Source organism: Streptomyces sp. NPDC048603 (assembly GCF_043199475.1).
Lineage (GTDB): Bacteria > Actinomycetota > Actinomycetes > Streptomycetales > Streptomycetaceae > Streptomyces.
The window spans coordinates 452,476-508,654 of record NZ_JBICVY010000008.1; the positions used below are offsets into that span (position 1 = coordinate 452,476).

At 73.4% G+C, this 56,179-nt stretch carries 48 protein-coding genes (2 of these 48 running past the window's edge); 22 read left to right on the forward strand and 26 right to left on the reverse strand.

What is annotated here, in order from left to right; translation table 11 throughout:
• Together ACGFQ9_RS22405 and katG are read right to left on the reverse strand one after the other, a co-directional pair.
• On the reverse strand, positions 1–883 hold the 5' portion of the coding sequence (locus ACGFQ9_RS22405) for an aromatic acid exporter family protein (protein WP_393575897.1). Its footprint begins 170 nt before the window's first position; the window shows 883 of its 1,053 coding nt (coding positions 1–883); its start codon is at positions 881–883; its stop codon lies off the left edge, out of view.
• A gap of 105 nt (positions 884–988) precedes the next feature.
• Positions 989–3,178, reverse strand: coding sequence for a catalase/peroxidase HPI (gene katG / locus ACGFQ9_RS22410; protein ID WP_393575899.1), 2,190 nt, complete (start codon positions 3,176–3,178; stop codon positions 989–991).
• 428 nt (positions 3,179–3,606) lie between these two features.
• Here katG and ACGFQ9_RS22415 point away from each other — a divergent pair, with 428 nt between their 5' ends.
• On the forward strand, positions 3,607–4,347 hold the full coding sequence (locus tag ACGFQ9_RS22415) for an SDR family NAD(P)-dependent oxidoreductase (protein ID WP_393575900.1): 741 nt from the start codon (positions 3,607–3,609) through the stop codon (positions 4,345–4,347).
• 68 nt (positions 4,348–4,415) lie between these two features.
• Positions 4,416–4,949, forward strand: a complete 534-nt coding sequence (locus ACGFQ9_RS22420; protein ID WP_393575902.1) for a hypothetical protein — start codon at positions 4,416–4,418, stop codon at positions 4,947–4,949.
• Positions 4,950–4,956: 7 nt separating this feature from the next.
• Here ACGFQ9_RS22420 and ACGFQ9_RS22425 read toward each other — a convergent pair whose 3' ends face one another.
• Complete coding sequence (locus ACGFQ9_RS22425) at positions 4,957–6,177, reverse strand: alpha/beta hydrolase family protein (RefSeq protein ID WP_393575903.1); 1,221 nt, start codon at positions 6,175–6,177, stop codon at positions 4,957–4,959.
• 202 nt (positions 6,178–6,379) lie between these two features.
• Positions 6,380–7,921 carry an MFS transporter gene (locus ACGFQ9_RS22430; RefSeq protein WP_393575905.1) on the reverse strand — a complete coding sequence of 514 codons (1,542 nt, stop codon included), beginning with the start codon at positions 7,919–7,921 and terminating at the stop codon, positions 6,380–6,382.
• 138 nt (positions 7,922–8,059) lie between these two features.
• Between ACGFQ9_RS22430 and ACGFQ9_RS22435 the strand changes: the two genes are divergently transcribed.
• The 3 genes from ACGFQ9_RS22435 to ACGFQ9_RS22445 all read left to right on the forward strand — a co-directional run bounded on the left by ACGFQ9_RS22435 (position 8,060) and on the right by ACGFQ9_RS22445 (position 11,020).
• Complete coding sequence (locus ACGFQ9_RS22435) at positions 8,060–8,500, forward strand: MarR family winged helix-turn-helix transcriptional regulator (protein WP_393575907.1); 441 nt, start codon at positions 8,060–8,062, stop codon at positions 8,498–8,500.
• A 333-nt stretch (positions 8,501–8,833) separates the two neighbouring features.
• Positions 8,834–9,556 carry a DUF4142 domain-containing protein gene (locus tag ACGFQ9_RS22440; protein ID WP_393575909.1) on the forward strand — a complete coding sequence of 241 codons (723 nt, stop codon included), beginning with the start codon at positions 8,834–8,836 and terminating at the stop codon, positions 9,554–9,556.
• Between the two features lie 144 nt (positions 9,557–9,700).
• Positions 9,701–11,020 carry a DUF1996 domain-containing protein gene (locus ACGFQ9_RS22445; RefSeq protein WP_393575910.1) on the forward strand — a complete coding sequence of 440 codons (1,320 nt, stop codon included), beginning with the start codon at positions 9,701–9,703 and terminating at the stop codon, positions 11,018–11,020.
• 464 nt (positions 11,021–11,484) lie between these two features.
• Here ACGFQ9_RS22445 and ACGFQ9_RS22450 read toward each other — a convergent pair whose 3' ends face one another.
• Entirely contained in the window at positions 11,485–12,756 is a 1,272-nt protein-coding gene (locus ACGFQ9_RS22450; protein ID WP_393575912.1) for a PucR family transcriptional regulator, read from the reverse strand.
• A 470-nt stretch (positions 12,757–13,226) separates the two neighbouring features.
• Between ACGFQ9_RS22450 and ACGFQ9_RS22455 the strand changes: the two genes are divergently transcribed.
• The 4 genes from ACGFQ9_RS22455 to ACGFQ9_RS22470 all read left to right on the forward strand — a co-directional run bounded on the left by ACGFQ9_RS22455 (position 13,227) and on the right by ACGFQ9_RS22470 (position 17,596).
• Positions 13,227–14,429, forward strand: coding sequence for a hypothetical protein (locus ACGFQ9_RS22455; RefSeq protein ID WP_393575914.1), 1,203 nt, complete (start codon positions 13,227–13,229; stop codon positions 14,427–14,429).
• Entirely contained in the window at positions 14,417–15,865 is a 1,449-nt protein-coding gene (locus tag ACGFQ9_RS22460) for an NADH-ubiquinone oxidoreductase-F iron-sulfur binding region domain-containing protein (protein WP_393575916.1), read from the forward strand. Before ACGFQ9_RS22455 ends, ACGFQ9_RS22460 begins: the two co-directional genes overlap by 13 nt.
• A gap of 184 nt (positions 15,866–16,049) precedes the next feature.
• Positions 16,050–17,096, forward strand: coding sequence for an SCO0930 family lipoprotein (locus ACGFQ9_RS22465; protein WP_393575917.1), 1,047 nt, complete (start codon positions 16,050–16,052; stop codon positions 17,094–17,096).
• A 62-nt stretch (positions 17,097–17,158) separates the two neighbouring features.
• Entirely contained in the window at positions 17,159–17,596 is a 438-nt protein-coding gene (locus ACGFQ9_RS22470) for a hypothetical protein (RefSeq protein WP_393575918.1), read from the forward strand.
• Positions 17,597–17,621: 25 nt separating this feature from the next.
• Here ACGFQ9_RS22470 and ACGFQ9_RS22475 read toward each other — a convergent pair whose 3' ends face one another.
• From ACGFQ9_RS22475 to gnd, 5 genes are all read right to left on the reverse strand, one after another.
• Positions 17,622–18,869 (reverse strand): AI-2E family transporter, encoded by a 1,248-nt coding sequence (locus ACGFQ9_RS22475; RefSeq protein ID WP_393575919.1) that lies wholly within the window; start codon positions 18,867–18,869, stop codon positions 17,622–17,624.
• Positions 18,870–18,918: 49 nt separating this feature from the next.
• Complete coding sequence (locus ACGFQ9_RS22480; RefSeq protein WP_393575920.1) at positions 18,919–21,291, reverse strand: glycoside hydrolase family 65 protein; 2,373 nt, start codon at positions 21,289–21,291, stop codon at positions 18,919–18,921.
• A complete protein-coding gene (locus ACGFQ9_RS22485) occupies positions 21,288–22,031 on the reverse strand; it encodes a beta-phosphoglucomutase family hydrolase (protein ID WP_393575921.1) in 744 nt (247 codons plus the stop codon). The genes ACGFQ9_RS22480 and ACGFQ9_RS22485 overlap by 4 nt, the downstream gene beginning before the upstream one ends.
• A gap of 10 nt (positions 22,032–22,041) precedes the next feature.
• Complete coding sequence (zwf, locus tag ACGFQ9_RS22490) at positions 22,042–23,505, reverse strand: glucose-6-phosphate dehydrogenase (RefSeq protein WP_393575923.1); 1,464 nt, start codon at positions 23,503–23,505, stop codon at positions 22,042–22,044.
• A gap of 98 nt (positions 23,506–23,603) precedes the next feature.
• The gene (gnd, locus tag ACGFQ9_RS22495; RefSeq protein ID WP_393575924.1) at positions 23,604–24,647 is read right to left on the reverse strand and encodes a phosphogluconate dehydrogenase (NAD(+)-dependent, decarboxylating); all 1,044 of its coding nucleotides are present in this window, start codon (positions 24,645–24,647) and stop codon (positions 23,604–23,606) included.
• A gap of 312 nt (positions 24,648–24,959) precedes the next feature.
• Between gnd and ACGFQ9_RS22500 the strand changes: the two genes are divergently transcribed.
• Together ACGFQ9_RS22500 and ACGFQ9_RS22505 are read left to right on the forward strand one after the other, a co-directional pair.
• A complete protein-coding gene (locus ACGFQ9_RS22500) occupies positions 24,960–26,888 on the forward strand; it encodes a glycoside hydrolase family 5 protein (RefSeq protein WP_393576010.1) in 1,929 nt (642 codons plus the stop codon).
• Positions 26,889–26,932: 44 nt separating this feature from the next.
• Entirely contained in the window at positions 26,933–28,912 is a 1,980-nt protein-coding gene (locus ACGFQ9_RS22505) for a HEAT repeat domain-containing protein (protein ID WP_393575926.1), read from the forward strand.
• Here the strand turns inward: ACGFQ9_RS22505 and ACGFQ9_RS22510 are convergent.
• Positions 28,827–30,017 (reverse strand): PP2C family protein-serine/threonine phosphatase, encoded by a 1,191-nt coding sequence (locus ACGFQ9_RS22510; protein ID WP_393575928.1) that lies wholly within the window; start codon positions 30,015–30,017, stop codon positions 28,827–28,829. The genes ACGFQ9_RS22505 and ACGFQ9_RS22510 overlap by 86 nt on opposite strands.
• 160 nt (positions 30,018–30,177) lie before the next feature.
• Here ACGFQ9_RS22510 and ACGFQ9_RS22515 point away from each other — a divergent pair, with 160 nt between their 5' ends.
• Positions 30,178–30,795 carry a hypothetical protein gene (locus ACGFQ9_RS22515; protein ID WP_393575930.1) on the forward strand — a complete coding sequence of 206 codons (618 nt, stop codon included), beginning with the start codon at positions 30,178–30,180 and terminating at the stop codon, positions 30,793–30,795.
• 104 nt (positions 30,796–30,899) lie between these two features.
• Here ACGFQ9_RS22515 and ACGFQ9_RS22520 read toward each other — a convergent pair whose 3' ends face one another.
• From ACGFQ9_RS22520 to ACGFQ9_RS22540, 5 genes are all read right to left on the reverse strand, one after another.
• Positions 30,900–31,391: a lamin tail domain-containing protein gene (locus tag ACGFQ9_RS22520; RefSeq protein WP_393575931.1), complete on the reverse strand. Its 492-nt coding sequence runs from the start codon at positions 31,389–31,391 to the stop codon at positions 30,900–30,902.
• Positions 31,392–31,653: 262 nt separating this feature from the next.
• On the reverse strand, positions 31,654–32,145 hold the full coding sequence (locus ACGFQ9_RS22525) for a hypothetical protein (protein ID WP_393575932.1): 492 nt from the start codon (positions 32,143–32,145) through the stop codon (positions 31,654–31,656).
• 208 nt (positions 32,146–32,353) lie between these two features.
• Entirely contained in the window at positions 32,354–33,421 is a 1,068-nt protein-coding gene (locus ACGFQ9_RS22530; RefSeq protein ID WP_393575934.1) for an AraC family transcriptional regulator ligand-binding domain-containing protein, read from the reverse strand.
• 583 nt (positions 33,422–34,004) lie between these two features.
• Complete coding sequence (puuE, locus tag ACGFQ9_RS22535; RefSeq protein ID WP_393575936.1) at positions 34,005–34,913, reverse strand: allantoinase PuuE; 909 nt, start codon at positions 34,911–34,913, stop codon at positions 34,005–34,007.
• Between the two features lie 66 nt (positions 34,914–34,979).
• Entirely contained in the window at positions 34,980–35,507 is a 528-nt protein-coding gene (locus ACGFQ9_RS22540; RefSeq protein ID WP_393576011.1) for an NUDIX hydrolase family protein, read from the reverse strand.
• A 588-nt stretch (positions 35,508–36,095) separates the two neighbouring features.
• Here ACGFQ9_RS22540 and ACGFQ9_RS22545 point away from each other — a divergent pair.
• Together ACGFQ9_RS22545 and ACGFQ9_RS22550 are read left to right on the forward strand one after the other, a co-directional pair.
• Positions 36,096–36,638 carry a hypothetical protein gene (locus ACGFQ9_RS22545; protein ID WP_393575938.1) on the forward strand — a complete coding sequence of 181 codons (543 nt, stop codon included), beginning with the start codon at positions 36,096–36,098 and terminating at the stop codon, positions 36,636–36,638.
• A 109-nt stretch (positions 36,639–36,747) separates the two neighbouring features.
• The gene (locus tag ACGFQ9_RS22550; protein WP_393575940.1) at positions 36,748–37,482 is read left to right on the forward strand and encodes an SOS response-associated peptidase; all 735 of its coding nucleotides are present in this window, start codon (positions 36,748–36,750) and stop codon (positions 37,480–37,482) included.
• A 71-nt stretch (positions 37,483–37,553) separates the two neighbouring features.
• Here ACGFQ9_RS22550 and ACGFQ9_RS22555 read toward each other — a convergent pair whose 3' ends face one another.
• Positions 37,554–37,952 (reverse strand): hypothetical protein, encoded by a 399-nt coding sequence (locus tag ACGFQ9_RS22555; RefSeq protein ID WP_393575942.1) that lies wholly within the window; start codon positions 37,950–37,952, stop codon positions 37,554–37,556.
• Between the two features lie 70 nt (positions 37,953–38,022).
• Positions 38,023–39,051, reverse strand: a complete 1,029-nt coding sequence (locus ACGFQ9_RS22560; protein WP_393575943.1) for a helix-turn-helix domain-containing protein — start codon at positions 39,049–39,051, stop codon at positions 38,023–38,025.
• A 418-nt stretch (positions 39,052–39,469) separates the two neighbouring features.
• Between ACGFQ9_RS22560 and ACGFQ9_RS22565 the strand changes: the two genes are divergently transcribed.
• Positions 39,470–40,414, forward strand: a complete 945-nt coding sequence (locus tag ACGFQ9_RS22565) for an esterase/lipase family protein (protein WP_393575945.1) — start codon at positions 39,470–39,472, stop codon at positions 40,412–40,414.
• Positions 40,415–40,482: 68 nt separating this feature from the next.
• Here the strand turns inward: ACGFQ9_RS22565 and ACGFQ9_RS22570 are convergent, their stop codons facing one another.
• Positions 40,483–41,385, reverse strand: coding sequence for an AraC family transcriptional regulator N-terminal domain-containing protein (locus ACGFQ9_RS22570; protein WP_393575947.1), 903 nt, complete (start codon positions 41,383–41,385; stop codon positions 40,483–40,485).
• Between the two features lie 151 nt (positions 41,386–41,536).
• Between ACGFQ9_RS22570 and ACGFQ9_RS22575 the strand changes: the two genes are divergently transcribed.
• Complete coding sequence (locus tag ACGFQ9_RS22575; protein WP_393575948.1) at positions 41,537–42,295, forward strand: SDR family NAD(P)-dependent oxidoreductase; 759 nt, start codon at positions 41,537–41,539, stop codon at positions 42,293–42,295.
• A gap of 43 nt (positions 42,296–42,338) precedes the next feature.
• Here the strand turns inward: ACGFQ9_RS22575 and ACGFQ9_RS22580 are convergent, their stop codons facing one another.
• Entirely contained in the window at positions 42,339–43,250 is a 912-nt protein-coding gene (locus tag ACGFQ9_RS22580) for a LysR family transcriptional regulator (protein ID WP_393575950.1), read from the reverse strand.
• 70 nt (positions 43,251–43,320) lie between these two features.
• On the opposite strand from ACGFQ9_RS22580, the gene ACGFQ9_RS22585 reads away from it, so the two are divergent.
• On the forward strand, positions 43,321–44,283 hold the full coding sequence (locus tag ACGFQ9_RS22585) for an NAD-dependent epimerase/dehydratase family protein (RefSeq protein ID WP_393575952.1): 963 nt from the start codon (positions 43,321–43,323) through the stop codon (positions 44,281–44,283).
• A 1-nt stretch (position 44,284) separates the two neighbouring features.
• Here the strand turns inward: ACGFQ9_RS22585 and ligA are convergent, their stop codons facing one another.
• Positions 44,285–46,381, reverse strand: a complete 2,097-nt coding sequence (gene ligA / locus ACGFQ9_RS22590) for an NAD-dependent DNA ligase LigA (protein WP_393575954.1) — start codon at positions 46,379–46,381, stop codon at positions 44,285–44,287.
• Positions 46,382–46,418: 37 nt separating this feature from the next.
• A complete protein-coding gene (locus tag ACGFQ9_RS22595) occupies positions 46,419–47,450 on the reverse strand; it encodes a medium chain dehydrogenase/reductase family protein (protein WP_393575956.1) in 1,032 nt (343 codons plus the stop codon).
• Between the two features lie 181 nt (positions 47,451–47,631).
• Here ACGFQ9_RS22595 and ACGFQ9_RS22600 point away from each other — a divergent pair, with 181 nt between their 5' ends.
• Both ACGFQ9_RS22600 and ACGFQ9_RS22605 read left to right on the forward strand, forming a co-directional pair.
• On the forward strand, positions 47,632–48,348 hold the full coding sequence (locus ACGFQ9_RS22600; RefSeq protein WP_393575957.1) for a TetR/AcrR family transcriptional regulator: 717 nt from the start codon (positions 47,632–47,634) through the stop codon (positions 48,346–48,348).
• Positions 48,349–48,358: 10 nt separating this feature from the next.
• Positions 48,359–48,892: a GNAT family N-acetyltransferase gene (locus ACGFQ9_RS22605; RefSeq protein ID WP_393575958.1), complete on the forward strand. Its 534-nt coding sequence runs from the start codon at positions 48,359–48,361 to the stop codon at positions 48,890–48,892.
• A gap of 1 nt (position 48,893) precedes the next feature.
• On the opposite strand, the gene ACGFQ9_RS22610 is transcribed toward ACGFQ9_RS22605, so the two are convergent.
• The 3 genes from ACGFQ9_RS22610 to ACGFQ9_RS22620 all read right to left on the reverse strand — a co-directional run bounded on the left by ACGFQ9_RS22610 (position 48,894) and on the right by ACGFQ9_RS22620 (position 51,520).
• Positions 48,894–50,093, reverse strand: a complete 1,200-nt coding sequence (locus tag ACGFQ9_RS22610; protein WP_393575960.1) for an RNA polymerase sigma factor — start codon at positions 50,091–50,093, stop codon at positions 48,894–48,896.
• 8 nt (positions 50,094–50,101) lie between these two features.
• Positions 50,102–50,509: a YciI family protein gene (locus tag ACGFQ9_RS22615; protein WP_393575961.1), complete on the reverse strand. Its 408-nt coding sequence runs from the start codon at positions 50,507–50,509 to the stop codon at positions 50,102–50,104.
• A 219-nt stretch (positions 50,510–50,728) separates the two neighbouring features.
• Complete coding sequence (locus ACGFQ9_RS22620; protein ID WP_393575962.1) at positions 50,729–51,520, reverse strand: hypothetical protein; 792 nt, start codon at positions 51,518–51,520, stop codon at positions 50,729–50,731.
• A 163-nt stretch (positions 51,521–51,683) separates the two neighbouring features.
• On the opposite strand from ACGFQ9_RS22620, the gene ACGFQ9_RS22625 reads away from it, so the two are divergent.
• Positions 51,684–53,447 (forward strand): SpoIIE family protein phosphatase, encoded by a 1,764-nt coding sequence (locus ACGFQ9_RS22625; protein ID WP_393575964.1) that lies wholly within the window; start codon positions 51,684–51,686, stop codon positions 53,445–53,447.
• Positions 53,448–53,497: 50 nt separating this feature from the next.
• On the opposite strand, the gene ACGFQ9_RS22630 is transcribed toward ACGFQ9_RS22625, so the two are convergent.
• Entirely contained in the window at positions 53,498–53,836 is a 339-nt protein-coding gene (locus ACGFQ9_RS22630; protein WP_393575965.1) for a hypothetical protein, read from the reverse strand.
• 447 nt (positions 53,837–54,283) lie between these two features.
• On the opposite strand from ACGFQ9_RS22630, the gene ACGFQ9_RS22635 reads away from it, so the two are divergent.
• Positions 54,284–55,774: a cellulose binding domain-containing protein gene (locus tag ACGFQ9_RS22635; RefSeq protein ID WP_393575967.1), complete on the forward strand. Its 1,491-nt coding sequence runs from the start codon at positions 54,284–54,286 to the stop codon at positions 55,772–55,774.
• A gap of 297 nt (positions 55,775–56,071) precedes the next feature.
• Positions 56,072–56,179, forward strand: partial view of a RimK family alpha-L-glutamate ligase gene (locus ACGFQ9_RS22640; protein ID WP_393575969.1) — the 5' end (the start) only. 780 nt of this gene lie beyond the right edge of the window; 108 of the gene's 888 nt are visible here — the first part of the coding sequence; it begins with the start codon at positions 56,072–56,074; the stop codon falls past the right edge of the window.

Here is a 56,179-nt window from a genome sequence, read left to right on the forward strand (position 1 = left end):
GCGCCGTGGCGGAGGCCAGCGCGGCCAGGTCGCGGCGCGCCCGGTCGACGTCGGCGGCGAGGTCCGCGCGTCCGGTGAACGCCGCCACCTCCTCGGCCAGCGTCTCCATCCCGCCGCACAGGTCGTGGGCGAGGAACAGGCGTCGGACGAGACCGCTCACCTCCGCGCGCTGCCGCCGGCGCAGCGGATCGAACCTCAGGACACGCCGGGCGTTCCGCGCCTCGTTCGCCGGCCGGCGCACCGCCTCCGTCTCGCGGCGCACCAGACCGAGGTTGTCGCGCGCCGAGGCCGGGTCGGTCCCCAGGACCCGTATGCTTCCGGCCAGGGCGCGGCCCAGCCGGAGCCGGCACTCCTCCACCGAGGAGGCCAGTGCGCGGCGGGGGTCGGGCGGCCACAGCAGCGGCGCCAGCAGCACCGTGACCGCCGCGCCGACGGCGGTCTCCCACATCCGGTCCAGGGCGTAGGCGTCGGGACTGGGGTTGGCCAGGACCAGCAGCGAGGACACGGCGATCTGGACGTTGATGCCGTTCCCGGAGTTCAGGACCATGCCCAGGGCCAGGCCGAGCACCACGACCAGGGCCAGCGCCGCCGTCGACGGGCGCAGCACCTGCAGCAGGGCGATCGCCAGCAGCACCCCGGCGACGACCCCGGCGACGCGCTCCAGCGAGGTGGTGAAGACCGCGGAGGGATCGCTGCGCACCGCCACGAGCGGCACGATCGCCGCGAACACCGGCGGCTGGTCCGCGCCGAGCCACAGGGCGGTCTGCCAGGCGGCGACCACCGTCACCGCGATCCGCGCCGCCACCGGACCCTCGGCCACCAGCGCCCGCCGGGCCCGGCCCCGTACGCCCCCGGCCCCGCCGTCGCTCCGGTGCTCGCCCACGTACCACTGTTCCACGGTCCGGGTGCCCGGACCCTCGCACTCACCCCCGCCGGACGGGCGCGTCAGGGCCGGCCGGGTGATCACCCGGCCGGCCCTGACGCCCGCTCAGGCGAGGTCGAACCGGTCCAGGTTCATGACCTTGTCCCACGCCGCCACGAAGTCCCGGACGAACTTCCCCTCGGCGTCCTTCGAGGCGTAGACCTCCGAGAGCGCCCGCAGCTGCGAGTGGGAGCCGAAGACGAGGTCCACGGCGGTCGCCGTCCACCGGGCCTTCCCGGTGGCGCGGTCACGGCCTTCGAACACGTTCTCGGTGGATTCCGACGGCTTCCATTCCGTGCCCATGTCGAGCAGGTTGACGAAGAAGTCGTTGGTCAGGGTCCCGGGCCGGTCGGTGAGCACACCGTGCCGCGCCTGCCCGGCGTTGGCGTCCAGCGCCCGCATGCCGCCGACCAGCACGGTCATCTCGGGAGCCGTCAGCGTCAGCAGGCTGGCCCGGTCCAGCAGCAGGGTCTCCGCCGACAGCTTCTCTCCCGCCCGCAGGTAGTTGCGGAACCCGTCCGCGCTCGGTTCCAGCACGGCGAACGACTCCACGTCCGTCTGCTCCTGCGAGGCGTCCGTACGGCCCGGCGCGAACGGGACCGTGACCTCGTGTCCGGCGTTCCGTGCCGCCTGCTCGACGGCCGCGCACCCGCCCAGCACGATCAGGTCCGCGAGCGACACCTGCGCGCCGCCGGACCGCGCCTGGTTGAAGTCCCGCTGGATCCCCTCGAGGGCCTGCAGCACCACGGCCAGTTCGGGCGTGTCGTTGCCCTCCCAGTGGCGCTGCGGTTCGAGCCGGATCCGCGCCCCGTTGGCCCCGCCGCGCTTGTCGGTGCCGCGGAAGCTCGCCGCCGACGCCCACGCGGTGGTGACCAGTTGGGGGAGGGGCAGCCCCGACGCGAGGACCTGCTCCTTGAGGGCGGCGACGTCCGCGTCCGACAGCCGGTCGCGGCCGGGCGCGGGGACGGGGTCCTGCCACAGCTGCGGCTCGGGGACCCAGGGGCCGAGATAGCGCGAGACGGGTCCCATGTCACGGTGCAGCAGCTTGTACCAGGCCCGGGCGAAGGCGTCCGCGAGCGCGGCCGGATTCTCGTGGAAGCGCTTGGAGATGGGCCCGTAGACCGGGTCCAGCCGCAGGGCCAGGTCCGTCGTCAGCATCATCGGGGCGTGCCGCTGCGACGGGTCGTGGGCGTCGGGCACGGTGCCCTGGGCGGCGGCGTCCCTGGGGGTCCACTGGTGGGCGCCGGCCGGGCTCGCCGTCAGCTCCCACTCGTAGCCGAACAGGTTGTCCAGGTAGCCGTTGTCCCACTTCGTCGGCTCGTTGGTCCAGGCACCCTCCAGCCCGCTGGTGAGCGTGTCGACGCCCTTGCCGGTGCCGAAGGTGTTCCGCCAGCCGAATCCCTGCTCCTCCAGCGGGCAGGCCTCGGGTTCCGGACCGACGTACTCGGCCTGCACGGCGCCGTGGCACTTGCCGAACGTGTGGCCGCCGACGATCAGGGCGACCGTCTCCTCGTCGTTCATCGCCATGCGCCCGAACGTCTCGCGGATGTCCACGGCGGCGGCCAGCGGGTCCGGGTTGCCGTTGGGACCCTCCGGGTTCACGTAGATCAGGCCCATCTGGACGGCACCGAAGGGCCCGGTGAGGTCCCGGTCGCCGGTGTAGCGCTCGTCACCGAGCCAGGTGTCCTCGGGCCCCCAGAAGACCTCCTCCGGCTCCCAGATGTCCTCGCGGCCGAAGCCGAAACCGAAGGTCTTCAACCCCATGGACTCGATCGCGCAGTTGCCGGCGAACACCAGAAGGTCGGCCCAGGAGATCTTCTGACCGTACTTCTGCTTCACCGGCCACAGCAGCCGGCGCGCCTTGTCGAGGCTCGCGTTGTCCGGCCAGCTGTTGAGGGGGGCGAAACGCTGCGCGCCGCTGCCGCCGCCGCCCCGGCCGTCGGCGATGCGGTACGTCCCGGCGGCGTGCCAGCTCATCCGGATGAACAGCGGCCCGTAGTGACCGTAGTCGGCGGGCCACCACTCCTGCGAGTCCGTCATCACCTCGAAGACGTCCCGCTTCAGCGCGTCGACGTCGAGCTTCTTGAACTCCTCGGCGTAGTCGAAGTCCTCGCCCAGCGGACTGGCCTGGGGCGAGTGCTGGTGGAGTACCTGCAGATCGAGCTGATTCGGCCACCAGTCCCGGTTCGTCTTGGGCGGGGTCGGCGTGGGGGTCGGAGAGGGGATCACCGGGTTTTCGCTTTCGCTGCCGGACACGTGCGTCCTTCTTCCTGTCTGGTACTTCCCTGTGCTGGCTGCCGCCCGCCCGTGACGTCGGCCGACCTGCCGGTGCCGGGCGCGCCGGGACCGCCCGCTCGCGGCGCGTCGCGGCGCCCGTCGACCGGGGGATGCCTCACCGGACCCGCGGTGGTCGAAGCGCCACCGGCCGGCGAGATGGCTGTGCCCACGCCCGACGCCGCCGGTCGAGCCGTCTCGGCGTCCGTTATGGTCGCGCACTGCGGACCGCAGAGCGGTGAGAACACGCAGGGCAACTCGAAGGGGTCAGCCCAGCCCCGAGCCCGCGGCGCCTCCCGCGGCGAGGCGGCGCCCGATTTCCGAATCGCGGAATGTCAATTCCGACTGTCGGTATGCTGCGGGTACGCACGAAGGAAGATCTCCATGTCATGACCGCACAGGGGGCATCAATGAGCGAGAGCCGCGTCGCGCTGATCACCGGTTCGTCGTCCGGGATCGGCGCCGCCATCGCCCGGGATCTGGCCGCGCAGGGCATCCGGGTCGTCGTCAACTCGGCCCGGAGCGAGGAGGCCGGCAAGGCGCTCGCCGCCGAACTGCCGGACGCGGTCTACGTCCGGGGCGACGTCGCCGAGCCCCAAGACGCGCGCCGCATCGTCCGGGAGGCCGTGGACGCCCACGGCCGCCTCGACATCCTCGTCAACAACGCCGGGACCACCCGCTTCATCCCGCTCGACGACCTCGACACCCCCGACGCCGCCGTCTGGCGGGAGATCCTCGACGTCAACGTCATCGGCGCCTGGCAGATCACCACCGCCGCCGTCCCGCACCTCCGCCGGTCCGGGGCCGGGGCCGTGGTCAACATCTCCTCCGTCTCCGCCACCCGGGCCCTCGGCAGCTCCGTCCCCTACGCCGTCAGCAAGGCCGCGCTCGACCACATGACCCGCCTGCTCGCCTCGCAGCTCGGCCCCGAGATCCGCGTCAACGCCGTCGCGCCGGGACTGATCGAGACCCCCTGGTACGACGAGGCCGGGCAGGTCTGGGAGTCCTCCCGGGAGTGGATCACCGCCAACACCCCGCTGCGGCGGGTGGGCACCCCGGAGGACGTCGCGCACGCCGTCCGTCACCTCGTCGACGCCGCCTACACCACCGGCGACGTCCTCACCGTGGACGGCGGGCGCCACATCGTCTGACCGCGGCGGCCGCATCCCGCCGCGGCACGCCCGGCCGGCCCGCCAACCCCCCCGTGCATCATGGTCGTATGACCGATCGTGGAGAACTCCCGGCCGACCCGACACCCACCGCCGTGGACGCCGACGCGCTCACGGCCCTCGCCGACGGGTACCACTCGCGCACCGTGCGCCCCCTGGGCTGCGCCACGGTCGCCGGGCACCTGCTCAAGTCGTACGCGGTCCAGGCGCCGGGGCGGACCGTCACCGGGGAGGCGGCGCGGGCCGCGCAGCAGGTCGCCGCCGCCCATCTGGCCACGGCGCCGCTGCGGGGCAGCCTCGGGCTGGCCGTGCTGCTCGTGCATGCCGGAGCCGACGGCGACTACGTCCTCGTCCACACCTGGATCGAGGGGTACATGTCCGACCTCGCGGTCTTCACCGGCCCGGCGGGCGATGCCGGCGGGCTCCGGCCCGGCCGGTCCGGCCTCGCCCCGTGCGTCTGGGAGGCGGCGGTCCTCGCGCACGAACGCGACGCCTTCGGCCGGCACGTGCTCGACGGCAAGGGCGCGCTCGGTGACCGGCTCGCCGCCTGGCGGGAGGACGTCCTGGACGGCGAGGTGCGCTGACCGGCCGTCAGGGCCGGTGGAAGACCGCCTCCGGGGCGTCCGCGGACGGGCCGTCCAGCAGCGGCTGCGGGATGCCCTTCAGGTGCCGGTCGAAGAAGGCGCCCACGTAGGAGCGGGTGAGTTGTATGGAACGGTCCCCGGACAGCTGGGACTTGAGCGGGGGAGCCCCTGTCTGGTCGCCGATGGACGGGACGTCGGTGAAGGTGAAGTGGTCGGCCTTGTCGAAGGTGATCCAGCGCTTCCACCCGTCGAGCCGCCGCCAGCCCCGGTCCCAGCTCTCCTCGCGCCCCGGAACGGTGTCGCCGGCTCCGAGCAGCAGGAACGGGCGGCTGCCGAGCCCCTCCTCCGGGACCGGAGTGAACAGGGTGCCGTCCATGTCGACGCCGGCCCTGATGCGCCGGTCGCCGGCCATGGCCGCGGCCGTTCCGGCGCCGCCGACGGAGTGCCCGGCCATCGCGATGCGGCCGCGGTCGATCAGACCGGCATGGCGCCAGGCGGGGCTGCGGCCGGTGAGCCGGTCGAGGAGGAAGGACACGTCGCGGGCCCGATTGTCGCTGACCGTGCGGTAGCTCTCGACGGTTTCGCCGGACTCCTTCACGCGGGTGCAGGCCAGGCACTCCAGCACGCGGCCGCCGGGGAACGCGGTGCCGGCACTCTCGTACGCGTGGTCCACGGTGGCGACGACGTACCCGCGGGAGGCCAGGTCCTCGGCGAGTGAGGTCAGGGTCGCGCGGTGGACGGTGAAGCCGGGGGAGAGGATCACCAGCGGAAACCGGCCGGGCACGGGGCGCGCCCGCTCGCGGGAGTGGGTGGTGGTGCCGGACAGGGTCTCCACGGAGATGAACCGCTCCAGCTTCCCGGGGGCCAGCATCCCCCGGGCCTCCTCGTCGGAGAGGTAGCTCGCGGTGCTGCCGGTGCCCCGCTGCGCCGGGTAGCGCAGGGTGACCATGAGTTCGCGCGGTCCGGTACGGGCCCACGGGTCGGTACGGCTGCGGTCCACCAGGTGCAGGGTGTCCTGGCCCACGGCATGCCGGCCGGTGGGCCGGGGGAGGGTGATCTGCACACCCTGGCGCTCCGCGGCAGCGGCAGCGGCGGCAGGAGTGGCAGGGGCGGCGGCCACCACGGACGTCGCGGGGGCGGCGACGGCGCTCCCGGCCGCCGCGAGCGGCAACGGCATGACGAAGGCGAGGACCAGGGCGGATGCGGCGGCTGCTTGGCGTCGGTTCATGCCCCTGACGCTATGGTCCCGAACCGGACGTATCGTCAACTTCCCGGAGGAGCAGACTCTTCGGCCCTCCCCCTCGCGGGGGGCCCGTCATCCTTCCGAAGTCGTAGATCGGGACGACGAGTCCCGTACCCGCGTGAACCCCCGTCCACCTGCGGTGCGGCGGACGGGGGAAGCGTCGTACGGTCTGTGCCCGCGGCGCGGCTCAGGCGGGTTCGGTCACCTTCGTGGCCTCGGCCTCGCCCGCGGCCGTAGCCGCCGGGGTGGCCCCGGCGGCCGGGGCCGTCGCGGGGGCGGTGCCGTGCCGGCCGCGCAGGCCCAGCCCGCCGATGACGGCGACCAGGGCGAACGCCGCCGCACCGATCCAGAAGGTGAGGGTGAAGCCGGACTCGGCCGGGAGGGCGGGGACGCCGGCGGGCAGGTGCTCGATCGTCTTCGAGGCCAGGATCGTGGTGACCACGGCGCTGCCGATCGCGCTGCCGGTGGAGCGCGAGATGGAGTTGATGCCGTTGGCGATGCCGCTCTGGTGGGGCGGGACACTGGACATGATCACGGCGGGCATGGCGGCGTAGCCGAAGCTCACGGCCGCACCGGCGAAGAGGCCGGCTCCGATGACCGAGGCGGTGTGCGCGTGGTCGAGCGCCAGCCAGCCGAAGCCGACGGCTCCGAACGCCGCGGCCATGCCGAACACGTACCGGGGGCCTCGGTGCCGGACCAGCCGGCCGCCGATCGGGGAGGCGAGCAGCGACACGATCGCGCTGGGCAGCAGGAACTCGACGGAGGCGCGGAGGATGGAGGCGTCGAAGCCGTATCCGGTGAGTGCCTGGGGCATCTGGACGAGGTAGGAGACACCGAGGAAGAGCGCGAACATGCCGAAGCCGACGAGGACGCCGGCCAGGTTGGCCATGAGCACCGGCCGGTGCACGAACATCCGCATGTCGACCAGGGGCTCGCGGACCTTGAGCTCGGTCAGCACCCACAGGGCCGTCATGACGGCCGCGCCGGCGAAGCTGCCCAGGGTGCGGCCGGACGTCCAGCCCCACTCGTGGCCCTGCGAGATGGCCAGCAGGAGCAGCAGCAGCGTGAGGCCGAGCGTGAGCGCGCCGAGGAAGTCGGTACGGCCGCCGGTCTTGGTACGGGTGGCGGGCACCAGGAAGACCACGGCGAGCAGCGCGAGCACCGCGAAGCCGGTGGCCATCCAGAACGCGTTGCGGTAGTCGGCGCCCGAGCCGGAGGTGAGCAGGCCGGTGGCGACGAGCGCCAGGCCGCTGCCGAAGGCGAGGGTACCGCTGACCAGGGCCATGGCACCGGGCAGCTTCTGCGGGCGGAGCTCGTCGCGGAGCACGGAGAGGGCGAGCGGGAAGATGGCGGTGGCGGCGCCCTGGAGCGTCCGGCCGAGGATGAGCAGCGGCAGCGATGTGGCCAGGGCGGTGATCACGGAGCCGGCCACCATCACACCGAGCACCGCCACCAGCGTGGGCTTCTTGCCGTGCTGGTCGCCGAAGCGGCCGAGCAGCGGGGTGAAGACCGCGGCGGAGAGGAGGGTGGCGGTGGTCACCCAGCTGACGCCGGAGGTCGAGGCGCCGAGATCGTTGCGGATGAGGCCCAGGATCGGGACCGGCAGGGTCTGCATCATCGACACGACCATGGCGGCAAGGCTCAGGGCGAGGACGATGACCGTCTCGTTCCCGGTCTTGGCCGGGGGCTTGGCCTGGGGCTCGGCCTGGGAGGGTGCGGCGGTGCTCATGGCGGAGGGAGACCTTCTCACTGCTTCAGATCGTAGATGTTTGATGTCCTCAAGTACTTCGAAGAAGGTAGATCTCAATGGTTAAGGACGTCAAGTAAAAGGTTGATAATCTGAAGTAAAGTGATTAGGCTCCACGCCATGAGCGCCACCGCCCCGCACGCACCGACCAAGCTCCAGCTCCTGGAGCTGCTCGCCGCCATCGGCACCGCCCAGTGGCGGGATTTCGCGGCCGCGGCGGCGCACCACGGCCTCACCTCCACCCAGGCCCGGGTCCTCGCCCAGCTCGACGGTCCGGTGCCAATGCGCGGCCTGGCCACCCTCCTGGTGTGCGACGCGTCGAACGTCACCGGAATCGTGGACCGTCTGGAAGCCCGCGAGCTGGTCCGCCGCGAAGCCGATCCCGCCGACCGCCGCGTGAAGAACGTCGTCGCGACCGACACCGGCCGCGAGGTCATCCGCCGGGTCCGCGAGGAGATGCAGGCCACCCGCGGCGCACTGGACACCCTCGACGAAGCGGAGAGCGCGACGCTCTACGCCCTGCTCGAACGCCTGCGCCCGACCATGGAGCGCGACGCCTGATCCCTTCGGGCGGCGCCTGATCCCGGCGCGCGACGCCCCAGGCCCGCCCGCGACGCCCGAAGCGGGCGCGCGCGGTACCCGACCCCGCGGAGCCGCGGCACAGTACCAGCCCCCGGGACGCTGCCCGCATCTTTGTCCATTCGTGATGCCCTTCGGATCGCGGCCCCCGCCCGGCACTACCGTCACCTGGCATCCGGGGAGCGCGGGTGCGTGACGGCATCGGTCCATCGGCACACCACGCGGGCGGCACGTCGGAACACCGCCCCGTCGGCACGACCGCCGCGGCCTTCCGTCCCGCAGGCGCCCTCCCGGTCCCCGTGACAAGGAGGCACAGTGCTGTCATTGCGTCGGTCCGCCGTCGGCGGCATGTCGCTGGCGTCGAGACACGTGCTGGCCACGGGCGTCGTCATCGCCGCCCTCGCCTGCACGCTGATCGCGTTGCTGATCCCCGCCCACACCTTCGGCGGCAGGACCGCCGAGGCCGCCGCGGTGTCCCCGTCCGGCGACGACGACGGCCTGGGCACCCTCAGCACCGCCTTCGGGCCGCTGACCCCGCAGGACCGCGACTTCGTCCGCAAGGTGCGGCTCGCCGGGCTGTGGGAGCTGCCCGCAGGCCGGCAGGCCCTGCAGAGGGGCGAGCGCCCCGCCGTCCGCATCGCCGGCGAGCACCTCGTCGAGGGCCACACCGAACTCGACCGGCGCGTGCTCGAAGTGGGCCAGGCCCTCGGCATGGAGCTGCCGAACCAGCCCTCCCCCCAGCAGCAGGCCTGGCTCGACCAGCTCGACGCGGCCCAGGGCGCCTCGTACGAACCGCTGTTCATCCAGCTGCTGCGCCGGGCGCACGGCAAGGTGTTCACGCTTGTCGCCCAAGTGCGCGCGCAGACACGCAACTCGATGGTCCGGGCCCTGGCCACGGACGCCAACTCCACCGTCCTGGACCACATCAGCGTGCTCGAAGCCAGCGGCCTGGTCGACTTCGACGGCCTCGCGGACACCCCGCCCGCCGGCTCCGTCTCCCCACGCACCCCCGCCACCCCCCTCCGACCGACGAAGTGAAGTGATCGCATGAGCCGACAGGGCCGACAGGGCCGACAGGGCCGACAGGGCCGACAGGGCCGACAGGGCCGACAGGGCCGAGAGGACCGTTCGGGCGAACAGGGCGGCACCCGCCGTCCATGGAAGTCACGCAAGCTCCTCGCCATGGTGTCCGCCCTCGTGCTGGGCAGCGGCGGGGTCGTGGTCATCGCCCAGGGCGCCTTCGCCGGGCAGGAAGAACGCGCCGCACCGGCCACGGCCACCATCGACTGCCCCGACGTCGGGGACAGGCTCCGCAGCGTTCCCGACCAGGCCCGGCAGGAGGTCGACCGGAACCTCGCCGAGCTCGACAACCAGGTCGCCGACGCCTACACCCGGCTCTCCTCGGGCCGCGCCGACCGCGACTCCCTCCTCGGCGGGCTGAAGGACGAGCGCGGCAGAACGATCGATGCCATCGGCGACGCGATCGCCGGGGCCGGCGCCCGTCCGCAGGGGCTGGAGGGGCTCAGCAACTGCCGGATGCAGAAGGCAGAGACCGAGGCCGTGCCCGCCGCGGACCGGCAGGCCGCCGACGGAGGCGGCGCAGCGGCCGCGGCGGGGCAGCGCTCGCCCGCCCGCAGTGACTTCGTCGCCATCGGTACCGTCCGGCCGAACGTGCGCAAGCCGGCGGCCCGTCAGGGGGCCTCCACGGGTTCGTTCTCCGTGAACTGCGGCCGCAACGAGAACGGCCACTTCAACCCCGACAACGTCATCGTCGCGCCGGGCGTCAGCAACGGCGCCCACCACATGCACGACTACGTCGGCAACAAGACCACGGACGCCTTCTCCACCAACAACAGCCTGGCCGCCTCCGGCACCACCTGCACCAACGGCGACCAGTCCACCTACTACTGGCCGGTGCTCCGGCTCCGCGACGGCCGGACGGAACGCGACGCCCAGGCGCCCGGCGGCGGCCAGGACGGGAACGTCGGCACCATCCTGCGGCCCAAGCAGGTCACGATCGAGTTCAAGGGCAGCCCCGTTTCGAAGGTCACGCCCATGCCCCGCTTCCTGCGGATCATCACCGGCGACGCGAAGGCCTTCACCAACGGCACCGCCAACGCCAACGCCTCCTGGAGCTGCACCGGATTCGAGAGCCGGCAGCTCAAGGACAAGTACCCGGTGTGTCCCAAGGGCAGCGACGTGGTGCGCACCTTCTCCTTCCAGAGCTGCTGGGACGGCCGCAACATCGACAGCGCCAACCACCGCACGCACGTGGCCTTCGCCAACCGCGACGGATCCTGCAAGCCCGGCTTCAGGGCGGTACCGCAGCTGGTGCAGCGGATCGTCTACAGCGTGCCGCCCGGCTCGCGCTTCGCCGTGGACAGCTTCCCCGAGCAGCTCCACAAGCCGGTGACCGACCACGGAGACTTCATCAACGTGATGTCGGACAGGCTGATGGGGCGTGCGGTGAGCTGCATCAACGGCGGACGCTCCTGCCGCTGACCCCTGGCCTCCCCGGCGCGGTGCCGGCCCGAAGCGACGACTTCGGGCCGGCACCGCGTACGTGTGCGCCCACCACGCGGCGCCCTGCAGCCCCGGTCTCCACGCCCCCGTGCACCACACCTTCCATCCGCCGCGGAAGCCCACCGCGGAAGCCCACCCGCGGAAGCCCGCCGCAGATGCCCGCCGCGGAAGCCCACCACGGGGCACAACCCGAGGGCCCCCGACGCGCGTACGCCCCCTGCGGCCGAGCCGCCCCACACCCGGCAGCACCCCGCACCCCACACCCGCCACCCTCACGCCCCGCCCGCCCCCTGTCCCGGCGGCCCCGCCCGCCTTCCCCCGGACGCGCCACAGCCCCGGTCCCTTCCCCGCCACAGGGGCGGGGAGGGGACCGGGGCTGCAGGGGCGCCGGACCGGGCCGGGCGGAGGCGGCGGGGAGGTTCCGCCCCGCGCGGCGGCGGTCGCTACAGGCCGTTCACACGGGCCATGCGCCCCAGACCGAGGGGAGTCACGTCGGTCGCGGGCGTGCGCACCTTGCGCCCCGCCCGCGGGTTCTGGCGTCGTACCTGGGCCATCAGCCGCCGGCTGCGGAGGGCCATCTCGAGCTCGAAGCGCGTACGAGGGTCACGCAGGGCGGCACCGAACAGCTTCTCCAGCTGCCGCATCCGGTAGCGCACCGTCTGCGGGTGCACTTGCAGGGCCTTGGCGGCCTCGGGTGCGCCACCGCCCTCCAGCCAGGCGAGCAGGGTCACTTCGAGCCGCTCGCTCTGCCGCGGTGTCAGATTCGCCAGCGGCTGCAGCCAGCGCGCGGCCAGCGCGTGCGCCAGCGGCTCGTCCTGCAGCAGCAGGAGCGTCGAGAGGTGGTCGTCGACGAAGAGGGGCTGCCCGTCCGGGCCGGGCCGGTTCGGGGCGAGGGCCAGCAGTCGCATGGCCCAGCGCAGGGAGTGGGAGGTCTCACCGGGGGCCACCGGGTGGCCCACCGCGGCGAGCCGGCCGCGCAGCAGGGCCTCCAGGGCGGTGCGGGCGTCGGGATCCTCCGGACTCGGGACGAGCAGGCACGGCTGGCCGCAGACCATCCCGGCCAGCCCGTCGTCCAGGGCCGCGGCGAGCTGCTGGGTCTCGCCCGGCGTGGCCATGGCGATCGCCCGCACCTCGTTCGCGAGGGGCCAGTCGGCGGCACGGGCCAGATCCGACAGGGCAATTTCAGACATGGGCATGTCAGCCGTAAGGGCGGAGAACAGCTCGCGCCGGGAGCGTTCGGAGGTGTTCTCCGGGCCGGTGGGCGGCACGACCGTCAGCGGGACCGGCTTCCTCGGCCCGTGAGGATCGCGGAGCGGGATCCGGTCACCGGAATCCTCGGGCCGGCGCTGTCGCGGGATCCGGTCCAGGGCCCGGCGCACGGCCGGGTCCTCGTCGACCTCCGGATGCCCCGCGGCGGTCTCGTAGACCTCCTCGCCCCGCAACCGTTCGGACAGTTCGTCGGGAGCAGTGCCGTGCACCGCCTCCCGCTCCTGAGCGCGTGGTGCGGGCTCGCGGTAGCCGAGGGCGGTGAGCAGGGCGGTCTCGAACGCCCGGACCGCCTCGTCGTCGTGGTCGTCGACCAGCTCGGCGAAGCCGGGTATCCCGTCCTTCAGCTCTTCCACCATGGTGGACGCCAGCGCGGGCAGTTCCCTGCGCAGGACCCGGGTCCATTCGCCCCGTGGGCGGGCCCAGATACGGTTCAGCAGTTCGCACATGTGTTACCTCGTTCTTGCCGGGGTACGACCTGCCCCCATGGGGGAGGGTGACAGGCCCCTCGCGCCGCCCTCCTTCCCGTCTGCGCCGGTGCAGACGGGAAGTTGAGCACCTCGTACACCCTCCGGGAGAGTGCCATCCACTTGCTTCCCGCGGCTTTGCATCGTTTTTGCCGTCGGGCGGGCGGTGGCACGCACGGAGTCGCACAAGCAGTCGGCTCCTTCCTGTCACCGCGCCGTTGGAAGGGAATCCTCCGGGGAGTTGGGGCAGCACGATGCCACGCGCGCAAGAACTTGTCACGATTCGATAAACGTTGTGGAGGCGTTGCGGAACTCCACGATGCTTCTGCACTCCGGCCCCCGCTCCCGGTCGGCGAGCCGGCCGGCTGCCGCCCGCCGCGGAGCAGTTCCGTCGACCCCCGGGCACCGAGCGCGCAGAGCCATGCCTCGGACCTGGACGTATGGGAGAACCGATGTCCCTGTCCCCGCCCCGTACACCCCGCTCCCACCGGGTCCGCCGCAGCAGACGCCACGCCGGCGCGGCAGCGGCCACCGGGCGGCGGGCCGTACGCAGGCCGCCGTTGCTCTCCAGGGCCGGTGGCATCCGCCCGGCCGCTCTGGCCTGCGCCGCGCTCGCCGCCCTGCTCGCCCTCGGCGTCCTGGCGCACGCGGGAGCCCTCACCCACCTGTGGGACTTCCTCGACTACGGGGCGGGCGTCCTCGCGCTCGTCTCCCTGACCTCCGCCGTCCTGTGGGGCCTGGCCGCCACGGACCGGGTGCTGCTCAGCTCGGGACACCGGCTCGTCGCCCAGGGGGTGCACCGCGGGCTCGCCGTCGGCGGCCTCGGCTTCCTGGTCCTGCACATCTGGATCAAGATCGCCGAGTCCCGCGCCGGCGTGGTGGACGTCCTCGTCCCCTTCTCGGGCGGGGACCGGCCCTTCCTCATCGGACTCGGCAGCCTCGCCGGGTACTTCTTCGTGTCCGTGGCCGTATCGGGCGCCGTCCGCAGCGCGTTCGCCACCAAGGGCCGGTCGTCCTGGTGGCGCGCCCTGCACCTGGGTGCGTACCCCGCGTGGGGAGCCGCGCTGGTGCACGGCCTCAAATCCGGCCGTTCCGCGGCCGGTTGGGTGACCGCCGCGTACGCCCTGTGCATCGTGGCGGTCGCGGCCCTGCTGCTCGCACGGCTGAGGGCGAGGGTGCGCGCGGAGCGGGCCCGCCCGGCCGCCGCGCAGCCGCCCTCCCCGGAACGCGCGCCGGGACAGGGCCGGCCCAAGGCGAGGGACCGCTTCGTGCGGCGGCCGGCCGAATGGGCCGCCGAGCTCCTCACCGCACGGCTGGCCCGCCAGGCGGGGGGAGTAGGGGCAGGAACGGGCGCGGGCGGCCCGGGCTCGGGACCGCGCCCGGCCTCCGGGCGGCCGGAGCCGCTCACGGCCCCGTTCGCGGAACCGCGCACGACCCCGTTCGCGGAACCTCCCGCCGCTCCGCCGTCCGCCCCCGTCTGGATCGTGCCCCCGGAGCGCCCGGTCCACCCGACCGTCCCCGACCGCCTCCCGTACGGGACCGAGTCGCCGTTCGTCACGAGCAGACTCGACGTCGTCACACGCAGGACCGACGCGGCGCCCGAGCCGCCCGCCCGGCCGGAGGGCGGCGCCCGGGAACGGTCGTGGCGGGCGTGACCGCCCCCGTCCTCGGCTGCGTGGGCCCCCCACGGGTCCTCGCCGGACTCGACGTGCTCCCGCGGCTGGACGGGGACGACCACCTCGCCGTACACGGGGCACTGCCCGCCTACGGGCCGGAGGACCTCGCCGGACTCGCCGAACGCATCGACCTGCGGGGCCGCGGGGGAGCGGGGTTCCCGTTCGCCCGCAAGCTGCGGGCCGTCATGCGGACCGCCGGTGCGCGCGACGGCCGGTGCGCGGTGGTCGTCAACGGCAGCGAGGGCGAACCGAGCTGCCTCAAGGACACGGCCGTGCTGCTGCACGCCCCGCACCTGGTCCTGGACGGGGCCCTGCTGGCCGCCGCCGCACTGGGCGCCGAGGAGGTGGTCGTCGGAGTCACCCGGGAGGACGTGGCGCAGTCCGTACGCGCGGCGGTCGCCGAACGGGGCCCGGCGGGCAGCCTGGTCCGCGTCGCCCGGCTCCCCGAGCGCTTCGTCACGGGCGAGGGCACCTCGCTCGTCAACGGCATCGAAGGCCGGGCCGCGCTCCCCTCCGGCCAGAAGGTGCGGACCAGCGACCGCGGCCTCGGCGGAGTGCCCACCCTGCTGTCCAACACCGAGACCTACGCCCAGCTCGCCGTCGCGGCCCGTCTCGGCTCCGCCGGCTACCGCACGCTCGGCCTGCCGTCGGAGCCGGGAACCCTCCTGCTGACCGTCGCCGGGTCGACGGTCGTCGAGGTGCCCGCCGGGACCTCACTGGCGTACGTCCTGGAGCTGTTCGGCTTCTCCCCGGGCGAGGGCGTCCTCGTCGGCGGCTACCACGGGCGGTTCCTGGCCCCCGCGGCGGCGCGGTCGGTGAACCTGTCCCGGCAGTCCCTGGCCACCGCCGGCGCCGTCCTGGGAGCCGGGGCGGTGCTGCCCCTGCCGGAGGACACCTGCCCGGCCGGCGAGGTCGCCCGGGTCGTCCGCTGGATGGCCGACGAGTCGGCGGGCCAGTGCGGCCCCTGCGTACGGGGGCTGCCCTCGCTCGCCTCCGCCGTGGAGGAACTGGTCGCCGGGGGCGGCCGGGCCGCCTGGGAGGCCGTCGAGGCCCGCGCGCGCGGGGTGCGCGGGCGCGGCGCGTGCAGCCACCCGGACGGCACCGCCTCCTTCGTGGCCTCCGCGTTCACCGTCTTCGCCGAGGAGTTCCGCGACCACGCTCTCGGCAGCGGCTGCGGGCGCCGCGTCCGGGGGACCCTGCCGCTGCACGTCCAGGAGGACCCCGAACGGCTCGTCGTGGACTGGACGCTGTGCAAGGGCCACGGGCTGTGCGTGGACCTGCTGCCCGACGTCGTACGCCTGGACGCCGACGGCTACCCGGCCCAGGCCGTCATGCCCGTTCCGGGACGGCTGCGGCCCAAGGCCCTGCGCGCGGTACGGCGCTGCCCGGCGCTGGCCCTGCGCATCCAGGAATGAGCCGGCGGGACGGGGCCGCACCCGCCGGAACGGGCCGCACGGTCGTCCGAGTTCACGGGTTGACGGAATTTGATAAATTCCGGCCCGATTCCATTACGAGGACTCCCCAGGGTTTATGAATATCTCGTCAAGCCCTTCCGGAACCGAATCCGGAACAACTCGGGAACAACTCGAAGGAGTGACCGTGAAGAAGACGAGCCGCATGGCGGCTGCCGGTTCGGTGGCCGTCGTCCTGTCGCTGGCCGTGGGCTGCGGAAGCAAGGGAGAGGACACCGCCCGCAGCACGAATCTCGTCCAGCCGGCCGGGGCCGGGAAGGCGCAGCAGGACACCTACGGATCCGGCTCGGGCTCGGGCTACGGCTCCGGCGGCTCGGGCTCGGGCTCGGGCACCGGCGACGCGAGCGACCCGTACGGCGGGACGGAGCAGTCCGCGGAGAAGGCCGCCGGGGCCGGCCGGCTCGCCGTACGGGAGGTCGCCGGTGTCGGGACCGTGGTCACCGACAGCAAGGGCGCCACCCTCTACCGCTTCGACAAGGACACGGCCAAGCCCCCCAAGTCCAGCTGCGAGGGGGACTGCGCCGCGGCCTGGCCGCCGGTGCCGGCGGACGACGCGGCCGCCACCTCCGGCATCGAGGCGGACCTCCTCGGCGCTGTCGCCCGGGCCGACGGGACCAGGCAGCTCACGCTCGGCGGCTGGCCGGTGTACCGCTACGCCAAGGACACCGCCCCGGGCGAGGCCAAGGGCGAAGGCGTCGGCGGCACCTGGCACGCCCTCGCGCCGGACGGCAAGAAGGCGATCGACGGAAAACAGGATCCGGCCGGGGCCGGCCATTCAGGAATGGATATGGGCAACAAGCCGGCAGACGCGGAAAAGGAAGGAAAGGAACTCTCCGTGGCATCCAATGAGAAGCTGGGGAAGATTCTCGTGGACGGTCAGTGGCGCACCCTCTACCGATTCGACAAGGACAGTGCCTGGCCGATGAAAATCGCCTGTGTCGGCGCCTGCGCGGAAACGTGGAAGCCCGCAGCCCCCGTGGACAAGACGAAGACCGCGGGAATCCGGCCCGAACTCGTGGGCAAGGTGAAGCGGCCGGACGGCACCGAGCAGCTGACCGTCGACTGCTGGCCGGTCTACACCTTCACCGGGGACACCGAACCCGGCCAGACCAACGGCCACAAGAAGCAGGGCCTGTGGTTCGCCGTCACCGACACCGGCAAGAAGGCCGCCTGACGGGCCCTCGCCCGTCCCCCCATCCCACCGTCCCTGCCCCTACCGCTCCCTGTGAGGCAGCCGTGCCCCCGACACCCCGTCACCCCGCCGCCCGCGTGCTCCTGCCCCTGCTGCTCGTGTGCGGTGGCTGCGCCGACGGGGGCGCGGCCGCCCCGCAGGGACCCGCTCCGGCACCCTCCGTCCGCCCCGCCTCCCTCCAGGACATCGCCACCGCACTCGGCTGCACCCCCGAGACCACCGTCGACGCCGAGGACGTACGCGAAGGGGCCTGCGGCACCGGCCCGGACGCGTACCGCATGGCCACCTTCGCCACCGGGGAAGGACGCGACGCCTGGCTGACGGAGGCCCGCGGCTACGGCGGCACCTACCTCGTCGGGCCCCGCTGGGTCGTCACCGCCGCGACCCCCGAAGCCCTCACGCCCCTGCGCACCCGCCTGGGCGGCACCATCGAATCCGCCCCGGGACACGGCACCTCCCCGCACACGGGCCACACCCCGTGACGGCCGCGCCCGGTCCGCCGCCCCGCTAAGGCGGGTCCTGACCCTGTTCCGCGGCCGCGGCCGCGTCCGGCCCGGCGCCGGCCGCGGCGCGGAGATGCCCGACCACCGTGTTGGCGACGGCGACGAGGGGGACCGCCACGACCGCTCCGCCGATACCGGCGATCAGCCCGCCGGTGGAGACGGCCAGCACCACCGCCAGCGGGTGGACCCGGACCGCGCGCCCCAGGATGAACGGCTGCAGCACGTGGCCCTCGATCTGCTGGACGAGAAGTACCACCATCAGCGTCATGACCGCGGTGAACAGCCCCTCGGTGACCAGTGCGACGATCACCGCCAGCGCGCCCGAGGCGACGGCGCCGACCAGGGGCACGAACGAGGCCAGGAAGATCACCACGGCGATGGGCAGGGCGAGGGGCACACCCAGGAAGTAGATGCCCACCCCGATGAACACCGCGTCGATCAGGGCCACGACCATCGTCCCGCGGATGTACGCGGTCAGCGTGCGCCAGGCCGGAGGTCCCGCGCCGGCCACTCCCGGCCGGGCCGCCGCCGGCACGAGCCGGAGCGTCCACTCCCAGATGCGCTTCCCGTCGTACAGCAGGAACAGCGTGCAGAACATCGTCAGGAGCAGGCCGGTGATCACCTCCACCAGGATGGTCACGCCCTGGAGGCCGGTGGAGGCGAGCCGGTCGGTGCTCGTCCCGATCGCATCGCTCAGCTTCCCCGCGATGTCGTTGATCTGCTCCTCGGTCACATGGAACGGGCTGTTCAGGAGCCACCGCTTCAGCTCCTGGACGCCCTCCTGCAAGCGGCTGGACAGACTGCCCAGGTTGTCGAGCACCTGCCATACGACGAACCAGCCGGCCAGGCCCAGCGCGACGAACCCGCAGAGCGCCGTGACCGCGGTGGCCAGTCCCCGGGACAGCCCGCCGCGCTGCAGCCGGGCCACCGTCGGCTGGAGCAGCGCGGTGACCAGCAGCGCGGCGACGAGGACGAGCGCGACCAGCCGGACGGAACCGATCACCCGCATCACGATCCACACGGCCGCGGCGATCACCACGAACCGCCAGCCCGCCTCGGCCGCGACCCGCACGCCCCACGGCACCGCCCGGACCGGGTCGGAGGGCCGGGGCCGGGCCCGCCGCGCTTCCGCCTGCCGGGCACGCTCGGCCTCCTCCTCGGCGTCCTGGCGCGCCCGCTCCCGTGCGCGGCGCTCGCCGAGCGCGGCCGTACCGCCCTTCAGACGGTCCACCCATCCGCGGATCCTGCCCATCCCGTACCTCCCTCCGCTCCGTGTGCCCGTACGAAACCCGGCCGCCCCTTCACGCCCGGGGGGCACGCCCCCTGGGCTGGCGGGGTTCGGAAACCTCGGGCGCCGCCGGGACGGGAACTTCGGCCGGCGCCCCGATGCTCACCGGAGTCACGGTGCCGTGGTGCACCACCGTCAGGGGCTCGCCCGAGAGCAGCGTGTAGCGGGTTGAGTCCTGCCCGATGTCGACGTGCAGCCTGCGGCCCTGCGTACGGACGGTGAAGGCCAGCCGGGTCAGGGTGGGCGGCAGGCGCGGGGCGAACCGCAGCGCCCCTTCGGTGCCCCCGTTCCGGTGGGCGGCCAGGATGCGGGGCCGGCGCAGCCCGCCCAGACCCTGCACCAGGGCGATCCAGGTACCGGCCAGCGAGGCCAGGTGGAGGCCGTCACGGGTGTTGTGTTCGAGGTCGTTCAGGTCCATCAGGGCCGCTTCGCGGGTGTAGGCCCAGGCGAGGCGCTGGTGGCCGGTCTCGGCGGCGAGGACCGCCTGGCAGCAGGCGGAGAGGGAGGAGTCCCGCACGGTCAGCGGCTCGTAGTAGGCGAAGTTGCGGGCCTTCTCCTCAGCGGTGAAGTCATCCGGGCAGGCGATCATGGCGAGGACCAGATCGGCCTGCTTGACGACCTGCTTGCGGTAGAGGTCGAAGTACGGGAAGTGCAGCAGCAGCGGGTACTGCTCCTCGGCGGTGCCGTCGAAGTCCCACGGTTCCTGGTCGGTGAACCCCGCGGCCTGCTCGTGCACCTCCAGCCGGTCGTTGTACGGGATCACCACCCGGGCGGCGGTGTTCCGCCAGTCCGCCGCCTCCTCGGCACCCACCTCCAGGTCCTGGGCCCGGTCGGGGTAGCGGCCCACCGCCTCGGCCGCGGCCAGCAGGTTCAGCCGGGCCATGGCGTTGGTGTAGAGGTTGTCCCGCGCGATGGCGCTGTACTCGTCCGGTCCGGTCACCCCGTCGATGTGGAAGGCGCCTTCGGCGTCGAAGTGGCCGAGGGAGCGCCAGAGCCGCGCCGTGTGCACCAGCAGCTCCAGGCCCGGGCCGCGGGCGAACTCCTCGTCATCAGTGAGAGTCACGTACCGGGCGACGGACCCGGCGATGTCGGCGTTGACGTGGAAGGCGACGGTGCCGGCGGGCCAGTACGCGGAGCACTCGGGCCCGCTGATGGTGCGCCAGGGGAAGGCCGCGCCCTTCAGGCCGAGCTGCCGGGCCCGCTCCAGCGCGCTCGGCAGCGTCGAGTGCCGCCACCGGAGGGCGGGCGCGACGGTGAGGGGCGCGGTGTGGGTGAGGACGGGCAGGACGAAGCACTCGGTGTCCCAGAAGGCGTGCCCGTCGTACCCCGTCCCGGTCAGGCCCTTCGCGGCGATGGCGCGCTCCTCGGCGCGCGCGGCGGCCTGGAAGAGGTGGAAGAGCGCGAAGCGCACGGCCTGCTGGACCTCCGCATCGCCCTCCACCTCGACGTCGGCACTGTCCCAGAACTCGTCCAGACAGCCGCGCTGCGCGTCGAGCAGCCCCTGCCAGCCGGTGTTCCGGGCCGCCGCGACCGCGCCCTCCACCTGGTCCCGCAGGGCGGGCAGGGACCGCTGGGCCGACCAGCCGTGGGCGACGAACTTGACCAGCGTGAGCCGCTGTCCGGGCACCAGGTCGGCGGTCACGGTCAGCCGGGCGACGTCGGGCTCGCTCTCCGCCGCGTACGTGGTGCTCTCGGGCCCGTCCACGAGGTGGTCGGCGGCCACCGCGACCCGCTGCCGGCTCGCGCGGGTGCAGTGGACCAGCCGCAGCCGGGTGTCGCGCGCGTAGTCCTCCTCCGGAAGGAGCGGGGAGTCGATGGCGGCGGCCACCCGGGGGTCCCCGGAGAGGCCGGGCAGCTGCTCGTTGGCGACCAGCTCGGACTGCACGGCGACGGTCGCCGGCCCGTCGACCGCCTCGACGGTGTACTCGATCGCGGCGACGGCGCGCTGGGCGAGGGAGACCAGCCGCCGGGTGGTCAGGCGTACCGTCCGGCCGGACGGGGTGCACCACTCCACGGTCCGGTCGAGCACCCCCGTACGGAAGTCCAGGACGCGTTCGTGCGCGATGAGTTCGCCGTAGCGCAGGTCGAAGGGGTGGTCGTCGACGAGCAGCCGCACGATCTTCCCGTCGGTGACGTTGATCGTGGTCTGCCCCGACTCCGGATAGCCGTAGCCGGCCTCGGCGTAGGGCAGCGGGTGCGTCTCGTGCACCCCGGCCAGATAGGCGCCGGGCAGTCCGTGCGGTTCGCCCTCGTCGAGGTTGCCGCGCCACCCGAGGTGCCCGTTGGACAGGGCGAACACCGACTCGGCCTGGGCGAGGACGTCCAGGTCGAGACGGGTCTCCCGGAGCACCCAGGGCTCGGTGGCGAAACAGGTGTGAGTGATCATCCGCGGTCCAGGAGTTCGGAGAGGTCGGTGACCACGACGTCGGCCCCGTGGTCGGCCAGTTCGGCCGCCTGGCCGGTGCGGTCGACGCCGACGACGAAGCCGAAGGCCCCGGCCCGGCCGGCGGCGACACCGGCCAGCGCGTCCTCGAACACGGCGGCGTTCCGCGGCTCCACGCCGAACAGCTTCGCGGCGGCCAGATAGCTGTCCGGGGCGGGTTTACCGCGCAGGCCCTGTTCGGTGACGGTGATGCCGTCGACGCGCTGCTCGAAGAGGTCCTCGATGCCGGCCGCGACCAGGACGTCCCGGCAGTTGGCGCTGGCGGAGACCACCGCGCGGTGCAGGCCCGCGTCGCGGACGGCCCGGACGAACGCCACGGAGCCCTCGTAGGCCTCCACCCCCTGTTCGCGGATCATGCGGAGGACGAGGCCGTTCTTGCGGGTGCCCAGCCCGTGCACGGTCTCCCGGTCGGGTCCGTCCTCGGCCGTGCCCTCGGGCAGGGTGATGCCGCGGGAGGCGAGGAAGGTGCGTACGCCGTCCTCGCGGGGACGGCCGTCGACGTACTCGTCGTAGTCGTGGACGGGGTCGAAGGGTACGAAGACCGCGCCTTCTCCGGCGGCGCGCCGGCGCAGGTAGTCGTCGAACATCTGTTTCCAGGCCGCCGCGTGGACCTTCGCGGTCCGGGTGAGGACGCCGTCGAGGTCGAACAGGCAGGCGGTGATGTGGTCGGGGAGTCCCAGCATGGCGTCGAGGCTAGGAGCGACCGGCGGCTCTCGCGGGGAGGTGCCACCGGTGGGGCGCGGCGATCGCCCGGATGCCCTCCGGTCCCCAGCTTCCCTTGGCGTACGGCTCCACCGGCGGGGGCGCCTCCAGCAGGGGGGACGCGACCTCCCAGAGCCGTTCGATGCCGTCGGACCGGGTGAAGAGGGACTGGTCGCCGAGCATCGCCTCCAGGATGAGGTGCTCGTACGCCTCCAGGGAGTTCTCGGAGGCGAAGGAGGTGCCGTAGCCGAACGCCATGTCGGCACACTCCAGCCGCATCGCCGGGCCGGGCTCCTTGACCAGGAACCGGGTGGTGAGGGAGCCGGGGTCGGCGAAGTCGATGACGAGCTCGTTGCCGCGGCCCTCACCCGCCGCCCGCGCGTCCAGCGGGAACATGCGCAGCGCGGGCTCCCGCAGGCCGAGGGTGACCACGTGCCGGCCCTCGGCCAGCGCCTTGCCGGTGCGCAGCTGGAAGGGCACACCCGCCCAGCGCCAGTTGTCGATGCCGACGCGCAGGGCGACGAAGGTCTCGGTGTCCGAGGCCGGATCGACCCCGGGCTCGGCGCGGTATCCGGTGTACTGGCCGCGGACGACGTGGGCCGGGTCCAGCGGCCGCATGCTGCGGAAGACCTTGACCTGTTCGTCCCGGAGGGACTGGGCCTCCAGGGCCACCGGGGGTTCCATGGCGACGAACCCCAGCAGCTGGAACAGGTGGGTGACCACCATGTCGCGGAAGGTGCCGGTGCCCTCGAAGAAGTGCGCGCGGCCCTGGATGTCGATCTGCTCGGGCACGTCGATCTGCACATGGCTGATGTGCTCGCGGTTCCAGATGGGCTCGAAGAGCCCGTTGGCGAACCGCAGCGCGAGGATGTTGTCCACCGCCTCCTTGCCCAGGAAGTGGTCGATGCGGAACACCCGGTCCTCGTCGAACACGGCATGGATGGCGGCGTTGAGGGCACGGGCCGACGCCAGATCGGTGCCGAAGGGCTTCTCGACGATGACGCGGGCGTCCTCGGCCAGTCCCGTGCTCCCGAGCAGCCGGATCACGGAGGTGAACGCGACGGGCGGCACGGCGAGGTGGAACAGCCGGTGCGGACTGCCGCCGACGGCCTGCCCGGCCGTGCGCACCGCCGTTTCCAGCGGCTCCGTCGCCCCTTCGTCGGCAGCGCCGAAGGACAGCGAGGATTCGAACTCCTGCCAGGCCGGTCCCTCGGGCTTCGAGCGCCCGAACTCCGCCACCGCCTTGCGCGCGTGCGCGCGGAACGCCTCGTCGTCCAGGGCCTCGGCCGCCGGGGCGGTGCCGACGATCCGGTAGCGGTCCGGCATCAGCCCCGCCTTGGCGAGGTGGAACAGCCCGGGCAGCAGTTTGCGCCGGGCCAGGTCGCCCGTCGCACCGAACAGCACGACGACGTGGTCCGCGGGGCGGGGCGGACGGGACTGGCGGGACTCGGCCATGGCGGAGGTCCTTTGCTCGCCGGCTGTTCGCCGGAGGGTGGACGGCGGCGGGTGGTCGGCGGCACGCCGGACGGGCCTGCCCTTTCCGACCACGGGGCTCAGGAGCCGGCGCCGGTGTGCTTCTCGGCATGGCCCCCGAACTCGCTGCGCATGGCCGACAGCACCTTGGCGGTGAACGCGCCGAGGTCGCGGGACTCGTAGCGCTGGAACAGGGAGGCACTGATGACGGGCGCCGGCACGCTCTCCTCGATGGCCGCCAGCACCGTCCAGCGCCCCTCCCCGGAGTCGGACACCCGGCCGGTGAAGTCGTCGAGCTGCGGGGAACGGGCGAGGGCGTCGGCGGTCAGGTCGACCAGCCACGAACCGACCACGGACCCACGACGCCACACCTCGGCGACCTCGGCCACGTCGATCTCGTACCGGTAGGCCTCCGGATCGGAGAGCGGGGCGGTCTCGGCGTCGGCCGTACGCTCCTTCAGGCCCGCGTCGGCGTGCCTGATGATGGCGAGCCCCTCGGCGATGGCGGCCATCATGCCGTACTCCACGCCGTTGTGGACCATCTTCACGAAGTGGCCGGCTCCGTTCGGCCCGCAGTGCAGATAGCCGTGCGGAGCGGTGCCTCCGGCCCGGGTGCGGCCGGGGGTGGGCTCGGCGCTGCCGGTGCCCGGCGCGATGGTGCGGAAGACCGGGTCGAGCCGTTTCACCGGGCCCTGCTCGCCGCCGATCATCAGGCAGTAGCCGCGTTCCAGCCCCCAGACACCGCCGGAGGTACCGCAGTCGACGTAGTGGATGCCCCGCCCGGCGAGGCTCTTGGCCCGGCTGATGTCGTCCCGGTAGTAGGAGTTGCCGCCGTCGATGACGATGTCGTCGGGGTCCAGGAGGCCGACGAGCCGGTCGAGCGTCCCCTGGACCACGCCGGCCGGCACCATCAGCCACACGGCCCGCGGCCGTTCCAGCCGCTCCACCAGCTCCTCCAGGGACAGGGCCGGTGTCGCGCCCTCCTGCTCCAGCGCCCGTACGGCATCCGGACTGACGTCGTTGACGACGCAGTGGTGGCCGTCCCGCATCAGCCGGCGCACCAGATTGGCACCCATCCGGCCGAGTCCGACCATTCCGAGCTGCATGGGCGCGTCAGAGGTCATCGCGGCTTCTTCCGTTCCGGGCCGCCGGTCCGGCGGGCCCTCGTCGCGTGGTCACCGCCGTCGCGCGTGCGCGGGGCGGCGGGCGTACCTGTTCCAGGGCTTCCCACTGTGCGCGCCCGCCGCCGATCCGGCACCTGATGGTCCGCCGACCGGGCGGGCGTTCCGCTTCCCGGGGGCTGGCGTACTTCCCAACCGGCCAGTAATTTACGGCCGTCGAACAGAGATCCGGCGGCGGAGGGGTGGGCGGACGTGGGACGGTTCCTGCGGGTCCTGGGAACGGGCGCGGCACTGTGGCTCGCGGTGACGGGGACGGTGGCGGCGGCCCCGCCGGCCGCACCCCCGGCACCCTCGCCGACCGCCGAGGCCGCTGCGGGCACGGCGGGCGCGGCGGGCACGGCCGGATCCCGCACACCCCGGACGGTGGCCACGGCCACGGCCACGGCCACAGCCACGGCCCCGTCCTGGCGGCCGCCGCTGTCCACCCGCGGCCCCTACGTCGTGGACGCCGACGGCAACCGGTTCCGGCTGACGGCGGCCAACTGGGACGGCGCCCAGGGCTCCTGGTCGGGCTCCGGGAACATCGCAGACCCCGCCTCCCACCACGCCGGGCAGGACTCCCACGGCATCCCGCTGGGCCTGGACCGGGTCCCGCTGGCCGCCCTGCTCGCCGACTTCCACCGCCTGGGCCTGAACAGCATCCGGCTGCCCTTCTCCAACGAGATGATCCGCACCACCGCACCCGTCCCGGACTCCGCGGTGGCGGCCAACCCGGAGCTGCGCGGCAAGACCCCGCTCCAGGTGTTCGACGCCGTGGTCTCGGCCCTGGCCTCGGACGGCTTCGCCGTCATCCTCAACAACCACACCAACACCACCCGCTGGTGCTGCGGCGTCGACGGCAACGAGCGCTGGAACAGCTCCCAGTCCACCCGCCAGTGGGCCGACGACTGGGTGTTCATGGCCCGCCGCTACCGGTCCGAGCCCCGTGTGGCCGGCGCCGACCTCTACAACGAGGTGCGCCGGGACGTGTGGGACGACCCCAACTGGGGCCTGGGCGACCCCCACGACTGGCACGCGGCCGCCCAGGAGGCCGCCGACCGGATTCTCACCGAGGCCAACCCGGACCTGCTGGTCGTCGTCGAGGGCATCAACTGGACCGGCATCCCGGTGGACGGCTTCGCCCACGGCCGCCCCACCCTCACCCCCGTCCGCACCCTCTCGCACACCCCGGCCGTTCCGAACAAGCTCGTCTACTCGGCGCACTTCTACGGCTACACCGGCCCGAACCACAGCGGCGCCACCGGCCTCGGCGAGACCAGCGACCCCCGCTACCAGGACCTCTCCCGGGCCGAGCTCCACCAGGTCCTCCGCGACCAGGCGTTCTTCGTGTCCGCCGAGACCGGCCGGCACTTCACCGCCCCGGTGTGGATCAGCGAGTTCGGTATCGGCTCGGACGAGACGAACCCCAAGCCGCGCGCCTGGTTCACGAACATGACCGACGAACTCATCGCCGCCGACGCCGACTTCGCGTACTGGCCCCTGGTGGGCTGGGCGGGCCACGACAGCTGGGCCATGCTCCGCTACGCCCCGGACGGCGCCCGCTCCGGCCTCCTCGACCCGGGGGACTGGCGCACCCCGCTCTGGAACCGCCTGACGGCCGCCACCGGCCGCACCGGCGCGGTGCCCCGCGAACCGCTGTGGCAGCAACTGACCACCGACCACCGGGACTTCGTCCAGTCGATGCGGGTACGTTCCACCGGCGACTGGGACTCCGGGGCCCGGAAGGCGGCCTGCCCGGACGGGCTGCGGCTGACCGGGCTGTCCCACACCGGCGGCCGCGGCCTGTGCACCGACACCGGCACCGGCGACCTGCGCGCCGCGGGGCCCGAGCAGACCGTTGTACGCGACGAACGGTACGTACCGCCCGGCGGCGACTGGGCCGGCGGCTACACCAAACTGCAGTGCCCGCCGGGCGCCTTCCTCATCGGCTACGCCGTCCGCGGGGCGCGGACCTCCTCGGCCCTGTGCGCACCGGCCCGCACGACGCTGGGCACCGCCGGGCGCACGGTCTGGTTCGACCGCGGTGACAACCGGCCGGCCGCCGACCCCGGCGGCGAGTTCGCGTACGGCCGCTACAAGGGCCAGTGCGCCGCGGACGAGTACGCCGCGGGCATCGCCTTCACCACCCGCGTCGGCAGCCAGGGCACACCGGACGCCCTGCTCTGCCGCAGGATCGCACCCTGACGCCCGGCCGTTCCGCCCGGGAGCACAGCGGATACGCTCCCGGCGTGAACGAGCGGCACGATACGGAAGCCCTGCTCCTCGGACTGACGGCCGGGGACTGGGGCCCCTCCTGGTCCCGGCTGGAACAGGCGATCGGGTGGTCGGGCCACCACCACCCGCTCTTCGCCCCGACGGTGGCCCGTCTGACAGAGCTCCTCCCCGAACTCGCCCCGCGCCACCGCGTCCTGGTCCTCGAATTCCTGGCGCTGCGAGCCAGGTCGATCGGCAACCAGCCCCCGGTACCCCGGCAGGCGGGCCTCGCCGTGTTCGCGGACAACCTGTGGCGGCTCGTCCCCCTGCTGGCCGACCCGGAGCCGGTGGTCCGCGGCCACGCCGCCTGGGCGTTGCGGGAGGTGCCCGTCGGCGATCCGGAAGTCGTGGAGGCACTCAGGCGGCAGGCCGTGGCGGAGACGGACCCGAGGGTCCTGAGCTCCTGCCTGTTCGCTGTGGGAGCGCAGGGGGCGGCCGGGGACACCGTGGCGGCCGGGCCGTGGCTCCGGCCGTGGCTGGCCCACACCGAGCCGTGCGTGCGACTGGCCGCCGCGCTCGCCATGCTCACGCCTGCCGTGACGGATCACGCCACGGCGGACGACGCCGTGAGAGAAGACCTCAGGGGTGTGGGCCGTGTCGCCGGCCGGGTGCTCACGGGCTGGGGCATCGGTGGCGTACCCGCCGAACCGTGGTGGCCCCGGGAGTGGAGGCTGTTCGAAACGCTCGAAACCGGGCTCGTGGACCATCCGGACGAGGCCGCCGCGCTCGTCGCCGAACTGGCCCGACACTCCGGCCCGGCGCTGCGCGGGCTGTCCGTACGAGTGGCGGGCGCGCAGCTCCACCACTGGCGGGACCCGGGAGAGGACTGGTGGAAGCGCGTCCTCGCCGGGCTCGACGACGAGGACACGGTCGTCGACTCGGCCCTGAAGGTCCTCTCCCGCGCCGGAACGGGCATCGCCCCCTACGCGGACGAACTGGTCCGACACCAGAAGCGCATCTGCCCGCCCTCGCTGTGGCCGGGTGCCTTCCCGGCGGTGGCGGCGCTCGTCCGCCTGGGGGACGACCGGGCCCTCGACCGGTACCGGGACGGCGTCATCGACGGCTTCCACCAGGCACTCCCCCCGCCGGAGCGGTGGGCACCGCACCTGCTGCCCGCGTTCCGGGCGAGTCTGGCCGAGGGCCCCGATTCCCGCTGCATCACCCCGGTGCTCCAGGCCCTCACCCGATGGGGACCGGCCGCCGCCCCGGCGGTGCCCGAGCTGATCCGGCTGCTCGACACGCCCCGTGCCCGCGAGGCCGCCGAAGCCCTCGGGCGGATCGGCCCGGCAGCCGGGCGGGCCGCCGGCCTGCTGGCCCGGCTCGGCCGCGGCGACGTACGGCCCCCGCGCCACGGCAGCGGCCTCGTGCACGGCGGGCATCCCTGGCACGGCAGGCAGACCGCCGCCTGGGCGCACTGGCGGATCACCGGCGACCCCGCACTGGCGCTGCGCGTGGTCGGTACGGCCGCACGGCAGGGCCCCAGCCGCCCGGTCCTGCGATACCTCGCCGACCTCGGCCCGCTCGCCGCGCCCTACGCCGTCGCCGTACGACCCCTGCTCACCGGCGTCGGCGAGTGGACCAGGGTCGGTGCTGCCGAGGCGTGGTGGCGGATCACCGGCGACGCGGCCACCGCCGTCGACGTCCTGCTGCCGGAGCTGCGCGGGTTCACCGGACACCGGCTGCCACCCGTATCCCTCCGGGCCGTCGAGGCACTCGGACGGATCGGCCGGCCGGCCGCGGCAGCCGTACCAGTCCTCCGCGTCCTGGTGGACTCCGGCCGCCGCTACGGCGACGACGCCGTCCGGGACGAGGAACTCCGCCATGCCGCCGCCGAGGCCCTGACCCGCATCGGCTCGGACCCGGGCGGCATCATCCGGAGCCGCAGTGCGGGGCGATCGCCAGGATGGCCACGTCGTCGTGCAGGCCCCGGGCGAAGCGGGGGAGGTCGCAGTTGAGGAAGTCGACGACCTCGGCGGGGCCCGGTGCCGGGCGCCCGGCGAAGCGCTGCCGCAGCCGGTCCACCAGCGGGTAGAACGCGCCGTCGTGGTCACGGGCCTCCGCCAGCCCGTCCGTGACCAGCAGCAGGACGTCGCCCCGGGCGAACCGGTGGCTCCATGCCACCGGCCCCTCCGCCGGCACGGCCAGCCCGCCCAGGCCCAGCGGCAGCACCGGCGGGCCCGCCAGCGCGCTCACCTCGCCCCGCGAGATGAGCACCGGCTCCACATGCCCGTGGTTGGTGAACGTCACCCGGCCCGTCAGGCTGTCGTACTCCATCAGCAGGGCCGTGGCGAACAGCTCCTCGTCGGGAATCTCCCTGGCCTCGCGCACCAGCCGGCGTTCCAGCCGGGCCGCGACCGTCGGCAGGTCCCCCGCCTCGTACGCGGCCTCGCGGAAACTGCCGAGGATGGCCGCCACCGCCCGCACCGCCTGCAGGCCCTTGCCGCGCACGTCGCCGATGATGGCCCGCTCCCCGCAGTCCGTGACACGGATGTCGAAGAGGTCGCCGCCCACCATGGTCCCCACCTCGCTCGGCCGGTACAGGCTGGCCGCCAGCACCTGTCCGACCTGGTGCGGAACAGGACGCAGCAGGGTCCGCATGAGTGCTTCGGCGACGGAGTTGGCATGGACGAGGGAGCGCGTCTGGCGGACCCGGCTCGCGGCGAGGACCGTGGAGAGGATGCCCACGAGCGCGGTGGCCATGTCCGCGGTGACGTGGTGGTTCTCCCAGAGGTGATCGGCCTGGGCCGCCAGGAACCCCTCCAGGAGGATCGCGGCCACCGTGAGCGCGGCCACCACGGCCGGCCCGTAGGCGCACGCGACGATCGGGGGCAGGGCGATGAGGAAGAAGCTCACCGCCCACTCCTCCTGAAGGGTCGCCTCCAGGAGCAGCACGAAGGCCACGTAGCCGAAAGGCAGCCAGCGCAGCCAGACGGGAGGCTCCACCGGTGTGAAGCCCAGCTCGTCACCGGCGGCCACCAGCGACACGTCCGGGTGTCGGCGCCGGGCCGCCCGCCCCCCGGGTACCCACCGCGGCACCGGCCACCGACGGGACGTGTGCACAGGGGCCTCCTGACGAAAGCGTGACCGACGGTCACAGCCTGAGGAGCGAACGGCCCCGAACCGCCCATTACGCCAACTGCGGCATGTTGCCCCGATGCCCCGTCCGCGCCCCCGGGCGGTTGGAGGTGCCGCTCGCTCCCGGCCGCGGTACGGGTAGTGCATGGCACAGAGGCAAGAGGGGGCGGGCGACCGGGACGGCGAACGCCCGAACGAGCGCCCGAACGAGCGCCGGGGCGAGCGCCCGAACGAGCGGCCGAAGCAGCGGGGACCCGTGTTCGCCGCGCTCACGGGAGCCCTGATCGGCGCCCTGGCCGGACTCACGGGAAGCATGCTGGCCTACTTCGAGGCCAGGGACACCCATCGGTACGAGGCCCAGGCGCGTCGCGCGGACATCCGCCGCGCGGCCTACGTCGACCTCGCCGCGGCCACGAACAAGTACGAGCAGGAGACCACCCAGCTGCTGTCCCTCAGCCTCGACCCCGCAAAGAGCCAGGCCCAGAGGGACCGCCAGTTCGAAGAGAAGTACGCACCGGCCAACACGGACCTGGCCCGGGCCCTCGCCACGGCCCGCCTCGTGACCGCCCGGGACGGCCGGCGCGGCCTGGAGGAGGTGAGCACCCGTTCCACGCGGGTGGGAGAGATCGCGACCCACTGGTACGGCAAGGGCCCCGAAGGCGCCGACAGGGACAGGATCGCCGCCGAGTTCGCCGACGCGGTGGAGCAGCAGGGCACCGCACTCCAGACCTTCATGGACCGGGCGGCCGACGAAGCCCTGTAGGTGCCGGAGGGCCGGGCGGCCGAGGCCCGGCCGACCGATGTCCGGTCGACCGATGTCCGACGAGGGGGGCAGCCCACCGAGGTGGGCTGCCGAGGGCACTGCGGTCAGTGACGGTGGTCACCGCGGTGCCCGCGGTGACCCCAGGAGGCGGTGTCGAGGATGTTCCCGCGGTCGTCGCGCAGGGTGGCGGTGTCGCGCTCGTCCCAGATCTGGTGGCGGCGGTCCTGGTAGACGTCCCGGTCGGAGTCACGGCCGTGGCCGGTGTGGACCTTGACGCTGGAGTGACCGTCGAGGCGCAGGTGGTCGAAGCGGTAGCGGTTGCCGTCCCGGTCCGTGAGGGTGAAGCCGCGCAGGTTCACGGAGCGGCGGCCGGTGTTCATCACCTCGACCCATTCGCGGTTCAGGGCGCGGCTGCCGCGCCCGTGGCCCTCGTGCTGGACGTCGCCGATGACGATCGAGGAGTGCCGGCCGCGGCGGTCGTGCCGGTCGTGCCGGTCGTCGTCGTGGGCGGCGGCGGGCAGAGCGGCCGCGCCGACCAGGGCGCCGGCGGCGAGCACCGTGGCGAGCACACGGCGGGTGGTGAAGGAAGCGGACATGAAGATGGCTCCTCGAATGGTGGTTCCCGGCGTTCTGCCGAGGACCCACACTCTGGCCCCCAAACCCGGCCAAATTCCGCAACCTGCGTGTGTGTTACCTGATCCGGGTAAATCGGTAACGCTCCCGTGTGGGGGGCAAGGGTCAACTCCGGGTTGACGTGGACCCTCCCGGGGCTGCGGAATCGGTCCTGCGCGCCATCGAGCACGGCCCGCCGAACGGGTGCCCGGCCCTGTAACAGCCGGTTCGACGCGGCGGCGAGCCTCAGCCCTCCGTCCAGGCGCGCAGGAGCTCCGTGCGGACCCGCGCCCTCGGTGTGCCGTCCCCGCCGTGGTCACGGGCCCATGCCCCCAGGGCCCGGGGGCTGGCGGCCCCGGCCGCGAAACGGGACAGGAGTTCCCCGGACAGTGCCGCCTCGTCGGGGCCGTAACCGCAGGCCGCCGCCGAGTACACCCGCAGTTCCTCCGGCCCGTAGCCGGTCTCCAGCCGCACCGTCATCTCGGGCGGTGCCTCGCCCCCGCTGAGCGAGAAGAGCAGCGACTCCCAGAATCCCGACAGGATCCGGGCCGGCCCCCTGCGCGGCACGTCCTGCACGGCCACGGAACGCAGCCCCTTCCAGGCCCACGTCCGGGACGCGCCGGGTTCCACGGCCTGCACGCCGTAGCCGGTGAGCCGGACGCAGCTGCCGTCGGTGGTCGGCGGGGACCCTACGTACACCGCCTCCGGGGTGATCCAGAACAGTCCTACCATCGCCATGTCCGACTCCGTTCCCGTGGTCCGTCCGTGCCGCTGGGGCAGGGATTGCCGTCCGCCGCGAGACGCTGCTCGCCGTCACGGCGCGGCCCTCCCTCCATTGGGCCCGGACGGCCGGCGGGCGTCATGCCGCTCGAAGTCGGGACTTGACGGCCGGGCCGAGGCGCGCCCGCCGGGCGCGCCGACCGGACCGGCCGGTGCCCGGCCGGCCCTATCGGTGGGACTCGGGTGCGTCCGTGTCGCCGTGGAGGCCGCCGGCGCGCCGCAGCCCGGCGGGCGTGGTGCCGTACCAGCGCTGGACGGCCCGGCGCAGGGCGCGGGCGTCGGCGTACCCGCTCCGGGCGGCGATCGCCTCGATGCCGAGGTCCGTGCCCCGGAGGAGCCGCGTGACATGGGCTCGGCGCACGGCCTCGAGCTCATGGCTCCAGGTGGTGCCGTGATCGTCGAGGCGGCGCTGGAGCGTGCGCGTGCTCAGGTTCATGCGCCGTGCGACGGCCGGCAGCGCCGGGGTGGTCTCGTCGTGCACGGAGGCCAGGGCCGTGCGGAACAGGTCCAGCCAGTTGTGCAGCGCGATGGAAGAGGCGAGGGTCTGCTCGGCGTGTCTTCGCAGCACGGCGGAGAGGCCGGGCTGAGCCCGCGGTGCCGGGGCCGTCAGGTCGGCGGCGAGAAAGGTGATCGAGCTGACCGGAGCCTCGAAGTCGATGGCGCGGGTCCCGTACAGCCGGGTCAGCGCGTCGTGCCGGCGGGGCGCCCCGGCGGCCAGGGACACGCGGAGCGGAACGAGCCGCCGCTGCGCGGCTTCGCTCAGGCGCCGCTGGTAGACGGCGAGCGCGCAGGCGAGGACGGCGCAGGCCCCCTCGTGGGTCAGATCGGCCCGGTTGATGTGGCTGATGGTGACGTGCCCGCCGTCTTCCGTGATCCGGACGGAGTCCGTGCTGGTGTCGGCGATGGCGGCCAGGTAGGTCGCGGCGTCCCGGATCCCTTCGAGGGGGGTGGGCGCAGCGGTGAACAGGTAGTCCCACACCCCGAGACTGCCCATGCCCGCCTGCTGCGCCAGCAGCAGGGCCACCTCGGGCCAGGAAGCGTGGACGGCCGCCAGTTCGACGATGCGGATGCTCGTGGCCACCGGGGCGCGGCACAGGTCGTCGTCCAGGTGCTCGGGCGCCAGGCCCAGCAGGTGCGCGTACCCGTCCGCGGGTACGCCCAGAAGGCGTGCGGCATTGACGTTCATACGGGTGAGGGCGGAGGAGGTCGTCCCCTGGTGAGCATGCGAGACCACGGGAAGTGAGCATAGACGAGCACGAACTGCCCGCTCCTCACCGGTCTGAGGCGTGAAATGCCCCCAACACGGCGCGGAAGGTCCCCTGATGGCGCCTGCGGTCCGCAGCCCCGCCCCGACGATGCGACCGCGGAGACTTTCTGATGATCGGTCAGGCGGAGGTGCACGCGTGGGCCCGGCGGCGGAGAGGGGGCTGACCAGCGCAATCAGCGGGAGACCGGTGGCACGCACGGTCCCCCGGCTGGCGCGTGCTGCCCCCGAACGGCGCCCTCCGGGGCCCATAGCCTGGGGATCGTTCCACCACGGCGCGGACGGCGCCCGCGGGTGGCCCGGCGTACGGCCGGAGTCTCCGCTCACACCTGCTCGGGTACGGGGGTCCCGGGGAGGCGGAAGGGCCCGAGGCGGTGCGCTCCGGAAGACCGGGGGCCTGCGCGTGCCCGGGTCCGTGCGCTTCTCCCACACCAAGGGAGGGGCGCGCGGACCCTGAATCCGTCCGCCCGACCACCCGTCCGCCCGTCCGCCCGACCACCCGTCCGCCCGTCCGGATGGCCGTCCGCCGCGGCGGATCGGGGTCGCCCGGCGTTCAGCCCGGTGGCGGATGCGTGGCGAGCCAGTGACGCGCGATCTCCTCACGCGTCGCCGGCCATGCCCCGCCGCGCTGTGCGACATGCCTCAGGAACCCGTCGAGCGCACGGATGCGGCCGGGCCGGCCGATGATCCGGCAGTGCAGTCCGACGCTCATCATCCGCGGGCGGTCCGCACCCTCGGCGTGCAGCGTGTCGAACGTGTCGACGAGGTACGCGAGCATGTCGTCGGCGGTCGTGAAGCCGTGCACGATCAGGAACTTGAAGTCGTTCGCGTCGAGGCTGTACGGCACCACCAGATGCGGACGGCCCGCCGCCTCGACGTAGAACGGCAGGTCGTCCGAGTAGTCGTCGGAGTCGTAGAGGAAGCCGCCCTCCTCGACGACCAGGCGCCGCGTGTGGGGGCTCGTACGGCCGGTGTACCAGCCGACGGGCCGGCGCCCGACGAGCCGTTCGATCGTGGCGACCGAACGGGCGATATCGGCGCGCTCGACGTCCTCGGGCACGTGCCGGTAGTCGATCCAGCGCCGCCCGTGGCCCGCCACCTCCCAGCCGGCCGCGCCCATCGCCCGTGCCGCGTCCGGGTTGCGCGCGAGCGCCTGCTCCACGGCGTGGACGGTGAGCGGCGCTCCGTGCGCCGCCAGCGTGCGATGGACACGCCAGAACCCGGCGCGCGAGCCGTAGGCGAACATCGATTCGACGTTCAGGTCGCGCCCGCCCACCACGGGCGGCGCGCCGACGATCTCGTGCAGGTAGCCCTCCGAGGCGGGGTCGCCCTCGAGGACGTTTCGCTCCCCGCCCTCCTCGTAGTTGAGGACGAGGCTGACGGCCACCCGGGCACCGCCGGGCCAGGCGGCGTGCGGCGGCTCGGCTCCGTAGCCGACGAGGTCGCGCTGATGCTCGGACACGGGCGGCACCCTACCGCCGCCCGTCCGCCCGTACGCCGTGCCGCACCGGCCCGCGAGTCCGTCAGGTCAGTACGTATGCCCCACGTGTGCGAGGGCCTGCTTCAGCAAGACCCCGTGCCCACCGGGCATTTCGCTCTGCACGGCGGGGGAGGCCGCCTCCTGCGGACTGAACCAGACCAGGTCGAGCGCGTCCTGCCGGGGCCGGCAGTCGCCGGTCACGGGCACGATGTAGGCGAGGGACACGGCGTGCTGGCGGGGATCGTGGTACGAGGTGATGCCCGCGGTGGGGAAGTACTCCGCGACGGTGAAGGGCTGGAGGGAGGCCGGGACGCGCGGCAGCGCGACCGGGCCGAGGTCCTTCTCCAGGTGCCGCAGCAGCGCGTCACGGATCCGCTCGTGGTGCAGGACACGGCCGGACACCAGGTTCCTGCTGACCGTTCCGTCCGGACCGATGCGCAGCAGCAGTCCGATGCTCGTGACTTCGCCGCTGTCGTCCACGCGCACGGGCACGGCTTCGACGTACAGGATCGGCATCCGGGCCCTGGCCATTTCCAGCTCGTCCGTGGGCAGCCAGCCGGGCGTGGTTTCGGTCATATCAGCCATCGCTTGATCATACTTTCCGAAGGGGCCGCCCGCAGGCAGCACGCCCCGACTCGGCCACGTCCGACCCGGCGGCCGGCCTCGTTTCCCGGTTTCCCCGGCTTTCCCTGGCTCTCCCCGGATTTCCCCGGCTTTATCCGGCCCGGATCGGACGGCGCCCGACGGACCGGCGCCGCGGCGGTGCCCACGGTCCGGCTTCGCCGACCGGCCGAACTCCACCCGGATCAGGGCATCTCGATGAGTCCGGTTGAAACGGACTCAAACCTACCTGACGGATCCGCTCGTGACGAAGCCTCCGAGGAGACCCCGGACCGCGCACGCCACCGGGGCCGCGGACCGCCGGAACGGGCCGGATGACCGCACCGGCCGCCAGGCCGTGCGGGCGACGCTGTTGACAAGGTCGGCGGCCCGTGCGACAACAAGGTCACACCCCTGAGGTCGTCCTTTGACTCTGCCGCCGGAGTCCGCGCTACGGGAAGTTCCGCCCGGGCCGAAAGCCCCGCGAAGTACACCCCGCCGCGACCCGGCCCCGCAGCCGTACGACTCATCCCACCTGACCCATGACGATCGGACCCGGACTCGATGCTCACCCCTGCAACCCGTGTGCCCGGCCGGACCTGGACGGTCCGGCTCACCGGCCACGCCGACCACACCGCCTCCGTCACCTGCAGCACCGAAGCCTGCCGCATGCCGCCCCGGTCCCGGGACACCGCCGCCCTGAAGCGGTTCGCCGCCGAACACGCCAAGGCGCACGCGCGGCTGGCCACACCCCGCCCGCACGCGGCATGCGCCTGCGGGGCCAGGCAGTGCGCCCTCCACGAGGACCGCGTCCACTGCTCCGGCGCCACGCTCCTGGTCCTGGTGCACAACGCCGCGGTGGGGCAGGTCTGGACCCTCGCCGAGGTGTGCCAGGCCTGCGCACCGCTGATCCCGCACATGTCCGTCGTCGGCCGTGCGCAGAGCCCTGCGGCTCCGGCCGGCGCAGCCGTGATCCCGGCACCCGCCACGGGCCGGCCGGCCCCGGTCGCGGTGCCCGGCGGCTTCTCCTCCCCCGCGGCCGGCGGCGACGAGCCCCCGGCCCGGCGTCGCCCTCGACGAGCCGTACGCCCCCGCCGAACCCCCTGACCGCCACCGCTCGCCCGGCCACGGCGGCCGGACCCCCGGCCGCACCGCCCCGGCCGGTACGCCGGTGTGGCCCGCTCCGGTGCCCCGTCGCGGGTGGCACAGTGGGGGTATGTGCGGCCGCTACGCCTCGACCCGGTCCCCGGAGGACCTCTCCGGCCTCTTCGACGCACGCCCCGAGCCCGGTCAGGACGTACCGGGCCCGTCCTGGAACGTGGCTCCGACCGACCCGGTGTGGGCGGTGCTGGAGCGCGCCGACCGGGAGACGGGCGAGGTGGTACGGCAGCTGAGGCCGGTGCGGTGGGGGCTGGTGCCGTCGTGGGCGAAGGACCCGTCCGTGGGCTCCCGGATGATCAACGCGCGGGTGGAGACGGTGCACGAGAAGCCTGCCTTCCGGCGGGCCTTCGGACGGCGCCGGTGCCTGCTGCCCGCGGACGGCTTCTACGAGTGGGTGGCCGTTCCCGCGACCGCGGGGACCAAGGCGTACAAGCAGCCGTACTTCATCCGCCCCGAGGACCGGGGCGTCATGGCCATGGCCGGCCTGTACGCGTTCTGGCGCGATCCGGCCGTGGCCGACGACGAGGATCCCGCGGCCTGGCTGACGAGCGCCACCATCATCACCACCGAGGCCACCGACGCGGCCGGACGCATCCATCCCCGCATGCCGCTGGCCCTCGCCCCCGGCGACTACGCCGACTGGCTGGACCCGGCCCACGACAACGCCGCCGGCCTGCGGGCCCTCCTCCACGCACCGGCCGACGGCCGCCTGACCGCCACCGCCGTCACCACGGCCGTCAACAACGTCCGCAACAACGGCCCCCACCTGCTCGACCCCCTGCCGGCCTGAGCGCGCCCGGCCGGCCCAAGAGTCACCGGGCCGCGAGCGCGGGTCCCCGAGCGCCCGGTCCACGAGCCCGGTCAGGCAGGCGTGAAGACGTCCTCGAGCGCGTCGTCGAGGACGAACCCGTTGTCGAGGCGGACCCGGACGGTCCGTTGCGGCTTCCGCCCCTGGTGGGCGATCCACTCCGGTTCCAGCGAGCCGACCTGCTCCTCCAGCTGCTTCCTGCTCCCCGGGGGCATCTGGTGACCGAAGTCGTCCAGGAGCGACTTGAGCCGTACGTACTCCCGCACCTCCCGGCCCGGCTCCTGTTCCTGATGCCCGTGCACCCGCTCCACGGTGCCCTCGGTGCCCGCCGCCAGGGACAGGGACCCGACGACGACACCGGGCTCCGCCGCGGAGTCCCCGGCCGGGGTGAGAGAACCGGCCAGGCGGAGATCCGCCGCCAGCCGCACCCGGTGACCCTCTTCCAACGTCATTGATCCATCTCTCCGGTCGGTCAGGCCGCGACCGCACATCGGGGCGGGGCGGGGCAGGCAGGTCATGCCATTATTCCGCCCCGCGGGCGCGCGGGTCCGAGGGCACCGGCAGCGACGCCCGCAGGGCGACCTCCAGCTCGAACCGGGCTCCGGGCGCCAGCAGCCCGTCCCCGAACAGTTCCCGCACCCGGCGCAGCCGCTGGCGGGCGGTCTGCGCATGGACCCGCAGGCGCGCCGCGACCTCCGGAGCGGTGCCGTGGTCGGACTGCAGCCAGGCGAGCAGGGTCGCCGAAAGCCGCGCGCGCTGCTTCGCGGACAGCCCGGCCAGGGGTGCGAGCCGCCGCTCCGCGATCAGCGCGACGAGCGGACGGTCGGCGAGGAGCAGCAGATCGGCCAGCCGGTCGCGGCAGTCCACCGGCCCGGCGGACCGCCCGGGGGAGTGGGTGCGCAGGGTGCGGGCCCAGTGCAGCGACCGCGCCGCCCACTGCCAGGGCACCGGCGGGCCGATCACCGCACTCCTGCCCCGCAGCGCCGCCAGGACCTGACGGTCGCGGAGGAACAACTCCCCTTCGGGGAGCAGGAGGTGCGCCTCGGGCGGCTCGAAGTCGGCGAGGACCGCATCCGGCAGCCGCGGCGGCCGGGGCCGGCCGTCCGGCAGCGGGTCCAGCGCGACACACACCACCCGCTCCGGCAGAGCCCAGTCGGCCGCCTCGGCCGCGTGCCGGACCTCGTCCTCCGACGCCCCGTCCAGCAGGGCCCGCAGCAGGTGGTGCCGCGCGCGGCCCAGCACACCCGCGCGGTCGGTCCGCGCGTCGACGAACCCCTGCACACTGGCCGCGGCGATCTCGTCGATGTGCGCGAACACCGCCTCCGCGAGCGTCACCAGCGGCTCGGGCCCGAGCCCGTGACGCCGTGCCACCCGTGCGTACCGCCGCCAGGCGACCCGGGCGCCGAGCCGGTACGCGGCCTGGAGCGCGTCCAGGCTGCGGCCCTCGGTGAGCTCCCCGCGGCCGAGCGAACGGTAGACCCGCAGCCGCTCGGGATCGAGTCCGCCGGCGTTCTCGACCCGGTCGGCGAACTCCGCCAGCGCGGTCTCCACCCCTTTCTGGATTCCCGCCCCGAATTGGCCCGAGAGAGGGCGTGAGAATTCCGGTATGGCGGCCCTGATCTCCCTGATGATCTCGGCGGCGAGGCTTTTCTCCTCGGCCCTCAGTTCTTTCGAGAAATGTCGCGGAAGGGTTCCCCAAGGTCCAGGCACAGCAGGGAGTATCCGGTGAAGTTACCGGCGAGTCAATGCTCCTGACATGCGGATCGCCGACTCGTTCGCGGCTCCGTACCCCGCGGAACGCTCACGGCGGTGACAGTTTCGCCATCGGCGTCCGGAAAATCATGGCACGTGGACAGAGGATTTACCGGTGCCTTGTCCGGTGCATTGACGGGGCTGTCGCACCCCGCCTAGCTTCGGCTCCCGTCCGCCGGACACCGGGAATTCCGGCGGGAATCGGAAGGTGTGAATGATGCGATTGACGCGAGCACGGGCGCTCGCCGTCGCGGCGCTCACCGCGCTCGGCCTGCTGACCGCCGGAGCACAGCCGGCGGCCGCCACCCCCTCGCACCCGGTGGAGTACGGCTTCGCCGCCGGGTTCGTACGGGGGTTCGCCGACCCCGGCACGGCCCCACCCGGGGCCAACGACTGGTCCTGCCGCCCCGGCACCGCCCACCCCAATCCGGTCGTCCTGGTGCACGGCACGCTGGAGAACATGAACGACTACTGGCGCGGCGCGGCCCCGCTGCTCGCCAACGCCGGCTACTGCGTCTACACGTTCAACTACGGGGCGGCCGCCGGCTCCCCGGTCCAGGGAACCGGCCCCATGGCTGACTCGGCCCGCCAGTTGTCCGCCTTCGTCGACAGGGTCCTCGCCGCCACCGGGGCCCCCGAGGCAGACCTGGTCGGGCACTCCCAGGGAGGCGGGCTCCTTCCCCGCTACTACCTGAAGAACCTCGGCGGGGCCGCCAAGGTCGGCAAGCTCGTCGGCATCGCCCCCAACAACCACGGCACCACCCTGTCCGGCATCACCGAACTCGGCCGCACGCTGCACCTCCTGGAGCCCGCGAACGAACTCCTCGACAGCACCTGCGCGGCCTGCGTCGAGCAGGAGGTCGGCTCCCGCTTCCTCGCCGAGCTCAACGAGGGCGGCATGACCGTACCGGGAGTGCAGTACACGGTCATCGCCACCCGGTACGACGAGGTGGTCACCCCGTACGCCAACGCCTTCCTGCCGGCCGGACCGCACGTCACCAACATCACCGTGCAGGACCGGTGCGCGCTCGACGCCACCGACCACCTGGAGATCGGCTACGACCCCGTCGCCCTGACCCACGTGCTCAATGCACTCGATCCCGCCCACCCGCGCGGGATCCCGTGCCAGGTGGTCCTGCCGCTCTTCGGCCCGCTCCTCTGACCCACCCCCGTCCGGCCCGCCCGGCGCGCCCCTCCCCGCGCGCCGGGCGCCATCACGCGGTACGCGGCTCAGCCCGCCGCGCCGCGCAGGCGCGCCGCGTCCCGGCTCGGCGGCGTACCGAACCGGCGGCGGTACTCGCGGCTGAACTGCGACGGGCTGTCGTACCCGACGCGGTGGGCGACGCCGGTGACATCACCGGGACGGGAGGCGAGCAGGAGGCGGGCCTCCTGGAGCCGGATCTGCTTCTGGAAGCGGATCGGGCTCATCGAGGTCACCGCCTGGAAGTTGCGGTAGAAGGCGGACTCGCTCATGCCGGACAGCCGGGCCAGATCCCCGACCCGGAACGGCTCCGCGTAGTGCCGCCGGATCCAGGCCACCGCCCTGGCGACCTGACTGAGGCCGCTGTCGGCCAGGCCGAGCTGACGTACCGCCGCCCCCTGCTCACCGGTCAGCAGCCGCCACAGGATCTCCCGCTTGACCAGGGGCGCGAGCACGGCCCGGTCACGGGGCTCGTCGAGCAGCCGCAGCAGCCGCACCACCGCGTCGAGCAGCGCCGCGGGCGCGTCGCAGACGGCGAGCGCCGGCACGGCGCCGCCGCCGGTGCGCGGGGCGTCCCCCGGGCCCGCGTGCAGCAGGAGCTCGGCGATGGCGGAGGGCTCCAGCACCAGCCCGAAGCCCAGCGCCGGACGGTCGGGGCCCACCCGCAGGAACTGGCCGGTGATCGGCAGGTCGACCGAGGCCACCAGGTACTGTCCGGGACCGTATTCCAGGATCCTGTCGCCCAGGGCCAGACGCTTGGTGCCCTGGGCGATGACGGCCAGCACGGTGCCGGTCATCGCGGGCTCCGGCGGGTCCGACCGCTCCACCCTCGACACGAGCACCCCGTCGACGGCGGTGGTCGCGTCCGGTCGCGCGTGCCGCGCCAGCAGCGTCCGCAACTCGTCCAGGTCGGGGCCGAGGTCCGTGTCCATGCCTCCCAGTGCAGCACACCACCTCGCCCGGGCCTCCCGGAAACGGGAGGATCGTGCAAGCCTCCGACCCGATCGTTCTAACGTTTCCCCAGCTCAGGGGCGTCCAATGGAGATACCGAATCCCTTCGGGCAACCCCAGTGGAGGATCATCATGAAGGTCGCCGTCGTCACCGGAGCCAGCTCCGGCATCGGACAGAGCGCCGCCGTCCGGATCGCCGGACGGGGCATCGGAGTCATCCTGACCTACGACCGCAACCGCCAGGGCGCCCTGGACACCGTGGCCGCGATCGAGAAGGCGGGCGGCACCGCCGTCGCCCTGCACCTGGAACTCGGCGACAGCGACGGCTTCGCGGACTTCCGCGACGCGGTGGCCGCCGCGCTCCACGACACCTGGGGCCGTGACACCTTCGACCACCTGGTCAACAACGCCGGATTCGCCCACTCCTCGCTCGTCGAGGACACGGCCGAGGAGGACTTCGACCGGCTGATGAGGGTGCTCCTCAAGGGCCCGTACTTCCTGACCCAGCGGCTCCTGCCGCTGATGGCCGAAGGCGGCGCCGTGGTCAACGTCAGCAGCAACTCGGCCACCGCCTCCGCCCCCGAACCCGGCTACTCCGCGTACGCCGCGATGAAGGGCGGCCTGAACGTGCTGACCCGGTACATGGCCAAGGAGTTCAGCCCCCGGGGCATCCGGGTCAACGCGATCTCACCCGGCGCCACCCGCACCCGGCTCTCCGACGACGCCTTCACCCGCTTCCCCGAGGTCATCCCGGAACTCGCCGCACGCGCCGCCTTCGGCCGGGTCGGCGAGCCCGACGACATCGGCGCGATGATCGCCACCCTGGTCGGTGACGAGAGCCGCTGGGTCACCGCCCAGAACATCGAGGTCTCCGGCGGGTACGGGCTGTAGAGGCCCGTGCGGGGGAGCGGGCGAGCGGGGTACGGCGCAGGGCCTACGGCCGCCCGCGGTGTGCCCCGGCCGCCTCCGCCAGCGCGGTGACGAACGCGGCGGCGTGGGGGTGGGGCCGGTTCCGGCGAGGGGCGGCCACCCCGATGTACCGGGCCGGGCGCGGGGGTTCGACGTCGATCACGGCGAGCCCGGGAGCCGGGTCCAGGGAGACCTTCGGCACCAGGGACACCCCGACCCCGGCCGCGACCAGGCTCTGGGCGAAGAAGTAGTCCGTGGTGGAGGCCGCCACACGGAGTTCGAAGCCGGCCCGCTCCGCGTGGCGGCGCAGGTACGCCTCCGTCTTCAGACAGCCCAGCACCCACCGCTCCCCGGCCAGTTCGCCGAGCCCGACCCCGACGCGCCCGGCCAGACGGTGCCCGCGGGGCAGGACGACCGACAGCGGATCGTCCATCAGCGGGGTCCAGTCGATGCCCGGCCGCTCGCCCGGCCGGACCGGCAGCGGCCCGTCGAACCGGTAGGCGAGCGCGAGGTCGGCCTCGCCGCGCCGGACCATCGGCAGTGCCGTCTCCGGTTCGCTCTCCCGCACGGTCAGCTCCACCTCCGGGTGGACGGCCACGAACCGGGCCAGGGCTCCGGGCAGCAGGAAACGGCCGCCACTGGTGAAGGTGGCGACGGTCAGCCGGGGCCGCTCGGCACCCAGCCGGTCGATCTGCCGGCGCACGTGGTCGAGTTCGGCCGAGATCGTCTCGGCGGCCTCCACCAGCAGCCGGCCGGGTTCGGTCAGGGTCACCCCGCGGCTGCTGCGGATCGCCACCGGATGGCCCAGGGAGCGCTCCAGCACCGCGATGTGCTGGGAGACGGCCGAGGGCGTGAGCAGGAGTGCCGCGGCGGCCCGGTTGAAGCTGCCGTGTTCGGCGACGGCCCGCAGGACGCGCAGCCGCTGCACGTCGATCATCAGTTTTCCTTCATACCCGTTCAGTCTGTGGTCAGTTCTGCCGGTGACGTTATCGCGGCAGAGTCGAGGCATGCGAAACGTATGTGTGATCGGCGGAAGCCGGTACTTCGGCAGGCACGTGGTCGAGCTGCTCCGCGAGGCGGGGACGGAGGTGACGGTGGTGAACCGCGGTTCGGCGCCCGTCCCGGAGGGGGTGACGCACGTGGTCGCCGACCGGGACGACGCGCGGCAACTGCGGGCGGCACTCGGCTCCCGGACCTTCGACGCGGTCATCGACCAGGTCTGTTACACCCCCGGGCAGGCCGCCGTCGCCCGTGAGGTCTTCGCCGGCCGGACCGGACGCTATGTGATGACCTCGACGATGGAGGTCTACGACCCGGCGACCTTCCCGGCGGTCTTCCCGGCGGCCTTCCCGAGCCTCCCCGCCCCCGCCGACGGGGTCCCGCTCACCGAGGGCGCCCTCGACCCGGTGGGCCGGCCCGTACCCGGTGTCCCGGCCGGCACCGACGGAGCCACGGCGTACGCGGAGGGCAAGCGGCAGGCCGAGAGCGTGCTGCTGACCGATCCGGCCTTCCCCACCGCCGTCGTGCGCACCGCCCACGTCCTGGGCGGGGGCCGGGCCGACTTCACCGGACGGCTGTCGTACTACGTCGACCGGATCTCCGCCGGCGAGCCGGTCCTTGCGCACCGGCCCGCGTACCCGACCTCCTTCGTCCACCACCGGGAGATCGCGGAGTTCCTGCACTGGACGGCCCGCGCCTCGTTCACCGGACCGGTCAACGCCTGCTCCCACGGCGCGCTGACCGTCACCGGCCTGAGCGAGCTCGTGGGCGACCGCACCGGACGCCGCCCCCGCTACCGGCCGGTGGACCCCGGGCTCGCCGCATCGCCCTTCTCCTACGACCGCTCCTACCCCATGGACAACGGGCGGGCGACGAGCCTCGGCTTCGCGTTCACCCACGTCACCGACTGGCTGCCGCACGCCGTCGGCGAGGCCCTCGCCGACCGCCCGACCGCCGCGCCGGCTCCGTAGGTCAGGCCAGGAAGGGGGCGACCAGCTCGGCGAACGCCTCCGGAGTGAGCACCTCGACGCCGAGCTCGGCGGCCTTGACCGCCTTCGAACTCGGCTTGCCGCCCGCCGAAGGCGCGGCGACCAGGATCGACGTCCTGGCGCTGACGGAGCTGCCCGCGCGCCCGCCGGCCCTCTCGATCAGCGCGTTCATCTCGGACCGGCCGAAGCCCTCAAGAGGACCGGCCATCTTGCCGGTGACCACGACGACCTTGCCGTCCAGCGGCCCCGCCCCGCCCTCCGCGGCCGCCGGGCCGTCGGGCTCGGTCATGTTGACGCCCGCCGCGACCAGTTTGTCGATGACCGGGGCCAGGGCCGCGAGCTGCTCGACGACGACCGGGGCCTTCTCCGGCCCGATCCCCTCCACGTCCTGCATCGCCGGCGCGTCGGCCGCGCGGATCGCGTCCATCGTGCCGAAGTGCCGGGCGATGCGGCGGGACATGCTGCGCCCCGTGCCGAGCACGCCCAGCGCGCAGAAGACACGGCTGAGGGGGCGCGACTTGGCGGCGGTGATCTGCTCGGCGAGCCTCACGCCCCGCTTGGCACTGCCGGACGCCGCGGTCAGCTGCTCCACCGTGAGGGTGAAGAGGTCGGCGACGTCCGTGACGGCGCCGGAATCGACCAGGGCCGCCACGTACGTCCTGCCGAGCCCGTCGATGTCGAGCATCTCGCGCCCGGCGGCGTACTCGATCAGCGCGGGCAGCGCGCACGAGGTGCCCTGGGCGCACCGCCACCGCTCCTGGGTCTTGTCGATCTCGCCACCGCAGCGGGGGCACGCCTCGGGCAGCGGCACCGGCGCCGCCCCCGCCGGCCGGAGGCGGACCACGGCCGCCTGGACGCGCGGGATGATGTCCCCCGCCTTGTACACCGTCACGGTGTCGCCGAGGTGCAGGTCCCGCCGCCGGATGTCGGCGGGGTTGTGCAGGGTGGCCCGGGTGACGGTGGAGCCGTCTATCGCGACCGGAGCGAGGATCGCGGTCGGGGCGAGGACCCCCGTGCGGCCGACCTCCCACACGACCTCCTCCAGCACGGTCTGCCGTTCGACCGCGGGCAGCTTGACCGCGATCGCCCAGTGCGGGAACCGGCTGCCGAACCCGGCCGCCTCCTGCTCGGCCGTGTCGTTCAGCTTGACGACCACGCCGTCGATGCCGACGGGAAGCTCCGCGCGCATCCCGGCGATCGCGTCGATCCGCTGCTGGGCCTCGCCGAGGCCGGCCACGAGGTGGAGCCCGGCGGGGGAGTCCGCGGTGGTCCGCACGCCGGCCGCGGCCACGGCGGCGAGTGCCTGCGCATGCGTGGCTCCGGCGGGCAGGAACGGTACGCCGTCCAGTTCCACGGCGCCGTAGGCCCAGAACGTCATGCGGAGCCGGTAGGGCCGGTCCTTCGCCCGCAGCGTGCCCGCCGTGCCGTTGCGGGGGTTGGCGAAGACCTGCGCACCGTGTGCGGTGCGGACCTCGTTCGCCGTCTCGAACTGCTCCTGGGTGAAGGCCACCTCCCCGCGGACCTCCACGGTGACCGCGCCCGTCAGCTGCTCGGGCAGGCCGTCGATCTGCCCGATGACGTGACTGACGTCCTCACCGTGGCTGCCGTCGCCACGGGTGACGATCTGCACGAGCCGGCCGTCGCGGTAGCGCGCGGCCACGGCGGCGCCGTCTATCTTCGGCTCGACGGTGAACCCGCCCTCCGGTGCGCGGCCCAGCCGGCGCTCGACGGAAGCCCCCCACGCCAGCAGCCCCGCGGCGTCGAAGACGTTGTCCAGACTGAGCAGGCGGGTGGTGTGCGCGACGTCTCCGGCCGGGGCGGCGCCGTCGGCGACCAGGCCGGTGGGGGAGTCGGCGGCGACCTCGGAGGGGTTGGCCCTCTCCCAGTCCAGGACGGCCAGCCGGAGCCGGTCGTAGGAGGCGTCGTCCAGGTCGCTGTCCCCGTCGCCGTAGTACGCCGCGGAGGCCTCGCGCAGCCGCTGCAGCGCGGCCTCGTACTCGGTGCGACCGGACAGGGCGGACCGGGCGGACACGCCGCTGGACAGGCTGGACTGCGCCTCATCGGCGGAAAGAATCGTCATGCGCTGATCTTCTCGCGGGGCACTGACAACGGACCCGTCACGGGACCAGCACGATCTTGCCCGTGACCGTGCCGGACTCCGCCAGACGCAGTGCCTCGGCGGCCCGGTCCAGCGGGAGCCGGGCCGCGATGCGGGCGACGACCTCGCCGCGGCCGACGGCGGCGAAGACCTCGGTGAGGTCGGCCCGCAGGCGGGCGCGGAAGGCTGCCTTGTTCAGGGCGCGGCCGGCCCAGATGTTGTAGAAGGAGGCCCGGCGGCCGTTGGGGAGGGCGTTCCACACCAGGGTGCGGGCGAGGATCTTCAGCACGGGCAGCTGCTTGGAGCCGTTGTCGTCGCGGGTGGAGGCGCTCCCGTAGGCGACGAGGGTGCCGCCGGCGGCGAGCAGCCTCCAGGAGTCGGTCACGCTGCGGCCGCCCAGGTGGTCGAAGACCGCGTCCAGGCCGCCTGGCGCGAGCTCCCGGACCCGCTCGGCGACGTTTCCGGCGCGGTAGTCGACCGGGAGGACACCCAGCTCCCGGAGGGCGTCGTGGTGCCGGGCCGAAGCCGTGCCGATCACCGTCGCACCCGCCGCCCGGGCCAGCTGGGCCAGGACCGAACCCACGCCGCCGCTCGCGCCGTGCACCAGGACGGTCTGCCCGGCGCGCACCCGGGCGGTGCGGTGGAGCATCTGCCAGGCGGTGATGCCGTTGACGACGACGGTCTCCGCTTCGGCCGCGGGGAGGCCCTCCGGTACCGGGACCAGGTCACCGGCGTCGACGACGACGTGGCTGGCCCAGCCGCCGACCTTCACCAGCGCGGCCACCCGCTGCCCGACCAGGCCCTCCTCGACGCCCTCCCCGGCCGATACGACCGTGCCCACCAGGTCGTAACCGGGCACGAAGGGGAACGGCGGCTGGTCGTAATAGCGCCCGCGGCGCATCTGCTGCTCGGCGAAGGAGACCCCGGTCGCCTCCATGGCGACCACGACCTGCCCGCGGCCCGCGGCCGGCACGGTCCCGCGCCGGACCTGGAGGCCCTCCGGCGCCACGATCCCCGGCAGTACGACCTCGACGAGACCTTCGTTCCCCATGACCCAACCTTTCGCTAGAACCAATCGCTTGAGTTAGAAGCTATAACCACCGGTCGTAAGAGTCAAGAAGAAAAGTGATAGCCTCTAACTGTCGATCGAGCAGACCGGGCAGATCGAGCAGACCGGGCTGATCCGGTGATCGGCCCGATCGATCCCCCTCTGCGGAGCAGGAAGGCAGGCCGTGGCCGAGACGGATCCGAGGACCCCGCGCGAGCGGTACCGCGCCCAGGTGCGGGACGAGATCAAGAAGCACGCCCGGTCGCAGATCGGCACCGCCGGCGCGTCCGCCCTCTCCCTCAACGCGATCGCGAAGCAGATGGGCATGAGCGGTCCCGCCCTCTACCGGTACTTCGCCAACCGCGACGAGCTCATCACCGCGCTCGTCAGCGACGCCTACCGCAGCCTCGCCGACGCCTTCCGCGACCGCGCCGCAGCGGGCGCCGCGGACCTCCCCGGCCTCGCCGAGGAGCTGCGCCGGTGGACCCTGGAAGACCCCCAGCGGTACTTCCTGGTCTACGGCACGCCCGTCCCCGGCTACCGGGCGCCAGACGAGACCGTTCGCATCGCCTCCGAGATCATGGACGTCCTGCTGGACGCCTGCGCCGCCGCGGAGGCCGCACCCGGCGCCGCGGAGGCCGCACCCGGCGCCGCGGAGGCCGCGCCCGGTGCCGCCGAACCCCTCGAAGCGCATCTCGCCGAACACCGGGCCTGGGCGGGCGAACACCCCGCTCCCGCACCGGCGCTCCGCCGGGCCCTCGTCTTCTGGACCCGCCTGCACGGCGTCCTGTCCCTCGAACTCGCGGGCCATTTCACCGGTATGGGATTCGACCCCGCCCGCCTCTACGCCGCCGAGGCGGCGACCCAGCAGCCCACTTGGCGCGGAACGCCAGACGCATGATCATGTAGGCATGTCCGATCACCTGTCACCCGACGCGCCGGCCCCGGAGCGGCTCACGCGCTACACGAAGACGGAACAGAGCGAAATCCTCGGCGACGGCGACGATCCGTTCGGCGTCGCGCACACCGGCCTGACGTGGCTCCCCAAGGAGGATCACTTCGGCATCAGGCTCGGCGGCCGCCTCGTGGCGCATGCCGGCCTGCTCCGCCTGCCCCTGTCGATCGGGGGTGTGGAGTCCGAGGTGATGGGCGTAGGGGGAGTGGCCGTCTCGCCCGCCCTGCGGGGGCACGGCCTTGCGCGGCTCGTCATATCGGCGGCCCTGGACCATGCGCGCACACTGGGCCCGCGGCACGGGCTCCTCTTCTGCAGGCCTCCCCTCGTGCCCTTCTACGAGCGGCTCGGCTGGCAGGCCCTCGACCAGGAGGTCCACGTCGAGCAGCACGACGGGCCCGTGCCGATGCCCCTGCGGACCATGTGGACACCGCTGCACGACGGCGCGACCTGGCCGCCCGGCCGGGTGCGCCTGCGTTCCTTCCCCATGTAGGTCAGTGGCGCAGGCGCGCGTTGAGCCGCGCGGCCTGACGGGTCAGGTAATCGCGCTCGGCCAGGTTGGGCGCCTTCCCGGCCGCCTCGGCGTACAGCCGCGCCGCCGACGCCAGGTCGCCGTCCCGCTCGTGGAGGTACGCCGCCACCGCGGCACGGCGGGGCAGGGAGTCGTCCAGTGCCGCGAGCGCCGCGAGCCCGGCGCGGGGTCCGTCGGCCTCGCCCACGGCGACCGCGCGGTTGAGCCGGACGACGGGGCTGCCGGTCAGGCGTACGAGCTCGTCGTACCACTCGACGATCTGCACCCAGTCGGTCTCCCCGGCGGTGGGCGCATCGGCATGGAGCGCCGCGATCGCGGCCTGGGCCTGGAACTCGCCGAGCCGGTCGCGGGCGAGCGCGGCCTGCAGGATCTCGACGCCTTCGGCGATCAGCCCCGTGTCCCACCGGCCGCGGTCCTGTTCGGCGAGCGGCACCAGGCTGCCGTCGGGCGCGGTCCGGGAGGCGCGCCGGGCGTGGTGGAGCAGCATGAGGGCGAGCAGCCCCGCCGCTTCGGGGTGGTCGGTCATGGCCGCGAGCTGCCGGGTGAGCCGGATGGCCTCGGCGGCGAGGTCGACGTCGCCGGAGTAGCCCTCGTTGAAGACCAGGTAGAGGACCCGCAGCACGGTGGCGACGTCGCCGGGCCGGTCGAACCGCACGCCGGAGACGGTCCGCTTGGCCCGGCTGATGCGCTGGGCCATGGTCGCCTCGGGCACCAGGTACGCCCGCGCGATCTGACGGGTGGTCAGCCCGCCGACGGCGCGCAGCGTGAGCGCGACCGCGGACGACGGCGTCAGCGACGGGTGGGCGCACAGGAAGTACAGCCGGAGCGTGTCGTCCGTCGTGGCCGCGGGACCGGGCCCCGGTTCCCGGTCGACGAGCTCCTCACGCCGGCGGCGGGCGGTGTCCGCCCGGGCCGCGTCGAGGAACCGGCGCCAGGCGACGGCGACCAGCCACCCCTTCGGGTCCCGCACGGGACCCTCCCCGCCCGAACGGCCCGGCGAACGGCCCGGCGAAGCGCCCGTCGAAGGGCTTGCGGGCCAGGCGCGGACCGCTTCGAGCAGCGCCTCCTGAACGGCGTCCTCGGCCGCCGCGAAGTCGGCTCCGCGGCGGACGAGGATCGCGATCACGCTCGGGGTGAGGCTCCTCAGCAGGGCCTCGTCCATCGCGGACGTCACTCCGTGATCACGGGCGGCGTGCTCAGGAACGGGCGCAGTTCGAGCCACTCGTGGATCGGCTTGCCGCCCGCTCCGGGGGCCGCCGACAGCTCCCCGGCCAGCTCGATCGCGCGCTCGTACGTGTCGACGTCGATCACCATCCAGCCCGCGATGAGGTCCTTGGTCTCGGCGAACGGGCCGTCGGTGACCGGCGGGCGCCCCTCCCCGTCGTACCGGACGAAGGTCCCCTCGGGGGCGAGCGCCTGACCGTCCACGAACTCGCCGGTCTTCTCGAGCCGCGCCGCGAAGTCGTTCATGTACTGCACGTGCGCCGAGATCTCCTCCGGCGTCCACTGGTCCATGGGTACGTCGTTGACCGCGGCCGGAGCGCCGCGGTAGTGCTTGAGCAGCAGGTACTTGGCCATGGTGGTTCTCCTCGGTCCTGTGCGGCCCATTCTGGCCGCGTTCACCCCGGGGACGGAGCGGGCCGCGGATTCTCGACATCTCCGCCGGAATCTCCGCCGGAATCTTTTCGCCGGATGCACGACGGGACGGCCGAACCCGGGTGCCGCACGGAGCGTAGCGCCTCGGCGACCGCTGGCGACAACGGCCGGCTGCCGGACCGCGGCGGCACCGTCGTGCGGTCAGTCGGCGCCCGTCGCCGCGAGAACCGCCCCGCCGTGGAAACGCCGGTAGACGGGAGTCCCGGCCGGCCGGCCCGGGTGCCGCCCGAACGGCACCCGGGCCGGCCCGCCGGCGTCCCGCAGGTCCGCCAGCAGCGCACCCTCCGGCAGCCGGGAGCCGGCGTCCACGAGCACCGGATCCTCCGACCCGCGCGCCTCCGCGACGGTCATGACCTCCGCGGTCGCGGGCTCGGCCGCACGTGCCACGGCCTCCGGCCCGTCCTCGGGGAACTCCTCGCCGGCATCGGCGAAATCACCGGACCACCAGTTCAGGAACGCGGTGGCGAAGTCCTCGAAGTGCTCCTTGCTCCCCGAGGCGCACCGCACCACCTCCGCCACGCTCACCAGCCAGTGCTGGAACGACGGCGCGACCAACTCGGCGCCGTGGCCCTCCCGGAACGCGAAGACCGGCCCCCACGCCCCCGTCCCGGGGTCGATGTCCACGTAGTAGGTCTCGGCCTGCGCGTTGGTGTGCACGATCCGGAACGAACCCCGCTCACCGCACCGCCACCCCTGTCCGCCGCCGCCGGCATCACTGGGGTACGCGGCGCCGAACACGTCGTACGCGCCCACGTGGAGCAGCCCGACCCGGCGCGAGATCTCCCGGACCGGACCGGGCACCGGAACACCCCAGCCATCCATCTCCGCATCGCTCAGGCCCTCACCGAGCCATACGCCCTGCTCGGCGTCCGCGGCCTCCCGCAACGCCCGCACCACGTCCCGCCACGAGGGGGTTTCGCCGTTCCACATCATCCACGGAGCTTCCCATACGCCACCCACAGGGCGGGCGGCAGCGGCCGTCCGGCCACCATCCCGCCGCGCGAAGGGTTTCCGGGCACCGGATGCGGTGGGCTGCGGGTGGGGCCACGATGGGTTGAGGCGTGACCTCGTCAGGGTGGGGTGAGGAGGCTCCCCGGTGGGCTTTGACCGGCTGCCGACCAGGTGGCTCTTCTCGGGTGCTGAGGAAGCCCTTCTGTCCGCAGTGGCGGGGGCATCGTCCGCCGATGTGCTGGAGCAGGCCCGCGAGTACGGGATCCTCCGGGACATCCTGGACGGGACCTCCGCCGCGGTGGCCGTGCTGGATGAACGATTGCGCTACCTGTACGTCAATGCCGCCATGGGCCGGATGGGCGGGGTGCCGGCCGAGGCGTTCCTGGGCCGGACCATGACCGAGGTACTGCCGGACCTCCACCGCTCCGACGAGATCCTGCGCATGGTCCTCACAGACGGGCAGCCCCGGGCACTGGCGGTCACGGGCAGCACGCGCGCGTTTTCACCGTTCAGGCGCAGACAGTGGAGTGCGGTCTACCACCGGCTGGAGGACAAAGGGCGAGTGCTCGGCCTGTGCGGCATCGGAGTGGAGGTCAGCGGGCTGCGCCAGTACATGGACGATCTGGAGAAGGCCCACCAGCGGCTTGCGCTGCTGGACACCGCGACCACCCGAGTCGGCACCACTCTCGGCGTGGACAAGACCTGTGCCGAATTGGCCGAGTTCGTCACGCCGAGCCTGGCGGACGCCGCTGCGGTCGATGTCATCGAAGACGAATCGCCCGGGACGCCGTTGCCGGAGCCGGGCATGCTGCGCATACGCATCGCCGCCGTCGCCGGGGACCCGGACATGCTTCGGCGCCTGGAGCAGATCGGAAGAATCGGGGAGGACGTCGACGTACCGCGCGGCTCGCCGCTGCGCCACTGTCTCCAGACCGGCCGGCCGTGGCTAGGCAACCTCGCCACCGACGAAGTGCTCCGCAAGATGACCACCAGGCGCGAGGACATTGCGATCTTGCGTGCCGCCGGAATCCACTCCGCCCTCGTCATCCCGCTGCCGACCCGGGAGCACCCGGTCGGTGCCCTGTTCCTGGCCCGGTCCGGGAAGTCCGAGCCCTTCACGCATGACGACGTGGTGGTGGCGCAGGACCTGGCGGCCCGGGCGGCCGTCGCCATCGACAACGCCCGCCAGTACACCCTTGAGCACACCATGGCCCTGGAACTCCAGCGCGCCCTGCTGTCGGAGCCGGAAGGCCCCCACCCGGACATCGAGGTGGCCTCCCGCTACCTGCCCGCCGGCCGTAGCGCACTGGTCGGCGGCGACTGGTTCGACTCGATCGCCCTGCCTGAAGGTCGCACGCTCCAGGCCATGGGCGACGTGATGGGCCACGGCTTCACCGCGGCAGTCGCCATGAGCCAGTACCGCTCCCTGCTGCGCAGCCTGTCCGTCTCCGGCACATCGGTCGAAGGACTCCTCAACGAGGCCGACCACCGGGTCGCCAGCGTCGGACTGGACCGGTTCGCCACCTGCCTGCTGGCCCTTGTCGACCCCCGTCGCGGCACCTGCACGATGTCAAGTGCGGGCCACCTGCCCCCGGCACTGCTGCGCAGCGGAGCCCGCACCGAGCTGCTGGCGGTACCGACCGGTCCGCCGCTCGGCACCGAACTGGGAGGCTACGAGGCGCTGACCTTCCCGATCCCTCCCGGAGCGGTCCTGCTCCTCTACACCGACGGCCTGATCGAGCAGCGCAACGCGGACATCGACGCCTCGCTCAGGCGGCTTACGGAGCTGCGCCTGGACGTGGACGGGCCCCTCGATGACATCCTCGACACCCTCCTCAGGCACCTGGTGCCCGGCGTTGCCGAAGACGACGTTGCCCTACTGGCCACGCGCGTCCACACGCCTGGCTGACTGTTCCGGAGGGGCCGGACCGGTTGGCGGCGGTGAAGCCGGCGCCGCGATCACCGCGCGTCAGCATCAGGGAGGGCCCCGAGGGCACGCCGGGCCTCCAGCCACACGCGCTCGAATTCCTCCGCCTCGATCCCACCGAAGTGCCTTGATCCCGCCCAAGCCGTGAGCCTGCCCTCGGCGATCACACCGTAGCGCTGCTGGTAGCGGTCCATCGTGTCGATGTCCGAACGCTCCTGAAACCGCAGCACCTCCTCCAGGGAGGCAGCGGTCACCGGAGTGCCGTCACCGCCCCGCAGCTCCACCTGCCGCATCACCCACCCTTCCTCGTCGCCCTCGAAGTACTGCCACAGGTCTCGGTCTTCGTCGTACACGCGGATCCACACCGGCATGCAGCCAGGCTTGCGCAGCCTTCGGGCCGGAACGAGCTCACACGCCGCATCCGGCGTTGACGGTGCCCCGATCGGCCGTTGCCGCGGTTCTGACGGATCGTTGGGCAGAAGAGCGGCGATGGGCACAGCCCAGGTGGCGGGCCGACGGCGAGGGGCGAGGAAGCCGGGACGGCCCGGGATCCGGGCCGCGGTGGGTGCTCCGGGAGCCGAACGGGGAGCCACCCACAGGAACACCGGGTGGATCCAGGCGGACTTCAACGGACGTGACACGGCCGCGCCGCAGGTCTCGCCGTGCTGTCCGGTGTCCTCCACCTAAGGCCCTCCCTATGCGTGCCTTAAGCGGAACCTAAGACTCGCGCCGGCCGCCCGAAATCGAACCTCTGTCCCTTTCGGGGCGGCTAGCGTGCTGCCGCATCCAACTCACCGGTAACCAGAGGCAGGCACGCGATGGGCAGCACGAACGGGCACCGCCGCAGGGCGGGTACCAAGGCGAAGGCAATCGGCGGAGTCGCGCTCGCGGTCGTGATCGGCGGCACCGCCGTCGTGTTCAGCGGCACCGCACAGGCCGCCGCGGTCGGCGCCGTCTACACCAAGTCAAGCTCCTGGAACGGTGGTTACACTGGCCAGTACGTCATCACCAACCGCACCGGGCAGGCGCGGTCCGACTGGACCCTCCAGTTCGACCTGCCCGCCGGAGCGAAGATCGACTCCCTCTGGAACGGCACCCACACGGTCGAAGGACGGCGCGTCACCGTGAAGCCCGCGGCGTGGAACCGCGAGCTCGCGGCAGGAGCCTCCGTCACCGTGGGCTTCGTGATGAGCGGTGCCGGCAGTCCGGGCGACCCGACGGCCTGCCGGATCGACGGAGTGAAGTGCTCGGCGGAACAGGGAGCGACCCCGCTTCCGACCGGCCGGCCCACCGTCACCCCCACGGTGACCCCGACGGCGCGCCCGACTGCCACCGGCACGCCCACCACCCGGCCCACCCGGACCCCGTCGCCGACCGCCACCGCCACACGCCCGCCGACCACCGGCACCCCCACCGGCGGAGCACGCTTCGCCCCGTACGTGGACACCTCCCTGTACCCCGCATACGACCTCCTCGACACCGCCGCCAAGACCGGCGTGAAGGAGTTCCACCTCGCCTTCATCACCGCGGGCGGAGGCTGCACGCCCCTGTGGGGAGGCGTGACCGACCTCGCCGACGACAAGGTCGCCGCCCAGATCGGCGCGCTGCGCGCGCAGGGCGGTGACGTACGGGTCTCCTTCGGTGGCGCCGCCGGCCGCGAGCTGGCCCTGAACTGCGCGACCGCCGACGATCTGGCAGCCGCGTACGGCAAGGTCATCGACCGGTACCGGCTGACCAAGGTCGACTTCGACATCGAGGGCGCCGCCCTGCCCGACACCGCCGCCAACAGCCGCCGCGCCCAGGCCATCGCCAGGCTGCAGAAGTCGCACCCCGGGCTGGACGTGGCGTTCACCCTCCCCGTGATGCCGGAGGGCCTGACGCAGCCGGGTGTCGCACTCCTGGCCGGCGCGAAGCAGGCAGGTGTGCGCATCGACGGCGTCAACATCATGGCCATGGACTACGGCCCCGCGTACAGCGGGGACATGGGCCAGTACGCGATCCAGGCGGCCACGGCCACCCAGGCGCAGATCAAGGGGGCGCTGGGCCTCTCCGAGGCGGCCGCCTGGAAGACGGTGGCCGTCACACCGATGATCGGCGTCAACGACGTCGCGAGCGAGGTCTTCACCGTCTCCGACGCCGACCAGCTCGTGGCCTTCGCGAAGTCGAAGGGCATCGGCCGGCTGGCGATGTGGTCCGCGACCCGCGACCGGCAGTGCGCGGCGGGTGCGGTCAACCACGCCGACCCGACCTGCAGTTCCGTACTGCAGCAGCCGCTGGCCTTCACGAAGGCGTTCGCCGCGCTCCGCTAGGTCGTGTCCGCAAAGTATCGCCGGCCGCCCGGAGGGCGGGCCCCGCGGCGTCTGGTGCCGTGCATCGCAAGGCGGAGGGCCGCCTGTGTACTGGACGTACTCGGGCGTGCCCGACAACGCAGCGAGGTGCGGTGCCAGACGTCGTGGGGCAGGCGAGACTTTGCGGACACGGCCTAGCGACGGTGCCACCTCCGGGCGCCGCCGTACGGCCGGGTACGGCGGCGCCGGCCACCCTCCCCCCGCTCGCGCTCCGCGCATAGAGTGTGGCGGTCCGGCCAGGAGCAACGGGGGAGTCACATGAGCGAGACCAGGGTCGCGATAGCGACGAGCAAGGCGGGAATGCACGCCGACGCGGATCTCGGACCGGTCGTGGCGGCCCTGCGTGACGAGGGTCTGACCGCCGAG

What these genes read in the sequence shown, in the direction of transcription:
- gnd (WP_393575924.1), bottom strand. Translation starts at nt 24,647, where the DNA reads ATGACCTCTGACGCGCCCATGCAGCTCGGAATGGTCGGACTCGGCCGG.
- ACGFQ9_RS22565 (WP_393575945.1), top strand. Translation starts at nt 39,470, where the DNA reads ATGCGATTGACGCGAGCACGGGCGCTCGCCGTCGCGGCGCTCACCGCG.
- ACGFQ9_RS22455 (WP_393575914.1), top strand. Translation starts at nt 13,227, where the DNA reads ATGTCCCTGTCCCCGCCCCGTACACCCCGCTCCCACCGGGTCCGCCGC.
- ACGFQ9_RS22620 (WP_393575962.1), bottom strand. Translation starts at nt 51,520, where the DNA reads ATGATGTGGAACGGCGAAACCCCCTCGTGGCGGGACGTGGTGCGGGCG.
- ACGFQ9_RS22425 (WP_393575903.1), bottom strand. Translation starts at nt 6,177, where the DNA reads ATGAACCGACGCCAAGCAGCCGCCGCATCCGCCCTGGTCCTCGCCTTC.
- ACGFQ9_RS22605 (WP_393575958.1), top strand. Translation starts at nt 48,359, where the DNA reads ATGTCCGATCACCTGTCACCCGACGCGCCGGCCCCGGAGCGGCTCACG.
- ACGFQ9_RS22580 (WP_393575950.1), bottom strand. Translation starts at nt 43,250, where the DNA reads ATGATCGACGTGCAGCGGCTGCGCGTCCTGCGGGCCGTCGCCGAACAC.
- zwf (WP_393575923.1), bottom strand. Translation starts at nt 23,505, where the DNA reads ATGGCCGAGTCCCGCCAGTCCCGTCCGCCCCGCCCCGCGGACCACGTC.
- ACGFQ9_RS22450 (WP_393575912.1), bottom strand. Translation starts at nt 12,756, where the DNA reads ATGTGCGAACTGCTGAACCGTATCTGGGCCCGCCCACGGGGCGAATGG.
- ACGFQ9_RS22615 (WP_393575961.1), bottom strand. Translation starts at nt 50,509, where the DNA reads ATGGCCAAGTACCTGCTGCTCAAGCACTACCGCGGCGCTCCGGCCGCG.
- ACGFQ9_RS22430 (WP_393575905.1), bottom strand. Translation starts at nt 7,921, where the DNA reads ATGAGCACCGCCGCACCCTCCCAGGCCGAGCCCCAGGCCAAGCCCCCG.
- ACGFQ9_RS22545 (WP_393575938.1), top strand. Translation starts at nt 36,096, where the DNA reads ATGCTCACCCCTGCAACCCGTGTGCCCGGCCGGACCTGGACGGTCCGG.
- ACGFQ9_RS22635 (WP_393575967.1), top strand. Translation starts at nt 54,284, where the DNA reads ATGGGCAGCACGAACGGGCACCGCCGCAGGGCGGGTACCAAGGCGAAG.
- ACGFQ9_RS22520 (WP_393575931.1), bottom strand. Translation starts at nt 31,391, where the DNA reads ATGTCCGCTTCCTTCACCACCCGCCGTGTGCTCGCCACGGTGCTCGCC.
- ACGFQ9_RS22525 (WP_393575932.1), bottom strand. Translation starts at nt 32,145, where the DNA reads ATGGCGATGGTAGGACTGTTCTGGATCACCCCGGAGGCGGTGTACGTA.
- ACGFQ9_RS22445 (WP_393575910.1), top strand. Translation starts at nt 9,701, where the DNA reads ATGGTGTCCGCCCTCGTGCTGGGCAGCGGCGGGGTCGTGGTCATCGCC.
- ACGFQ9_RS22435 (WP_393575907.1), top strand. Translation starts at nt 8,060, where the DNA reads ATGAGCGCCACCGCCCCGCACGCACCGACCAAGCTCCAGCTCCTGGAG.
- ACGFQ9_RS22595 (WP_393575956.1), bottom strand. Translation starts at nt 47,450, where the DNA reads ATGGGGAACGAAGGTCTCGTCGAGGTCGTACTGCCGGGGATCGTGGCG.
- ACGFQ9_RS22610 (WP_393575960.1), bottom strand. Translation starts at nt 50,093, where the DNA reads ATGGACGAGGCCCTGCTGAGGAGCCTCACCCCGAGCGTGATCGCGATC.
- ACGFQ9_RS22475 (WP_393575919.1), bottom strand. Translation starts at nt 18,869, where the DNA reads ATGGGCAGGATCCGCGGATGGGTGGACCGTCTGAAGGGCGGTACGGCC.
- ACGFQ9_RS22415 (WP_393575900.1), top strand. Translation starts at nt 3,607, where the DNA reads ATGAGCGAGAGCCGCGTCGCGCTGATCACCGGTTCGTCGTCCGGGATC.
- ACGFQ9_RS22555 (WP_393575942.1), bottom strand. Translation starts at nt 37,952, where the DNA reads ATGACGTTGGAAGAGGGTCACCGGGTGCGGCTGGCGGCGGATCTCCGC.
- ligA (WP_393575954.1), bottom strand. Translation starts at nt 46,381, where the DNA reads ATGACGATTCTTTCCGCCGATGAGGCGCAGTCCAGCCTGTCCAGCGGC.
- ACGFQ9_RS22550 (WP_393575940.1), top strand. Translation starts at nt 36,748, where the DNA reads ATGTGCGGCCGCTACGCCTCGACCCGGTCCCCGGAGGACCTCTCCGGC.
- ACGFQ9_RS22575 (WP_393575948.1), top strand. Translation starts at nt 41,537, where the DNA reads ATGAAGGTCGCCGTCGTCACCGGAGCCAGCTCCGGCATCGGACAGAGC.
- ACGFQ9_RS22585 (WP_393575952.1), top strand. Translation starts at nt 43,321, where the DNA reads ATGCGAAACGTATGTGTGATCGGCGGAAGCCGGTACTTCGGCAGGCAC.
- ACGFQ9_RS22630 (WP_393575965.1), bottom strand. Translation starts at nt 53,836, where the DNA reads ATGCCGGTGTGGATCCGCGTGTACGACGAAGACCGAGACCTGTGGCAG.
- ACGFQ9_RS22515 (WP_393575930.1), top strand. Translation starts at nt 30,178, where the DNA reads ATGGCACAGAGGCAAGAGGGGGCGGGCGACCGGGACGGCGAACGCCCG.
- ACGFQ9_RS22485 (WP_393575921.1), bottom strand. Translation starts at nt 22,031, where the DNA reads ATGCTGGGACTCCCCGACCACATCACCGCCTGCCTGTTCGACCTCGAC.
- ACGFQ9_RS22420 (WP_393575902.1), top strand. Translation starts at nt 4,416, where the DNA reads ATGACCGATCGTGGAGAACTCCCGGCCGACCCGACACCCACCGCCGTG.
- ACGFQ9_RS22540 (WP_393576011.1), bottom strand. Translation starts at nt 35,507, where the DNA reads ATGACCGAAACCACGCCCGGCTGGCTGCCCACGGACGAGCTGGAAATG.
- ACGFQ9_RS22480 (WP_393575920.1), bottom strand. Translation starts at nt 21,291, where the DNA reads ATGATCACTCACACCTGTTTCGCCACCGAGCCCTGGGTGCTCCGGGAG.
- ACGFQ9_RS22570 (WP_393575947.1), bottom strand. Translation starts at nt 41,385, where the DNA reads ATGGACACGGACCTCGGCCCCGACCTGGACGAGTTGCGGACGCTGCTG.